General features: G+C 43.0%; 50 protein-coding genes. 44 read left to right on the top strand and 6 right to left on the bottom strand.

Annotated elements, in window-relative coordinates; all coding sequences use genetic code 11:
- The first annotated feature begins 152 nt into the window (after positions 1-152).
- From LIZ08_RS07430 to LIZ08_RS07385, 10 genes are all read left to right on the top strand, one after another.
- Positions 153-347: a helix-turn-helix transcriptional regulator gene (locus LIZ08_RS07430; RefSeq protein ID WP_003005328.1), complete on the top strand. Its 195-nt coding sequence runs from the start codon at positions 153-155 to the stop codon at positions 345-347.
- Positions 348-375: 28 nt separating this feature from the next.
- Positions 376-858 (top strand): DUF6773 family protein, encoded by a 483-nt coding sequence (locus tag LIZ08_RS07425; protein WP_003008473.1) that lies wholly within the window; start codon positions 376-378, stop codon positions 856-858.
- A gap of 22 nt (positions 859-880) precedes the next feature.
- The gene (locus LIZ08_RS07420; RefSeq protein ID WP_227038598.1) at positions 881-1360 is read left to right on the top strand and encodes a DUF6773 family protein; all 480 of its coding nucleotides are present in this window, start codon (positions 881-883) and stop codon (positions 1358-1360) included.
- Between the two features lie 150 nt (positions 1361-1510).
- Entirely contained in the window at positions 1511-2494 is a 984-nt protein-coding gene (locus LIZ08_RS07415; protein ID WP_227038597.1) for a rhodanese-related sulfurtransferase, read from the top strand.
- A 99-nt stretch (positions 2495-2593) separates the two neighbouring features.
- The gene (locus LIZ08_RS07410) at positions 2594-3499 is read left to right on the top strand and encodes a DUF4299 family protein (protein ID WP_227038596.1); all 906 of its coding nucleotides are present in this window, start codon (positions 2594-2596) and stop codon (positions 3497-3499) included.
- Between the two features lie 155 nt (positions 3500-3654).
- Complete coding sequence (locus LIZ08_RS07405; protein ID WP_227038595.1) at positions 3655-4428, top strand: nucleoside phosphorylase; 774 nt, start codon at positions 3655-3657, stop codon at positions 4426-4428.
- The gene (locus LIZ08_RS07400; protein ID WP_049474036.1) at positions 4429-6132 is read left to right on the top strand and encodes an ABC transporter ATP-binding protein; all 1704 of its coding nucleotides are present in this window, start codon (positions 4429-4431) and stop codon (positions 6130-6132) included.
- Positions 6104-6934 carry an energy-coupling factor transporter transmembrane component T family protein gene (locus LIZ08_RS07395; protein WP_049488420.1) on the top strand — a complete coding sequence of 277 codons (831 nt, stop codon included), beginning with the start codon at positions 6104-6106 and terminating at the stop codon, positions 6932-6934. Before LIZ08_RS07400 ends, LIZ08_RS07395 begins: the two co-directional genes overlap by 29 nt.
- Positions 6935-6938: 4 nt before the next feature.
- Positions 6939-7691, top strand: coding sequence for an SDR family oxidoreductase (locus LIZ08_RS07390; RefSeq protein WP_070505212.1), 753 nt, complete (start codon positions 6939-6941; stop codon positions 7689-7691).
- An 83-nt stretch (positions 7692-7774) separates the two neighbouring features.
- Positions 7775-8677: a carbohydrate kinase family protein gene (locus tag LIZ08_RS07385; RefSeq protein WP_223345019.1), complete on the top strand. Its 903-nt coding sequence runs from the start codon at positions 7775-7777 to the stop codon at positions 8675-8677.
- A 216-nt stretch (positions 8678-8893) separates the two neighbouring features.
- Here the strand turns inward: LIZ08_RS07385 and rsmG are convergent, their stop codons facing one another.
- A complete protein-coding gene (gene rsmG, locus LIZ08_RS07380; protein ID WP_031575538.1) occupies positions 8894-9607 on the bottom strand; it encodes a 16S rRNA (guanine(527)-N(7))-methyltransferase RsmG in 714 nt (237 codons plus the stop codon).
- Between the two features lie 70 nt (positions 9608-9677).
- Here rsmG and LIZ08_RS07375 point away from each other — a divergent pair, with 70 nt between their 5' ends.
- Positions 9678-10238, top strand: coding sequence for a LemA family protein (locus tag LIZ08_RS07375; RefSeq protein WP_023918932.1), 561 nt, complete (start codon positions 9678-9680; stop codon positions 10236-10238).
- A gap of 1 nt (position 10239) precedes the next feature.
- Positions 10240-11136: a zinc metalloprotease HtpX gene (htpX, locus tag LIZ08_RS07370; protein ID WP_227038594.1), complete on the top strand. Its 897-nt coding sequence runs from the start codon at positions 10240-10242 to the stop codon at positions 11134-11136.
- A 26-nt stretch (positions 11137-11162) separates the two neighbouring features.
- Here the strand turns inward: htpX and LIZ08_RS07365 are convergent, their stop codons facing one another.
- The 3 genes from LIZ08_RS07365 to LIZ08_RS07355 all read right to left on the bottom strand — a co-directional run bounded on the left by LIZ08_RS07365 (position 11163) and on the right by LIZ08_RS07355 (position 13524).
- A complete protein-coding gene (locus LIZ08_RS07365; protein ID WP_049474032.1) occupies positions 11163-12380 on the bottom strand; it encodes an MFS transporter in 1218 nt (405 codons plus the stop codon).
- Complete coding sequence (locus tag LIZ08_RS07360) at positions 12377-12553, bottom strand: hypothetical protein (RefSeq protein WP_173019072.1); 177 nt, start codon at positions 12551-12553, stop codon at positions 12377-12379. The genes LIZ08_RS07365 and LIZ08_RS07360 overlap by 4 nt, the downstream gene beginning before the upstream one ends.
- Before the next feature lie 110 nt (positions 12554-12663).
- Positions 12664-13524: a helix-turn-helix domain-containing protein gene (locus LIZ08_RS07355; protein WP_155124689.1), complete on the bottom strand. Its 861-nt coding sequence runs from the start codon at positions 13522-13524 to the stop codon at positions 12664-12666.
- A 204-nt stretch (positions 13525-13728) separates the two neighbouring features.
- Here LIZ08_RS07355 and LIZ08_RS07350 point away from each other — a divergent pair, with 204 nt between their 5' ends.
- The 18 genes from LIZ08_RS07350 (at position 13729) to greA (ending at position 35203) form a co-directional block, all read left to right on the top strand.
- On the top strand, positions 13729-14268 hold the full coding sequence (locus LIZ08_RS07350; protein ID WP_156671850.1) for a YceD family protein: 540 nt from the start codon (positions 13729-13731) through the stop codon (positions 14266-14268).
- A 124-nt stretch (positions 14269-14392) separates the two neighbouring features.
- Positions 14393-15871 (top strand): flotillin family protein, encoded by a 1479-nt coding sequence (locus tag LIZ08_RS07345; RefSeq protein WP_003008427.1) that lies wholly within the window; start codon positions 14393-14395, stop codon positions 15869-15871.
- A 170-nt stretch (positions 15872-16041) separates the two neighbouring features.
- On the top strand, positions 16042-17466 hold the full coding sequence (gndA, locus tag LIZ08_RS07340) for an NADP-dependent phosphogluconate dehydrogenase (RefSeq protein ID WP_049472054.1): 1425 nt from the start codon (positions 16042-16044) through the stop codon (positions 17464-17466).
- A gap of 9 nt (positions 17467-17475) precedes the next feature.
- Positions 17476-18174: a response regulator transcription factor gene (locus LIZ08_RS07335; protein WP_227038593.1), complete on the top strand. Its 699-nt coding sequence runs from the start codon at positions 17476-17478 to the stop codon at positions 18172-18174.
- Positions 18175-18407: 233 nt separating this feature from the next.
- Positions 18408-20603, top strand: a complete 2196-nt coding sequence (locus LIZ08_RS07330; protein WP_118095474.1) for a PTS transporter subunit IIBC — start codon at positions 18408-18410, stop codon at positions 20601-20603.
- Positions 20604-20688: 85 nt separating this feature from the next.
- Positions 20689-21501 carry an endonuclease/exonuclease/phosphatase family protein gene (locus LIZ08_RS07325; RefSeq protein ID WP_049492433.1) on the top strand — a complete coding sequence of 271 codons (813 nt, stop codon included), beginning with the start codon at positions 20689-20691 and terminating at the stop codon, positions 21499-21501.
- Positions 21502-21665: 164 nt separating this feature from the next.
- Positions 21666-22139, top strand: coding sequence for a transcriptional regulator NrdR (gene nrdR, locus LIZ08_RS07320; RefSeq protein ID WP_003005476.1), 474 nt, complete (start codon positions 21666-21668; stop codon positions 22137-22139).
- The gene (locus LIZ08_RS07315) at positions 22140-23318 is read left to right on the top strand and encodes a DnaD domain protein (RefSeq protein WP_227038592.1); all 1179 of its coding nucleotides are present in this window, start codon (positions 22140-22142) and stop codon (positions 23316-23318) included.
- Positions 23319-24218: a primosomal protein DnaI gene (gene dnaI, locus LIZ08_RS07310; protein ID WP_003008404.1), complete on the top strand. Its 900-nt coding sequence runs from the start codon at positions 23319-23321 to the stop codon at positions 24216-24218.
- On the top strand, positions 24215-24928 hold the full coding sequence (locus LIZ08_RS07305) for a nitroreductase family protein (RefSeq protein WP_227038591.1): 714 nt from the start codon (positions 24215-24217) through the stop codon (positions 24926-24928). The genes dnaI and LIZ08_RS07305 overlap by 4 nt, the downstream gene beginning before the upstream one ends.
- A 57-nt stretch (positions 24929-24985) precedes the next feature.
- A complete protein-coding gene (gene der / locus LIZ08_RS07300; protein ID WP_031575509.1) occupies positions 24986-26296 on the top strand; it encodes a ribosome biogenesis GTPase Der in 1311 nt (436 codons plus the stop codon).
- Positions 26297-26905: 609 nt separating this feature from the next.
- On the top strand, positions 26906-30004 hold the full coding sequence (locus tag LIZ08_RS07295; RefSeq protein WP_223345054.1) for a DEAD/DEAH box helicase: 3099 nt from the start codon (positions 26906-26908) through the stop codon (positions 30002-30004).
- A gap of 55 nt (positions 30005-30059) precedes the next feature.
- Positions 30060-30710, top strand: a complete 651-nt coding sequence (locus LIZ08_RS07290; protein WP_003017389.1) for a hypothetical protein — start codon at positions 30060-30062, stop codon at positions 30708-30710.
- 9 nt (positions 30711-30719) lie between these two features.
- Positions 30720-32054 (top strand): UDP-N-acetylmuramate--L-alanine ligase, encoded by a 1335-nt coding sequence (murC, locus tag LIZ08_RS07285; RefSeq protein WP_227038590.1) that lies wholly within the window; start codon positions 30720-30722, stop codon positions 32052-32054.
- Between the two features lie 81 nt (positions 32055-32135).
- On the top strand, positions 32136-32552 hold the full coding sequence (locus LIZ08_RS07280; protein WP_024054776.1) for a GNAT family N-acetyltransferase: 417 nt from the start codon (positions 32136-32138) through the stop codon (positions 32550-32552).
- A 12-nt stretch (positions 32553-32564) separates the two neighbouring features.
- Entirely contained in the window at positions 32565-33074 is a 510-nt protein-coding gene (locus LIZ08_RS07275) for a GNAT family N-acetyltransferase (protein WP_227038589.1), read from the top strand.
- Between the two features lie 71 nt (positions 33075-33145).
- Positions 33146-34663: an endolytic transglycosylase MltG gene (gene mltG / locus LIZ08_RS07270; RefSeq protein WP_227038588.1), complete on the top strand. Its 1518-nt coding sequence runs from the start codon at positions 33146-33148 to the stop codon at positions 34661-34663.
- Positions 34664-34720: 57 nt separating this feature from the next.
- The gene (greA, locus tag LIZ08_RS07265; RefSeq protein ID WP_227038587.1) at positions 34721-35203 is read left to right on the top strand and encodes a transcription elongation factor GreA; all 483 of its coding nucleotides are present in this window, start codon (positions 34721-34723) and stop codon (positions 35201-35203) included.
- Positions 35204-35625: 422 nt separating this feature from the next.
- Here the strand turns inward: greA and yidC are convergent, their stop codons facing one another.
- The gene (gene yidC, locus LIZ08_RS07260) at positions 35626-36543 is read right to left on the bottom strand and encodes a membrane protein insertase YidC (protein ID WP_227038586.1); all 918 of its coding nucleotides are present in this window, start codon (positions 36541-36543) and stop codon (positions 35626-35628) included.
- Between the two features lie 77 nt (positions 36544-36620).
- On the bottom strand, positions 36621-36899 hold the full coding sequence (locus LIZ08_RS07255; RefSeq protein WP_023918900.1) for an acylphosphatase: 279 nt from the start codon (positions 36897-36899) through the stop codon (positions 36621-36623).
- A gap of 73 nt (positions 36900-36972) precedes the next feature.
- On the opposite strand from LIZ08_RS07255, the gene LIZ08_RS07250 reads away from it, so the two are divergent.
- The 14 genes from LIZ08_RS07250 (at position 36973) to yidD (ending at position 46416) form a co-directional block, all read left to right on the top strand.
- Positions 36973-37719: a TrmH family RNA methyltransferase gene (locus tag LIZ08_RS07250; RefSeq protein ID WP_049523730.1), complete on the top strand. Its 747-nt coding sequence runs from the start codon at positions 36973-36975 to the stop codon at positions 37717-37719.
- Between the two features lie 82 nt (positions 37720-37801).
- A complete protein-coding gene (locus LIZ08_RS07245) occupies positions 37802-38293 on the top strand; it encodes an HDIG domain-containing metalloprotein (protein ID WP_003005617.1) in 492 nt (163 codons plus the stop codon).
- A 28-nt stretch (positions 38294-38321) separates the two neighbouring features.
- A complete protein-coding gene (locus LIZ08_RS07240; RefSeq protein WP_003008369.1) occupies positions 38322-39008 on the top strand; it encodes a Bax inhibitor-1/YccA family protein in 687 nt (228 codons plus the stop codon).
- Between the two features lie 95 nt (positions 39009-39103).
- Complete coding sequence (locus tag LIZ08_RS07235) at positions 39104-40354, top strand: diaminopimelate decarboxylase (RefSeq protein WP_070466409.1); 1251 nt, start codon at positions 39104-39106, stop codon at positions 40352-40354.
- 55 nt (positions 40355-40409) lie between these two features.
- Positions 40410-40655: a YneF family protein gene (locus LIZ08_RS07230; protein ID WP_031575486.1), complete on the top strand. Its 246-nt coding sequence runs from the start codon at positions 40410-40412 to the stop codon at positions 40653-40655.
- A gap of 77 nt (positions 40656-40732) precedes the next feature.
- Positions 40733-41527 (top strand): glutamate racemase, encoded by a 795-nt coding sequence (racE, locus tag LIZ08_RS07225; protein ID WP_003008361.1) that lies wholly within the window; start codon positions 40733-40735, stop codon positions 41525-41527.
- Entirely contained in the window at positions 41524-42504 is a 981-nt protein-coding gene (locus LIZ08_RS07220; RefSeq protein ID WP_003005496.1) for a nucleoside-triphosphate diphosphatase, read from the top strand. The genes racE and LIZ08_RS07220 overlap by 4 nt, the downstream gene beginning before the upstream one ends.
- The gene (locus LIZ08_RS07215; RefSeq protein WP_049474019.1) at positions 42477-42998 is read left to right on the top strand and encodes a metallophosphoesterase; all 522 of its coding nucleotides are present in this window, start codon (positions 42477-42479) and stop codon (positions 42996-42998) included. Before LIZ08_RS07220 ends, LIZ08_RS07215 begins: the two co-directional genes overlap by 28 nt.
- Positions 42995-43456: a cyclic-di-AMP-binding protein CbpB gene (gene cbpB / locus LIZ08_RS07210; protein WP_003008353.1), complete on the top strand. Its 462-nt coding sequence runs from the start codon at positions 42995-42997 to the stop codon at positions 43454-43456. The genes LIZ08_RS07215 and cbpB overlap by 4 nt, the downstream gene beginning before the upstream one ends.
- Entirely contained in the window at positions 43453-44184 is a 732-nt protein-coding gene (gene xerD / locus LIZ08_RS07205) for a site-specific tyrosine recombinase XerD (RefSeq protein WP_070466407.1), read from the top strand. Before cbpB ends, xerD begins: the two co-directional genes overlap by 4 nt.
- Positions 44184-44903 (top strand): segregation/condensation protein A, encoded by a 720-nt coding sequence (locus LIZ08_RS07200; protein ID WP_049472072.1) that lies wholly within the window; start codon positions 44184-44186, stop codon positions 44901-44903. Before xerD ends, LIZ08_RS07200 begins: the two co-directional genes overlap by 1 nt.
- On the top strand, positions 44887-45456 hold the full coding sequence (gene scpB / locus LIZ08_RS07195; RefSeq protein ID WP_070587004.1) for an SMC-Scp complex subunit ScpB: 570 nt from the start codon (positions 44887-44889) through the stop codon (positions 45454-45456). The genes LIZ08_RS07200 and scpB overlap by 17 nt, the downstream gene beginning before the upstream one ends.
- Complete coding sequence (locus tag LIZ08_RS07190) at positions 45446-46177, top strand: pseudouridine synthase (RefSeq protein WP_129299044.1); 732 nt, start codon at positions 45446-45448, stop codon at positions 46175-46177. The genes scpB and LIZ08_RS07190 overlap by 11 nt, the downstream gene beginning before the upstream one ends.
- Positions 46174-46416 carry a membrane protein insertion efficiency factor YidD gene (yidD, locus tag LIZ08_RS07185; RefSeq protein ID WP_049486129.1) on the top strand — a complete coding sequence of 81 codons (243 nt, stop codon included), beginning with the start codon at positions 46174-46176 and terminating at the stop codon, positions 46414-46416. Before LIZ08_RS07190 ends, yidD begins: the two co-directional genes overlap by 4 nt.
- The last annotated feature ends 76 nt before the right edge of the window (positions 46417-46492 follow it).

Here is a 46492-nt window from a genome sequence, read left to right as displayed (position 1 = left end):
TCGACAATCCAAAAATAATTGAGAGGCTAGGACTTTTGTCCCAGCCTCTTTTTTGTTTTATCAAAAATATTTTTTACAAAATGTAAGATATATATTGCAAAATAGAAAATATAGTGTATAATAAAGCTATAAAAACAAGAAAGGAAAATCATGTGGCGAAAAATCTCAAATTAAAAATGGCCCGGGTCGAGCATGATATGACCCAGGGGGATCTTGCAGATGCCATTGGAGTGACGCGCCAGACCATCGGTCTGATTGAGGCGGGAAAGTATAACCCAACCCTCAGTCTCTGCCTTGCCATCTGTAAGACCTTGGATAAGACGCTGGATCAACTGTTCTGGGAGTAACAGTTTTAATAATAGAAAGAGGAAGAATATGAAACAAAAGAAAGAACCAATTGTAAAAGATGAACGGACCATGCTACTTGATGGAAAAATCGCAGGAGAACTTGTCCTTGGTATGACCTGCTTTATTGCCCTATCTGCCTTTGTGAAATCCAGTATCCTGGACTTAGACCTAGTCGCTTATCTCCCTGAGATGTTCCTTCTGATTGCCATGGGAGCCTATGCCTTTGTGAGAAGGATCAGTTCAGGGATTGATATCCGAGATATGTTAGAAAAAGATAGCTGGTTGAGTCGCCTTGGGTCAGGTCTATTCTTTGCTGTGCTTGTGACAGCTATGGATGTGATTGGAAAGAGAGAAGCAATGAGCTTTATCTTGAGTCCCAAGTATCTGGTCAAAATTTTATTAGAAATTCTCGTCTTTGCCATCCTGACAGATCTGCTTGAAAAACCACTTGCTCTTATCAATCGGAAAAAACAAGAGAAGATCGAGGCAGAGTTAGAGGATGAAGAATAAGGAGGAAGAGATGTGATTACAATTGCTGAACAAACAAATCATAGATGAACGAGAAGAAGGCTTAGCTAATAAGGCTGGTGCTGAGACGGCTGGTTTTCTTTTCCTTGCCTTAACTGTTTTTAGTGTAGGATCCATTTTTACATCTAAGGTGGGGCTCAGTCCAATCATGGTGGTAGCCTTACTCATCGTCTCAGGATTGTATTACTCTGTTCGTTGTCAACGATTGGGTGTGAGATTTATCAGTTATAGTTATCTAAATGTGACGGGAATTGTAGCAGTAACCTCTATTCTCTCCTTGTTCATCTGGGCTCAAAAATTTCAATTAAACCAAGCTGTTTATCAGGCCAATCCCTTCCATTCAAAATTTTTGCTGGTGCTTCCTATCGCATTTCTCCTGAATCTTCCGATTGTATGGGGGATGAATACCCTTGTAATGCTCCTTGCAAAAGTAGAGAAAAAACGCTATGAAGCCTATCTGGATCAGATGGAAAAGGAAGAGTAGGAAGTTGGAACCCTAGTTTCGTCGTATAAAAGTCTGGGAAACCAGGCTTTTATTTTTCAGTCAAATAAATTGCATTCGTTTTCTTGGGAGAGTATACTGGTATAGTTGAATGAAAAATTCTGATAATTTAATCTTAGAAAAGAGAATATTATGGCAAAACCTATTCGCGTATTACTCTACTACCTCTATACCCCCATTGAAAATGCAGAACAATTTGCGGCTGATCACTTGGCTTTTTGTAAATCAATCGGTCTCAAAGGACGTATCCTAGTCGCTGATGAAGGAATCAACGGAACCGTATCTGGTGACTACGAAACAACGCAAAAATACATAGACTACGTTCACAGCCTTCCAGGGATGGAAGACCTCTGGTTCAAGATCGATGAGGAAGAAGAGCAAGCTTTCAAGAAGATGTTTGTACGTTATAAGAAAGAGATTGTCCACCTTGGTTTAGAAGATGATAATTTCGATAATGACATCAATCCTCTTGAAACAACAGGTGCTTACTTGTCACCAAAAGAGTTTAAAGAAGCTCTTCTCGACGAGGATACCGTTGTCCTTGATACTCGAAACGACTACGAGTACGATCTTGGTCACTTCCGTGGCGCTATTCGTCCAGATATCCGCAATTTCCGTGAGTTGCCACAATGGGTCCGTGATAACAAGGAAAAATTTATGGACAAACGCGTTGTCGTCTACTGTACTGGTGGAGTTCGCTGTGAGAAATTCTCTGGCTGGATGGTGCGTGAAGGCTACAAAGATGTCGGTCAATTGCACGGCGGAATTGCAACCTACGGGAAAGACCCAGAAGTTCAAGGCGAACTATGGGATGGGAAAATGTATGTCTTTGACGAGCGGATTGCAGTCGATGTCAACCATGTCGATCCAAGCGTTGTCGGAAAAGACTGGTTTGATGGAACACCATGCGAACGCTATGTCAACTGTGGAAATCCTTTCTGTAACCGTCGGATCTTGACCTCAGAAGAAAACGAGGACAAGTACCTCCGTGGCTGCTCGCATGAGTGCCGGGTTCACCCTCGCAATCGTTATGTCCAAGAACACAACTTGTCACAAGCAGAAGTTCGTGAGCGTTTGGCCCTTATCGGTGAAACGCTTGATGGAGCACCAGCATAATAGAAACAAACAGTCTGAAAGCTCAGGCTGTTTTTATATGGAAATTGGTTGAAAATTGTGCTATACTTTAGGTAAGCGATTTCACAAAGGAGAAAACAAATGAGTATCGTGTTTTCAATCAAAAATAAAAAGAGCTTATTTGGCTATCAGAAAGTACTCGCAGCACAGGAAGTTCTTAAATTAGTGGAGGGGTTAACAACCTACAACTATGATCCTGCCACCCTTCATCGTCCCTTAAATGATTTTGAAGGTTTGAACTGTATCGTATTTGGTAAGAGCGGTCTTCCTCTGCAGTTACGCTATTTTGATGAGGAAGAGTCTTATCAGATTCAGGTGCCCTCTTTTGCGATAGAAGAAGATTGGCAGTTGGCCCTTCGATGGCTTAGTCGGCTCGCAGAAGTATTAGGAACGGAGATTGTGGCCAGCGATAGCGTGAGCTATACTCCCGATTCTATTTTCCATTTTGATTATGAAGTCGTTATCCTAGAAACGCTGGGTAATGTGACGAAAGAAAAAGATCTAAAAGAGTTTGAAGTACAAGGCTTCGCTCATCCAGTCTATTTGGATCGGGATACAGTGCAGGAAGTCTTGAACCATGTCCATCCACTAGAAGCCTACTCTGCCTTTATCAAGAAGATTCAATATAGTGTAGCTTATTTCAGTCAAGTCCGTTTTTATCAACAGGAGGAGACAGGAGCCTTCTTAGCCAGCTATAGCTTGACAGAAGATACGGATACGGTCTTGCCAAGCGTGCCACATGTTCCTGCAGAATATGTAGAAATTGTGGGCTTAGCGGGTATCATTGATTGGCGAGTTCTATTGGTGGCGATCGATGGAGATCCGGATAAGCCAGAAAATTACCATCCAATTGGGTCTCTTGCTCTGAAGAAACTTATAGAAGCGCTAGAGCCAGATGAATTCCAGCTGCTAGATGCTAGTCAAATTGAAATCAAAAAATTGTCCAAAGAGCGGTTGCTAGAATTAGCGCAATTGGAAAACAAGTAACAATATCGCAGTGAACTGTCCCTCAGACATTTGATCCGAAAAATCTAACGTCTGGGAGCGGTTCTTTTTTATGCCCTTCCTTTGATCAAAAACCAATGACTAGGCTAATTATGGTATAATAGGGGCCTAGAAGTAGAATGAAAGAGGTGCACGAAATGCTGTTAGAAGAATTTGATGCCAATCGACAGGCGATTATCAATCCACAAGACTTACACCAACCAATTGAAGAATTTCCCAAAGTAGTCATCTCTTGCTTTTCAAGAGTAACTTTTGCTCGTCTCCTTGAGAATTATGACCATGAGGTCATTGCAAGAACCTCCATGGCCAATTTTGAAGTCCTGGTCTATGGGATCACTATTGGAGACCAACAAATTGCTGCCTTTAATACACCCGTTGGGGCTGCTTCCTGTGTGGGGATTATAGAGGATTTGATTCAATTTGGGATGGAAAAACTGGTGCTTTTTGGGACCTGTGGGGTTTTAGACCGTGATATCGAAGCAACCTCCATCATTATTCCAACGGCTGCTCTTCGCGACGAGGGGACTAGCTACCACTATCTGCCAGCTAGTGATGAAGTGGAAGTAAACAAGAAAACTCTTCCTCTCTTCCAAGCCTTTCTTGACAGCCACAAGGTTTCCTATCAGTCAGGAAAAGTGTGGACGACAGATGCACCCTACCGGGAAACCATCGACAAGATGAAGCGACGAAAGGAAGCGGGAGCCATCTGTGTGGATATGGAATGTTCGGCAGTGGCAGCCTTAGCAGCTTATAGGGGCTTTGAGCTCTGCCATTTCTTCTATGCAGCTGACCACCTCTCGGAAGAAAAATGGGATATCCGAACCTTATCTAGTCATGAGGATTTAGATAGCAAGGATCGCATCGCGGAGTTAGCCATCCAATTTGCGCTCTTTTGGGAAAAGGCAAACTAAATGAAAGAAGCAATGATTGAACTGAAGGATTTTTCCTTCCAATACAAGGCACAGTCTGAACCAACCTTGAAAAATCTCAACTTAACCATTTATAAGGGGGAAAAGGTTCTGATTGTTGGGCCGTCTGGTTCTGGTAAGTCAACCATTGGCCAGTGCTTAAATGGGATTATCCCTAATATCTATAAGGGAACCAGTAGTGGGCAATTCCTCATTCAGGGGAAAGAAGCCTTTGATCTCAGTATTTATGAGAAATCTCACTTGGTCAGTACGGTTTTGCAAGATACAGATGGCCAATTTATTGGTTTGAGTGTCGCAGAAGACTTGGCTTTTGCCCTTGAAAATGACATGGTGGATCTGGGAACGATGAAAGAGCGTGTGCAGAGTTGGGCAGAACGCTTGGATTTGATGAAGCTCTTGGATCATCGGCCACAAGATTTGTCCGGTGGGCAAAAACAGCGAGTGAGCTTAGCAGGTGTTCTGATTGACGAAAGTCCGATCCTGCTCTTTGATGAGCCACTGGCTAATCTAGATCCCAAGTCGGGTCAGGATATTATTGATCTGATTGATCAGATTCATGAAGAGCAGGGAACGACCACCATTATTATCGAACACCGTTTAGAGGATGTACTCTACCGTCCTGTCGATCGGGTAATCTTGATCAATCAAGGTCAAGTTCTCTTTAATGGTCAACCCGATGAGTTGTTGAGGACGACACTGCTGGCTGAAAATGGGATTCGTGAACCTCTGTATTTAACAACTCTTCGCCAGCTAGGGCAGAATATCGATCAATTGGAGCATCTAGATCGTCTAGAAGATATCGAGCTTACTGGTGTGAATCGTTCCATTCCAGAAGCGACCTTTACAAAAACTGGGGAAGCAGAAGAACTATTGAAGTTGGAGCAGATTTCCTTTGCCTATCAAGAAAATCATCCGATCTTAAAAAATATATCCCTCAGTATACCTAAGGGGCAGCGCTTAGCGATTGTCGGGAAGAATGGGGCAGGGAAATCAACTCTTGCGAAAGCCATCTGTGGATTCATTACCACAGAAGGACAATACACCTCTAGAGGTGAAGATATCAAGCAGGAGAGTGTCAAGGAACGGGCAGAGCGAGTCGGCTATGTCCTGCAAAACCCCAATCAAATGATTTCGACCAATATGATTTTTGACGAAGTTGCTCTAGGTTTGCGCTTGCGGGGTGTCGCTGAAGAAGACATCAAAGAGCGTGTCTATCAAGCACTGAAAACTTGTGGTCTCTATGAGTTTCGTAAATGGCCGATTTCTGCTCTCTCATATGGGCAAAAGAAACGGGTGACCATCGCCTCTATACTAGTTTTAGGACCAGAAATTTTGGTCTTGGACGAGCCGACAGCAGGTCAGGACCAGCGCAATTACACTGAAATCATGGAATTTCTAGATAGCTTGCAAGAAAAAGGCCATACCATTGTCATGATTACCCATGATATGCAGCTGATGTTGGATTATTCTGATCGTGCCCTTGTAGTATCAGACGGACAAATTCTAGCAGATCTCCCACCTGCAGAGCTGTTCACTCATCCGGATATTTTACAAGAGGCTAATCTCAAAGAGACTTCGATTTTTGCCTTAGCCAATCGATTAGGAATGGATCCCTTGGCGCTAACGCAGTTTTATATGCAACAGAAAGGAGCAGGTCATGAATCATCGATTAGTCGGCTACCATGAGGGGACGAGTTTTCTTCATCGCCTTTCAGGTGCGAGTAAGTTACTCTTTCTTCTTTTTGTATCTCTTGCGGCCATGTTGAGTTATGATACCCGGCTCCTTCTAGGAATTGGTGTGGGCGCCTTGCTGTTATTCTCTACAGCTCGTATTCGATTTCGGGATATTTCATTTGTACTTGCATTTGCTCTTGTTTTTGCACTGTTAAATGTTGTCATGGTCTATCTCTTTGCCCCTCAGTATGGTGTAGAGATCTACGGGGCAAAGACGGTACTAATGAAGGGGTGGGGCTCCTATAGTATCACCTCGCAGGAACTCTTTTATCTTTTTAATCTAGCTCTTAAGTATGTCTGTACCATACCTCTAGCCTTGATTTTTTTGATGACGACCCATCCTAGTCAGTTTGCTTCAAGCCTCAACCAAATTGGCGTATCCTACAAGATTGCCTATTCTGTCAGCTTGACTCTGCGCTACATTCCTGACGTACAAGAAGAATATCAAACGATTAAATTGTCTCAGGAAGCCAGAGGGGTGGAGTTGTCCAAAAAGGCCAAGCTGATCAAGCGGATCAAAGGCAATGTGCAAATCATCTCTCCCTTAATCTTTAGCTCACTTGAGCGGATTGACAGCATTTCTACGGCTATGGAATTACGTCGCTTTGGTAAAAATAAAAAGCGGACCTGGTATTCTCATCAAGCTATGGAAATGAAAGATTATGGGATGATTCTATCAGCCTTAGCTGTTCTGGTTTTGGGTATTGTCCTGATCTTTGTCAATCAAGGACGTTTTTACAATCCATGGAGGTAATGACATGTCAGAAACGATTTTAGTAACAGGAGCTTCAGCTGGTTTTGGTCAAGCGATTTGCCGTCGCTTAGTAGCAGATGGATACCGTGTGATCGGATCAGCTAGACGCATCGATAAATTACAGGCCCTTCAAGAAGAGCTGGGAGAAGCCTTTTATCCCCTGCAAATGGATGTGACGGATCTTTCTCAGGTAGATCATGCACTTGCCAGTTTGCCAAAAGATTGGGAGAAAGTGGATGTTTTGGTCAATAATGCTGGCTTGGCTCTAGGCCTCGCCCCAGCTTATGAAGCAGAGGTCGCAGACTGGCTGACCATGATTCAGACCAATATTGTTGGTTTGACCTATCTGACAAGGAAAATCTTGCCCCAGATGGTGGAACGAAATGATGGCTATATTATCAATTTGGGCTCTACAGCAGGAACTGTGCCTTATCCAGGGGCCAATGTTTACGGGGCATCCAAGGCTTTTGTCAAGCAATTCTCCCTCAATCTTCGGGCTGATCTAGCTGGCAAGAAGATTCGTGTCAGCAATATTGAACCCGGTCTTTGCGAAGGGACAGAGTTCTCTTCTGTTCGCTTTAAAGGAGACGAAAAACGGGTAGAAGCCCTCTATCGAGATGCCCATGCCATTCAGCCGGAAGACATTGCCAACACTGTAGCTTGGTTGATCCAACAGCCCAAGCATGTCAATGTCAATCGGATTGAAATCATGCCGGTTTCCCAAACATTTGGTCCTCAACCCGTTTATCGTGATTAAGAAGAGAAGCAACCACTCCACAAGGGGTTGGTTGTTTTTTATCTTTCCTCTGGTATAATAGAAGGCAAAGTAAGGAGAAAAAGATGACAGCTGCCTTAATTATTGGTTCTACAGTTTGTGATGTGATGATTTACTTGGATCGTTTGCCAAGTCGTGAAGGAGATGCCCATATTGATCACCAGCAATGGTCTGTGGGAGGTTGTGCCTTTAATGTCGTCAATATTCTTCATTTTTTGTCGCAACCCTACCAGTTTGTCTCGCCAGTCGGTTCTGGGATATATGGTGATTTTATTCGGAGAGAATTGAACCAATTAGGGATTTCCTCTAGCATCTCATTAGAAGGGGCCAATGGTTGCTGTTATTGCTTTGTAGAGTCTGATGGTGAGCGGACCTTCTTATCGGACCACGGAGTGGAGTATAGCTTCCAAGCAGAGTGGCTAAAAGAGATCGAGACGGATCCGTTTGATTACATTTACTTGTGTGGCCTTGAAGTCGAGGAGCCAACCGGTCTTGCATTGGTCCAGTCTGTTTCGCAACTAGAAGGCCAGGTGATTTTCGCACCTGGGCCACGCGGACTCTTGATTCCAAAGGATCGACTGGAAGCAATTTATGATCTGCATCCAATTCTCCATGTTAATGAGGCTGAAGCACTGGCTTTTTCAGGGTGTAGAGAGATCCAGCCAGCCATCGAACACTTGTATCAGAGAACGGGACAATTAGTCATTGTCACCTTGGGTGAAAACGGAGCGGTTGCCTATGATGGCAACTGGTATGAAGCAGACGGTTTTCCAACAGAAGTTGTCGATACAGTAGGTGCTGGAGATAGCCATGTGGGAGCCTTTATATCCGCTCGTTTAGAAGGTTTAGATATGACGCAAGCCTTAAGATTTGCTAACAAAGTCTCTAGCCAGATTGTTGCAAGTAAGGGGGTTCATCTGACAAAAGAGCAACAAGAAGCCCTGCGAACAGAATTGAAACAAAAATAAAAAAGAGAGTGGGACAGAAATCGGTCATTCGTTAGAATTCGATTTCGTCGTCCCACCTCCGCACAGTTGAGTAGGGCTGTAAAAGCTGATGAAATCAGCGTAGTAGAGCCCACTCAACCACTGCGTCTTGCTTGACAATCCAAAAATAATTGAGAGGCTAGGACTTTTGTCCCAGCCTCTTATTTGACTTTTATCCTCTTAGCACTTTGTATCTTACTACAATGGCCGCTTATTGGGCATGCCTGCTTTTCTTGGGTATTTATTGGGGGTTTCTTTTTTCTTTTCTACAAGAGTGATATAGCGTGGATCCCCGTTTGGCAATTCATACTGTAGATTGTCTTCAACCTTGCTAAAGAGCAGGTTAAGGGCATTTTTGGCTTCTTCCAACTCTTCTGGAGCATTGCTGGCCTTGAGAGCAAGAAGTCGTCCTCCTACCTTCAGATAAGGGATGGTCAGTTCAGAGAGGACTTGCATACGGGCAACCGCGCGGGCAGTTACGATATCAAATTGGGCACGAAAGGCCTTGTCTTGTGCAAAGTCCTCCGCACGTCCATGGTAGAAATGAACTCCACTTAAGCCCAACTCTTCAGCCAGCAAGTGGAGAAAATTGATCCGCTTATTGAGGGAATCAATGATGGTCACATCCAGCTCAGGGAATAGGATCTTCATTGGTAGGCTGGGAAAGCCAGCACCAGCTCCGATATCCAAGAGACGGATGGGTTGATTTTCGATCAAACCTTGTAAAATGGGTGCGATAGAATCATAAAAATGCTTGAGATAGACTTCGTCTTTTTCGGTGATGGCAGTGAGATTAATCTTTTCATTCCATTCCACGAGGAGCTCGAAATAGCGTTCGTATTGCTCTTTTTGACGATCAGTTAATGGAAAGCCGAGATCGGCTAAACGGACATAAAATTCTTCTGGTTTCATGCTTTTATTTTACCACAAAATAAGGGAAATTTGATATACTGGTAGAAAGAAATGAAAGGAATTCAATAAAATGATTTGGATTATTCTTGGGATCATTGTGGTCCTTGTGTTGATTGTAGTAGGAGTTTACAACGGTTTGGTGAAAAGCCGCATGCAAACTCGTGAAGCATGGAGTCAAATTGATGTGCAATTGAAACGTCGGAATGACTTGATTCCAAACTTGATCGAAACCGTTAAAGGCTATGCCAAGTACGAAGGAGATACACTAGCAAAAGTGACTCAACTTCGCCAACAAGTAGCGCAAGCTTCTTCACCTGCAGAAGCAATGGCAGCCAGTGATGCTCTTTCACGCCAAGTAGCAGGCATCTTTGCGGTGGCTGAAAATTACCCAGACTTGAAAGCCAACACCAACTTCATGCAATTGCAAGAAGAATTGACCAACACAGAAAACAAAATTTCTTATGCTCGTCAATTGTACAATAGTGTCACAAGCAATTACAATGTCAAGTTGGAAACTTTCCCAACAAACGTGATTGCTGGAATGTTCGGCTTCAGACAAGCTGAATTTCTTCAAGTGCCTGAAGAAGAAAAAGCAGTACCAAAGGTGGACTTTAGCGGATTAGGAGACTAATATGCTCTTTGACCAAATTGCAAGCAATAAAAGGAGAACCTGGATTCTCCTTATTGCTTTTTTCATACTCTTAGCTCTTATCGGAGCAGCCGTTGGTTACCTCTGGTTAGGCTCCTCCCTTGGTGGCGTCATCCTAGCTTTGATTATTGGGGGAATCTATGCCTTTAGCATGATTTTCCAATCAACTGAAGTTGTCATGCGGATGAATGGAGCGCGTGAGGTGACGGAAGAGCAAGCCCCTCAACTCTACCATATTGTCCAAGATATGGCCATGGTAGCCCAGATACCCATGCCTCGGGTCTATATTGTGGATGATCCTTCTATGAATGCATTTGCGACAGGGTCTAATCCTCAAAATGCTGCTGTTGCAGCAACGACAGGTCTTCTAGCTGTGATGAACCGTGAGGAATTGGAGGGAGTCATCGGACACGAAGTCAGCCACATTCGCAATTACGATATTCGCATCTCTACGATTGCGGTTGCCCTTGCCAGTGCCATCACCATGCTTTCTAGCATTGGTGGCCGGATGATGTGGTGGGGCGGTGGCCGTAGCCGGGACGATGATCGAGAAGGTAGCGGTGGTTTGGAGATTGTTATGTTGATCCTTTCCCTGCTTGCCATCGTTTTAGCGCCATTAGCAGCGACCTTGGTCCAGTTAGCCATCTCTCGTCAACGGGAGTTCTTAGCAGACGCTTCCAGTGTCGAATTGACACGGAATCCTCAAGGGATGATCAATGCTCTTTTGAAACTGGATAACAGTGTGCCTATGCAACGAGAAGTCGATAGTGCAAGTAGTGCACTCTTTATCAACGATCCTAAAAAAGAATCCGGCTTTCAAAAGCTCTTTTATACCCATCCACCCATTGCTGAGCGGGTGGCTCGCCTAAGAAAAATGTAAAAAAAATCCACCAAACGGTGGATTTTTTATTTGGTTGTTAAGAGGAGGGTAGTGAAACCAAGGATGGCAAAGATCCCCCAAGCTAGGGGAAGGCTCCAGATAGCTAGACTAGAAAAGAGAGCTGTCCCAAGTGGCATGGCAAAGCTGACCATCAGTCCCAAAAAGCTAGAGGTAGAAGCTAATTTTTCAGCGGGCAATTTGCTCATTAAAAGGCTGGAAACTTTTGGGTTGATTTTTGCTACAAGATAACCAAGGAAAGTGATGAGTAGAAGGGAAAGAATGTCCCAGTGTCCCAGGATATTTGTGAACCCAAGCATGGTCAGCCCACCTGCTATCCACAGGAGGATATGGTGGAGCGATTGCTTGGAAAAATAGTCATGGGGTGTCAAGCTAGCCCAGACCATGCTTAAAATAGTCACAGCCTCTAAGATCAAGAGGGATTGGCTAAAACTCAACTGAAAGAAGGGGGAGTGAAGCAGTTGCAAATTGTAGATACCTGAGATGGATCCCCCAAGGGCATTGATGAGAACCAATGAGAAGAGCAACTTGCCAAAGTGGTGAACCTCCTCATCTGCAAAAATACTTTTGGCGTTCTGGTACATCTCTTGGCATTCGTGTACCAAAGAATTCTTACTTTTGGGCTCAATGACGGGAGCATGTGTCAGCTGCTTTTTTCTAATCAAGAGACAGGTAGAAGACAGGAGAAAAGTCACTGCATTGATCGAAGCGACCAGGGCAAAATTTTGATGGCTGATAGCTAGCAGCCAAACTCCTAGAGCTTGTCCAGAAATCGAACAGACCATACTAAGCAGTTGGTTGAAGGAATAAGCCTCCATTAAATCCTCGTCTGGGATGTTCTTTTTCATGATAGGGAGTTGCAAGCCTCCGCGATAATCACTCAAACAATCTGAAATAATGTTTAAAAAGCAAACAATCGAAAAGGCTAGGTAACCCGGAATCTTGGTCATGAGAGCAATAAGAATGAAGAGGATAGCTTGAAGATAGCCAATGCGGATCAACCAGTTAGCTTTTTTCTTCGTGCGGTCAGCCTTCATCCCGACAAAAATGGTAAAGAGGCTAGGAATAAATACAATGAGATTGGCAATGCCAACTGCTAGGCTCGGTTGCGGCATACTGGCAGCAAAGACCACAAAGACCAGATTGTAGATGGCAGCGCCAAGGGTATTCAAAAAACGAGAAAGACTAAGTAAGGCAAAAATTTTATTACGAGCTAAGAGTTTCATGAGCCTTCCTCCTTCACGTGATCAGTTGCTAGGACTTGTTTGATAGATCGAACGATCTGTTTGAAGAGGTCTAGTTTCTCATCATCAGAGAGAAGAAGTTCCTGATCCTTCAGATAAACGCTGGTATGTGAGAGAAGAAAGCGGAGGAAGTGGTTTTTTAGTTTGGTCATCATGGGAAGAACCTTCTTTCTTTACTTGATAGTCCTATTGTAAACCTAAAAAGCAAGAAAAAATTAATGTTGCATATTTTCAACAAAAACTCACAGAGTAGATCTGTGAGTTTTTAGGATTTATTGATCAGTTCTTGCAGGCCCTGTTTGTAGTAGTTGGCACTGTCCTTACAATCCAGAATAGAGAGAACCTGGATGGCCTGTTCCATCTTTTCAAGACCGATTTCTTTTTCTCCCTTTCGATAGAGAAATTCTCCTTTGGCGTAGAGATAAACCGTCCGAAGGTAGGCTTCGTTCTCAGAGTAAAAGTGGTCGTTAATTAGGTGATCAAAAAAAGATGCATCTTCAAATTCATTTGAACTAATGGCGAGAAAAAAGCCATTAAGGAAAATAGAATTGATGGCAGGACGAGAGGAATCTAGGAGAAGCTTGAAATCCTCCCTTTGGACCAACTCCTCTGTGTATTGTCGATAGAGCTGACTAGAGAAAAGTGGAGAGGTCAGAGAAAACAGGTTTAATTCAAAATTTCCCCAGATTGTGACAGAGAAGAGATAATCATGGAGGAAATCCAGTTCCTCTTGGCTAGCGGTGAGCTCCACCTCAGGATAGAAGCCAAGCATTTGGACTTTGAGAATAATGCTGGCTAAGAGGTCTTCTTTTTTGTGATGTTTCTGATAGGCTAGCTGGTAGCTTTGGTACAAGGCTTGGTCGTGTTCCAAGCTCATGTTTTCATAGTGCTCTTTCAACAATTTGGGAATAAAAGAGTGCTGATCGATTCCAGCTAGATGGGAAAACTCACTGAGGCTGGTTTTGATCTGTTGAAGGGCCTGAAAAAACCGTTGCGTGGTCAGGTCATTTTCCCCTCTTTCAAATCGAGATAGCATGGAGCGTGAAAATTCGCCACCCGTAGCCTCCTCTAAAGAGATGTGGCGACTTTCACGTATTTGCCGAAAAACTGCTCCGATATCTTTCATGAATTCTCCTCTATCTAACATTGCTCAATGCCCTAGCCAGTGACCCTCTTTTGTCCAAGAGATGGTGGGACCTTGTGTACAACACCAATTGGCCTAGTTACTGTATCTTTTTTCATGATTATAACAAATTTTTGAGGAGACTTCTTGGTTGAGGGGCAGCTTCATGATATACTAGTAGTATCTAGAAGATTTGAGGACAAAAGAATGAACCTATTTACACAAGAAATCCGTAAAAATCCTGAAGGACTAGCCTTTGATCAAGAGTTGGATTTGCTCAAAGAATTGCAAAAGCGTAATCCAGAAATTCTTGATTTAAAGAATGTGACGGCGACAGGACGAGTTGCCTATGATACAGGCCTCTATATCTTGGATTATCAGTTGAGCTACACCATCGTTTTGGCATCTAGCCGAAGCATGGAGCCTGTTGAGATAAAAGAAAGCTATCCTGTAACAGAAGTGTTTGCGGAGGATGTACAGTCTGACGCAGATATCGAAGCTCTTGAGGAAGATCTGATCCTTCCAATCGAAGGTGGGAAGATTGACCTGAGTGAAAGCGTAGCGGATAATATCCTGCTCAATATTCCTCTCAAGGTTCTCACTCCAGAAGAAGAGGCTGGACAAGGTTTTATCGAAGGCAATGATTGGAAAATCCTATCCGAAGAAGAATACCAAGCCGCTCAAGCGATTAAGAAAGAAGAAAACAGTCCTTTCGCTGGTCTCCAAGGTTTATTTGAGGAAGAATAGGCTAGGGATGACATATTAAAAATCTCAACATAAATACAGGTCTTTTCTTTGAGGAAAGGCCTTCTTTTGATATACTAGGATTAATAAACAACAGAGGGGAGACCTCTAAAAAAGGAGAAAAAGTATGGATACTTTATTTATTCCAGGTTGGTTGATTACTGTTGTAATCGTAGCCATTCTTGTATTGATCTTGTTGGTCAAAGGGTATGTCAATGCTAAACCCAACGAAGTCGTGGTCATTACCGGTCTTCGGAAGCAACGTCACTTGCGTGGGAAAGCTGGCTTTATGATTCCCTTTGTCGAACAACGCTCTTATCTTGATATTGAGCAATTCTCGACAGATGTTCGGACGTCAGAAGCAGTCCCAACACTGGACTTCATTAACGTCCGTGCTGATGCAGCTGTTAAATTAAAAATTGGTACAACCGATGAAATGATTGCCCGGGCTGCAGAAAACTTCTTGAACTGGAATACGACAGATATTTCCAACTCTGTCCAAGATGTCTTGGAAGGAAACCTGCGGGAAGTGATCGGTCAGATGGAGCTCCGTAAGATGGTCAATGACCGTCAAGAGTTTGCCTCAAAAGTGCAAGATAACGTAGCACCAGACTTGGCTAAAATGGGTCTAGAAGTCATCGCCTTTACGGTTCAATCCTTCTCTGATGAAGGGGGAGTCATCGATAACCTCGGGATTGAAAATGTTGAAACCATTAAGAAAGATGCCTTGATTGCCAAAGCCAAAGCAGAACGCGAACGCAAGGAAGTCGAAGCAGAACAAGATAAATTGGCCAACGACAAACGCGTCGCTGCCGATCTTGAAATCGCGCAAAAACAAAACGAATTAAAACTCAAACAAGCAGCCCTCAAGCAAGAAGCAGATATTGCCCAAGCAAAAGCAGATGCCGCTAAAGGGATTGAGGCAGAAGTGCAACGTCGTGAACAAGAGCGCGTGGCAGCCGAAGCCAATATCATGAAACAGGAAAAAGAAGCGGAAGTCAAAGAGCGCGAAGTTAAGGTTCGTGAGCAAGAATTGGATGCCAACATCCGCAAACAAGCTGAAGCTGAAAAATATGCGCGTCAACAAGCTGCAGAAGCAGAATTGATCGAACGCCAACGCAAGGCGGAAGCAGAACTCTTCGAAACACAAAAAGAAGCCGAAGCTCGAAAAGCTCAAGCCGAAGCTGAGAAATTTGCCCAATTGCAAGAGGCCGAAGCTATTGAGGCTAAAGGTCGTGCCGAGGCTGAAGCCATTCGCTTGAAACTGGAAGCCGAAGCCAAAGGTTTGGACCAAAAGGCCGAAGCGATGAAGAAAATGCAAGAAGCAGCCATTACTGAAATGGTCGTTGACAAGTTGCCTGAAATTGCGCGTGCTGTCGCAGAACCATTAACCAAGGTTGATAAGATCACCATGTACGGGGAAGGCAATGCTTCTAAGATGGTGGGAGATATTATGCAAAGTATCGACCAAGTCTCTCAAGGAGCCGGATTTGATATTCGTCAATTGCTAGCAGGAGCTCTTGGAGTTAATATGACGGTCAACAAACTCAAAGAAGGAGAACAACCGGTCATTGAAGCAGAAGAGTTAGCTTCAAAAGAAGATTAATGTCATTCATCAGAAAGTGTCTGAGGACTGTAACTCAGGCACTTTTTGTTTTTTGCTTCAAAGTAGATAGGGGCTATCTTTTCTACATGAAGGGGCAGGGTATGATTTTCTACTTTCATTTGATGTCAAAAAATGGTAGAATATAGGCAAACTATAAAGAGGAGTGTCACATGACAAAAGCAAACTTTGGTGTTGTTGGTATGGCCGTAATGGGTCGTAACCTTGCCCTTAATATTGAATCTCGTGGATACACAGTTGCTATCTATAACCGTAGTAAAGAAAAAACAGAAGATGTTGTTGCTTGCCATCCTGAAAAGAACTTTGTGCCAAGCTATGATATCGAAAGCTTCGTAAACTCAATCGAAAAACCACGTCGTATCATGCTCATGGTTCAAGCAGGACCTGGTACTGACGCAACCATCCAAGCCCTTCTTCCACATTTGGATAAAGGTGATATCTTGATCGACGGAGGAAACACTTTCTATAAAGATACCATCCGTCGTAACGAAGAGTTGGCGAACTCAGGGATTAACTTTATCGGTACTGGTGTATCTGGTGGGGAAAAAGGTGCCCTTGAAGGTCCTTCAATCATGCCTGGTGGGCAAAAAGAAGCGTATGACTTGGTAGCTGACGTTCTTGAAGAAATCTCTGCAAAAGCGCCTGAAGATGGAAAACCATGTGTGACTTACATCGGTCCTGATGGAGCTGGTCACTACGTGAAAATGGTCCACAACGGGATCGAGTACGGGGATATGCAATTGATCGCAGAAAGCTATGACCTCATGCAACACTTGCTTGGACTTTCTGCAGAAGACATGGCTGAAATCTTCACTGAATGGAACAAGGGTGAATTGGACAGCTACTTGATCGAAATCACTGCGGATATCTTGAAACGCAAAGACGACGAAGGTCAAGATGGACCAATCGTAGACTACATCTTGGACGCTGCAGGAAACAAAGGAACTGGTAAATGGACTAGCCAATCAGCGCTTGACCTTGGTGTGCCATTGTCACTCATCACTGAGTCAGTATTTGCCCGTTACATCTCTGCCTACAAAGAAGAACGTGTACATGCTAGCAAGGTTCTTCCAAAACCAGCTGCATTCAAATTTGAAGGAGACAAGGCTGAGTTGATCGAAAAAATTCGTCAAGCCCTTTACTTCTCAAAAATCATCTCTTACGCACAAGGTTTTGCGCAATTGCGTGTTGCTTCTAAAGAAAACAACTGGAACTTGCCATTTGCGGACATCGCATCTATCTGGCGCGATGGATGTATCATCCGTTCTCGTTTCTTGCAAAAGATCACAGATGCTTACAACCGCGATGCAGATCTTGCTAACCTTCTATTGGATGAGTACTTCTTAGATGTCACTGCTAAGTACCAACAATCAGTTCGTGACATTGTAGCTCTTGCTGTTCAAGCCGGTGTACCTGTACCAACCTTCTCAGCAGCCATCACTTACTTCGATAGCTACCGTTCAGCGGATCTTCCAGCGAACTTGATCCAAGCACAACGTGACTACTTTGGTGCTCACACATACCAACGTAAAGACAAAGAAGGTACCTTCCACTATTCTTGGTACGACGAAAAATAATCTTGCTCTATGGTCAAACGAGTTCTACTAGTAGAAAATGAGAAGCAAATCGCGCGCTTCATTGATTTGGAACTTCAAAAAGAAGGGTATCAAGTTGATGTGGTCGAGGATGGAAAAGCGGGTCTGGCTTTGATTGCTGCGACCAAATATGATCTGATCTTGTTTAATTACGATTTGTCAGATATGTCTGGTGAAACATTCGCAGAGGAAATCAGTCGGATTCGCCCAGCTTCTGTTTTGATTGTTTTGGATAGCCGCGAAAAAATTGCTGAGCACCAAGAGAGTATTCAGCGCTTTGCCGTTTCCTATATGGTTAAACCCTTTATTATCAGCGATTTGGTAGATAAGATCACAGCCATTTTTAGAGGACGTGATTATATTGACCAACATTGTAGCCAGATGAAAATCCCAACATCATACCGCAATTTGCGCATTGATGTGGAACACCATACCGTCTATCGTGGGAAAGACATGATTAGTTTAACCCGCAGAGAGTATGATCTCTTAGCGACTCTGATGGGAAGCAAAGGGGTGGTGACACGAGATCAGTTGTTGGAAAGTGTCTGGAAGTACGAGAGTACAGGTGAGACTAATATTGTGGACGTCTATATCCGTTATCTCCGTGGGAAAATTGATCTACCCGGTCAAAAAAGCTATATTAAGACCGTTCGTGGGATTGGCTATGCCATGCAAGACACATTAGAATAAAATATTCGAACCCTTAGAGGGTTCGAATATTTTTATGACTCAAGGGAAACGTTTGCGTTTGGAAAGGATGGGTTTAAAAAAGGATTTGGCTAAAAAAAGATAAAAAAAGATAAAATTTAGAGAAAAAAATGAATGTAAGGCTTTACAAATTTTTAAAATGTGGTATACTAGAAACAAATTAAGCGCAAACGTTTTCTTAAAAACAAAAGCCTTAAACAATATAAGGAGGTTGAATGATGAATAAAGGATCATTCAAAAGTTTATTTAGCTTTGAATTCTGGCAGAAGTTTGGTAAGGCCTTGATGGTCGTTATCGCTGTCATGCCAGCTGCTGGGTTGATGATTTCAATCGGGAAATCAATCCCTATGATCAACCCGAATTTATCTCCACTTGTTATTACAGGTGGGATTCTCGAACAAATCGGTTGGGGGGTTATCGGTAACCTTCACATCCTCTTTGCACTCGCTATCGGTGGTAGCTGGGCCAAAGAGCGTGCTGGGGGTGCCTTTGCGGCTGGTCTCTCTTTCATCTTGATTAACCGTATTACCGGTGCAGTTTTTGGAGTGACATCTGCAATGTTGGCTGATAAGGATGCTACCGTTCATACGATCTTAGGTGGATCAATTAAAGTTGCAGACTACTTCATTAGTGTCCTTGAAGCACCGGCACTTAATATGGGGGTGTTTGTAGGGATTATCTCAGGTTTTGTTGGAGCAACTGCTTTCAATAAATACTATAACTACCGTAAACTTCCAGAAGCCCTTTCTTTCTTTAACGGGAAGCGCTTTGTCCCATTCGTTGTTATCGTTCGTTCAGCTCTTACAGCCTTGGTTTTGGCAGCCTTGTGGCCAGTGGTTCAATCAGGAATTAATGGATTCGGTGTCTGGATCGCCAACTCACAATCAACAGCTCCAGTATTGGCACCATTCTTGTTTGGTACCTTGGAACGTCTTCTCTTGCCGTTTGGTCTTCACCACATGTTGACCATTCCAATCAACTATACTCAATTAGGTGGTAGCTACCAAGTTCTTACAGGTGCTGCCAAAGGAACAACTGTATTTGGACAAGATCCACTTTGGTTAGCTTGGGTAACAGACCTTGTTAACTTGAAGAAGGCAGATCCTAGCCAATACCAACACTTGCTTCATGCGTACACACCAGCTCGTTTCAAAGTTGGTCAAATGATTGGATCATTTGGTATCTTGATGGGGGTTGTAGTTGCTATCTATCGCAATGTGGACCCAGATAAGAAAGAAAAATACAAAGGGATGCTTTTTGCAACTGCCCTTGCTACATTCTTGACAGGTGTTACAGAACCAATTGAATACATGTTCATGTTCATTGCAACACCATTGTACTTGATCTACGCCTTTGTTCAAGGTGCTGCCTTTGCAATGGCTGACTTGGTTCACCTTCGTGTCCACTCATTCGGTTCAATCGAGTTCTTGACACGTACCCCAATGGCCATCAACGCTGGTTTGGCATTAGATATCTTTAACTTTGTATGGGTAACAGTCCTCTTTGCCTTTATCATGTACTTCATTGCTAACTTCATGATTAAGAAATTCAATTATGCAACTCCAGGACGTAACGGTAACTATGAACAAAATGATGATGCCCCTGCAGGAGATGGTGCAGCAGCAGGTGCTGCTACAAGCTCAGCAAGCTCACAAGTCATTAACATTATCAACCTTCTTGGTGGACGTGCTAACATCGTCGACGTTGACGCATGTATGACTCGTCTTCGTGTAACCGTTAAGGATGCTGAAAAAGTAGGAACAGAAGAACAATGGAAAGCTGAAGGCGCTATGGGTCTTGTCATGAAAGGACAAGGGGTCCAAGCGATCTACGGACCTAAAGCTGACGTATTGAAATCTGATATCCAAGACGTTCTTGATTCAGGTGAAGTTATTCCTGAAACACTTCCTAGCCAAATGACAGCAGTTCAAAAAGCTGAAGCAACCTTTAAAGGGGTAACTGATGAAGTGCATTCCGTTGCAGATGGTGAAGTGATCAACATCGAAGATGTGAAAGATCCTGTATTCTCACAAAAAATGATGGGTGACGGATTTGCGGTTGAGCCTGAAAATGGCCACATCGTTTCACCAGTTGCTGGTAAAGTTACTAGCGTCTTCCCAACCAAACATGCCCTTGGTTTGGTAACAGATAATGGTTTGGAAGTCTTGGTTCACATCGGTCTAGATACTGTTAGTCTTGAAGGAAAACCATTTGAGGTTAAAGTTTCTGAAGGTCAAACAGTGGCTGCTGGAGACCTCTTGGTAGAAGCAGACCTTGATGCGATCCGTGAAGCTGGTCGTGAAACTTCAACAATTGTTGTCTTCACAAATGCAGATGCGATTAAATCCGTTAAGGTCGAACATACTGGTAAATTGGCAGCAAATGCGCCAGTTGCAACAGTAGAATTATAAAAGACATCGGCAAAGAAAATGAGGTTGGGGCAGTGCACCCGGCCTCTTGCCGTTTCTTGATTTGGAGAGAAGGAGAAATCAGGGGATGAAATTTTTAACATTAAATTCCCATAGTTGGATGGAAGAGAATGCTCAGCAAAAATTTGAAACCCTCAAGGAACAAATTTTGGAAGCGCAATATGATGTGATCTGTTTCCAAGAGGTCAATCAAGAAATGGGCTCAGAAGCAGTCGAAACAGATGAGTATTATCAAGCCTTGCCATCATCTGTAGCCATTCACAAAGATCACTTTGTTCGCGTATTGGTAGAAGAGTTAGCTGCTCAAGGACTCCACTATTATTGGACTTGGGCTTATAACCATATTGGCTATGATCACCTCAATGAGGGTGTGGCCGTTCTTTCGCGTCAACCCTTGAAGGCGGATGAGATTTTGGTATCCAATATGGATGATCCAACGGACTACCATACTCGTCGAGTAGCCGTTGCCCATACAAGTGTAGATGGCAAAGAGATTGCTGTTGCCAGCGTCCATCTTTCTTGGTGGGACAAAGGTTTCCAATTTGAGTGGCCACGCATTGAGAACTACTTCAGCCAAGTAGGCAAACCCTTTATTCTAGCTGGTGATTTCAATAATCCTGCCGGTCAAGAAGGGTATGAGACGATTCTATCCAGTTCCCTTAAGCTTCAAGACAGCTTTATCGAAGCTAAAGAAACAAAGGGGACTTATACTGTAGGTCCTGGAATCGATGGCTGGACGGATAATCAAGTTCCATTGCGAATCGATTACGTCTTTGCAAGTCCAGAATGGGACATCCAGCGTCTACATGTCATTTTTGATGATCAAAACAAACCCCATGTCAGTGATCACTATGGCTTAGAAGCCGAATTATCACTTTAATATAAATGGAGAGTCGAAAGGAAAACGATTTTATTCAATCGTCCTTCGACTCTTTTTTATGGATCAATGAGGAGCAAGCATAGGGGATTCTCCTGTTCTTCTGCTTTCTTTACGATTCAATTTATGGTAAAATGAAGTGTTAAAACAGTTTAAGGAGGTAGCAAATGCGTTGTCCAAAATGTGGTGGAAGTAAGTCTAGTGTGGTGGATAGTCGACAAGCTGAAGATGGGAATACCATCCGTCGTCGCAGGGAATGCGAAGAGTGCCATTATCGCTTTACTACCTACGAACGAGTGGAAGAGCGGACTCTAGTGGTCGTCAAAAAGGATGGGACACGCGAGCAATTTTCTCGTGATAAAATCTTTAATGGTATTATCCGCTCAGCTCAAAAACGGCCTGTTTCTAGTGACGAAATCGAAGAAATTGTAAACCGGATCGAGCAAAAGGTTCGCAGCCAAAGTGATAATGAAATCAACAGTGAATATATTGGTTCGTTGGTCATGGATGAGTTAGCAGATCTAGATGAGATCACCTATGTCCGTTTTGCTAGTGTTTACCGGAGTTTCAAGGATGTCGGTGAGTTAGAGACCCTCTTGAAACAAATTACGAAGGGAACCAAGAAGAAAAAGGAAAAATAGATGAAGCCCAATACGCCTTTCGCATTTTTAAAAAATAATCTTCTTCCACCGGCAGGGGCTGCATTGGAGCAGTATTACCTGCCTATTTTGGAGACGGAAACAGTAGCAGTTTATCGTTATCTGCTCGCCTCTTATGATCAGGGTGAAAAACAATATTTACTTGCTCAAATCCTCAATCACTTAAATATAGGATTTCCACAGATGCTACTCGCCTTTGATCGCTTAATTGCTATGGGGTTGATCGATCTCTATGAGGAAGAAGTTGGGATCACCATCCAGTTACATGCTCCTCTTGCCTCAGAACAATTTTTTTCGAATGCTGTTTTCAAACGCTTGCTTGAAAAAAAGATTGGGGAAAAGGCCGTGGAGGATCTGCTCCCAGCACGCTCTTTAGGGACTAGACGGCAAGTTTCCTTCTCGCAAGTCTTTGGACTAGATGCTGGGGAGGTGACTGTTCTTCCAAGTAAGAAACAGCAGTTTGATATGGAGATGTTTAAGCGAATGATGGGGCGTGATGGACTTCGTTTTGTGGATGAAGGAGAAGCAACCCTAGCCCTCTTTGCCATCGCAGAAGAGCAACAATGGACCTGGTATGAAACTTATCTTTTAGCGAAAGAAACAGCTGTAGACCGGATTGTCTCTCCAAAGAGAATGAAGCAAAAGTTGGCTCAGGCGAGCCAAGAGCAACCACGCATGTCCTATAGCCGTCAGGAAGAAACCATTCTGAGGGAAGCTAAGGCAAAATCCAGCCTACAATTTCTAGCAGAGATTAAGAAGGCGCGCAATGCGACCATTACGCAGAGCGAACGCAAGACATTATCCAAGTTAGCTGATCTAGGCTTACTAGACGAGGTGATCAATATTATCTTGTTGTTGACCTTTAACAAGACCCAGTCTGCTAATCTCAATGAAAAGTATGCTTTGAAGGTGGGAAATGATTTTTCTTATCAAGGGGTCAACAGTGCAGAACTAGCGATTTTAAAAGTTCGAGAACGCCAGGAACAAGCTAAAGCTCAAGGAAACAAGGGGACGAGTCCTACATCAGCCAAGGGCAAGAACAGCAATGTTCCCAAGTGGAGCCAACCAAACTATCAAAATCAAACCAGTCAAGCAGAAAAGGTGGATCTTGCTAAAGAGAAACAACGCCTATTAGAAAAACTGAATCAAGGAGGTGAGTAGATGGAAAGTGTAGGTCAAACCATGTCTCACATGAACCGTGCGCGTCAATTTAACTATGAGGATTTGGTCGCACAGATCTTGGCAGACCAAGAAGTGGCTGCCTTTATCAAGGACCAGTCTTTGTCTGAACAAGAAATTCGACGGAGTATTTCAAAATTTAATCAATACATTAGTGAACGCAACCGTTTCTTATTGGGAGATCCGGATTATATTGCCAAAGGTTATAAGCCCATCCTCACCATGAATGAAGGCTATGCGGATGTCGCTTATGAGGAAACGCCAGAGTTAATCGAAGCCCAAAAACGAGCTGCGATCAACCAACGTCTCAACTTGATCAATCTCCCTTCAACCTTGAAAGAAGCGAGTCTAGCCAAGGTGGAACTCGATGATAAGGGGCGATTTGAGGCCTTTGAAGAATTAGCTAATTTTGTGGCCAACTATCCTGAATATCAAAAGGGGATCTACCTCTATGGTGATTTCGGAGTAGGAAAGAGCTACATGATGGCAGCCTTGGCTCATGATTTATCCGAAAAACGCCAGGCCTCTACTACCCTACTTCATTTTCCAAGTTTTGCTATCGATGTTAAAAATGCCATCAGTTCAGGCTTGGTCAAAGAAACCGTCGATCAGGTGAAAAAAGCCGAAATTTTAATTCTCGATGATATAGGTGCGGAACAGATGTCAGCCTGGGTGCGAGATGAAATCTTACAAGTGATTTTGCAGCACCGAATGCAGGAAAATCTCCCAACCTTCTTTACTTCTAACTTTAATTTTGAAGAGTTGGAACGTCATTTTGCAGCTTCGCGTAATGGAGATGAAACCTGGCAGGCCAAACGGGTCATGGAGCGCGTGAAATTTTTAGCCAAGGAAATCCATCTGGAAGGAGTCAATCGCCGATGAATGAAACCATCCGTTTAATGAAATCTCATTTTTCTGTTCGCCGTTTTAAGGAAGAAGCCATCAAAGAAGCTGACCTCAAGGAAATTTTATCAGCTGGGCAGATGGCATCAAGTTGGAAAAACTTTCAGTCTTATTCTGTGATTGTGGTCAAAAGCAAGGAAAAGAAAGAAGCTCTTTACGACTTTCTTCTTCAAGAAGCGATTCGCCAATCAGCCGTCTTTCTCCTCTTTGTTGGGGATTTAAACCGCGCTGGAAAAGCTGTCAAACTTCATGAGCAGGATTTCCATCCTGAAGGGGTGGACAACTTACTGATCACCTCAGTGGATGCGGCTCTAGCAGCTCAAAATACGCTATTGGCAGCTGAAAGTCTCGGCTATGGTGGAGTGATTATCGGCATGTTGCGCTACTGTTCAGAAGAAGTCGCAGAACTCTTCCGTCTGCCAGACTATACCTATCCTGTTTTTGGGATTGCTCTCGGAGTACCTAATCAGCAGCATGCAGTGAAACCACGTTTGCCATTGGAGCAGGTTGCTTTTGAAGAAGAATACCAAGAACAAGACCCATCAGTTGTGACTGCCTATGACAAGGTTCAGGCAGATTATGCTGGAGCGCGTGCAACAGACAGCTGGAGCGAGCGCCTTGCAGCTCAATTTGGTCAACCTGAACAAGAAGAGACCAAAAAACTACTAGAAAAACACAAACTATTATGAAATGAAGAGAGGCGTTCTTGAACCGAGGTCTCGCCTTTCATTAGAAAAGAGGAAATCATGGCCCTACCAACTATTGCGATTGTAGGCCGTCCCAATGTCGGAAAATCTACACTCTTTAACCGGATTGCCGGTGAGCGGATTTCCATCGTTGAGGATGTAGAAGGAGTCACTCGTGACCGCATTTATGCAACAGCTGAGTGGTTGAATCGAAAATTTAGTATCATCGATACGGGGGGAATTGATGACGTAGATGCCCCATTTATGGAGCAAATCAAGCATCAGGCAGAAATTGCCATGGACGAAGCAGATGTGATCGTCTTTGTTGTTTCTGGAAAAGAAGGGATCACGGATGCGGATGAATATGTCACACGTATCTTGTATAAGACCCATAAACCGGTTATTCTTGCAGTCAACAAGGTGGATAACCCAGAGATGCGCAATGATATCTATGACTTTTATGCCTTAGGACTGGGCGAGCCACTACCGGTATCCTCTGTCCACGGGATCGGAACTGGGGATGTTCTCGATGCCATCATCGAAAATCTTCCGAATGACACAGAAGAAGAAAATCCAGATATCATCAAATTTAGCTTGATTGGTCGTCCAAATGTTGGGAAATCAAGCTTGATCAATGCGATCCTTGGAGAAGACCGGGTCATCGCAAGCCCTGTTGCTGGAACCACACGGGATGCTATCGATACCCATTTTACCGATGCAGATGGCCAAGAATTTACCATGATCGATACAGCTGGTATGCGCAAATCTGGTAAAATCTATGAAAACACTGAGAAATATTCTGTCATGCGTGCCATGCGTGCCATCGACCGCTCAGATGTGGTTTTGATGGTTATCAATGCCGAAGAAGGGATTCGGGAGTATGACAAGCGGATCGCTGGCTTTGCTCATGAAGCTGGAAAAGGGATGATCATTGTTGTCAATAAATGGGATACTATTGAAAAAGACAACCATACCATGAAGCAGTGGGAAGATGACATTCGCGATCAATTCCAATACCTTTCTTATGCGCCGATTGTTTTTGTCTCTGCCTTAACCAAACAACGCTTGCACAAGTTGCCAGAGATGATCAAACAGATCAGTGAGAGTCAAAATACACGGATTCCTTCAGCTGTCTTGAACGATGTGATTATGGATGCCATTGCCATTAATCCAACGCCGACCGATAAAGGAAAACGCCTCAAGATCTTCTATGCGACACAAGTGGCAACCAAGCCGCCAACTTTTGTGGTCTTTGTTAACGAAGAAGAACTGATGCACTTCTCATACCTCCGTTTCTTGGAGAACCAAATTCGCAAGGCCTTTGTTTTTGAAGGAACTCCAATCCATTTGATTGCTCGAAAACGGAAGTAGGGAATAAGAGACAAATGGATCAAAGTGGAGAAGGATATTTCAAATGATAAAACGCTCATTCTTCCAACTATGAAAATAACTAAAAGTAGCGCATAAGCGTTGCTTTTTTTAATAAGCTGGTAAAATGAAGTGGAGGATAGTCAGATGCGTAGTATCATGGTCCGGATATTCTTTATTCCTTATGCTTTTTTTAAGGATGAGTAGAGTGAACTCATGAACATCATGAGAGCTTTAGGTTTGTGTACTTATTATTTAAAATCTATCTGTATCTCCTGTTTCTCGGTTCGATCGTAAGCTTGGAGCTCTTGATCCTATTGTTGGGGATTTTATTAAACAATAGGTCGTGTTTTTTGTCTTTTTCTGTGGGCTATCGGGATCTTTCTCCTCTCTATTTACCTATTCTGTCTAATGTTCGCTCAAACAGTTAAAAGAGAAAAATCATGGATAGCTGATTGAGGTAACTCTGTTACGAAATCAGGTGAAAAGCTGGGACAAGACTGTCTCAGTTTTTTTCTAAAAGTAAGTTAAAATCCTTTTAATAGTAAAATTATCTTTTCTAATTTTATCTTAAATATGGTATAATAAAGGGATTAATCTAAGGTGGTAAACATGGCAAAATTAATTCCTGGGAAGGTTCGTTCACAAGGGAGCCTTCTCTATGAAGCTGGGAAAGTTTCCCTTCAGGAAGTAAAAGAAAAATACCTGTATTTTCGGGTGGAAGAAGAAAGCTTGCGGTACAGTTTAGACGACGATGCTGTTTTTTGTAGCTGTGCTTTCTTTCAAAAGAAAAAATTCTGTACGCATCTGGCAGCTGTAGAAGCTTTCTTGAAGAATGATGACAGTGGGAAAGCAGCTCTTGCAAGTCTTGAAGAAGACGCCACGGCGACTGAAGAAACGCAGGAGAAGGTTTCTTTTGGAAGTTTGTTTTTAGACCAGGTCCTTCCAAAAATCGAAAAAAAAGAAACACGCTATGTCTTATCGGCAGTTGGGCAGGAGGATGAATACTCTGGTCAATTCTTGTGGACCCTTCGCATTCGTCGCTTGCCAGACGAGCGTTCTTATGTGATCAGAGATGTGCTAGCTTTTTTGCAGACCCTTCAGAAAGAAGGCCACTTTGCAATTGGCAAAAGTTACTATGAACCTATTTCTTACTTAGAATTTGATGGACCTAGTCAGGATGTGATCAATTTCCTACAAGGCTTGGTCACAGATAGTGGATCAAAAGAGCAAGATTTCTTTCCCAATGCTGGGCGCCATCTTTATTTTCCACCGACTCTATTTGAAGAAGCTGTAGAATTACTAATGAATTTGGATTCCTTCCTCTTGCAATATAGCTTGTATGATTTTTCTGAAGTCTATTTTCAGGATGTCCATGGGGAGGAAGATCTCTTTCATTTTCAGGTGGAAGACCATGGTGATTTTTACGAATTGATCATTACTGAGCCACAAGTGAAGGTTGTCGAGTCTGCTGTTTACCTGTTTCGAAATGGTGTCTTCTATCACCTGACGCCCCAACAGCGGACCTTATGGAAGGCGATCCAAGATCTTCCAATGGATCAGGATCGCAAAAAACGCCTGCATTTTGATCCAACGGACCAAACAAAGCTTTCCTATAGTTTAAAAGAGTTCAAAAAACTGGGACAAATAACAGCCCCGACCAGCTTTTTAATCCACGATTTCACTCCGGAATTTCATTTTGATCTAGCACAGGATCAGACTGTATTACTGGATGTTGTCTTTCAATACCAGGATCGTGTGGTGACCACGCGTGAGGAACTTCTCAATCTTCCTTATTCTAGTGATTTCGATAAGGAGCAAGAAGTCTTTTCAACCATGCTAGCAGCAGGTTTTACGGATGATTTTTCTTCCCAAAGAAGTCCTTTATCAAGTGAGCAAATCTATCCATTCTTTCACCAACAGATCCCGACTTTTGAAGCCTTAGGAGAGGTTACCCTCTCTGATAGCCTTTTAGATCTTTATCAAGTGGAGCGTCCAAAAATTGATGTTAAAACCAATGGCAGTCTACTGGAGATCGGTTTTGACTTTGAAAGTGTGGATCCAGCCGAAGTGGACCAGGTCCTCAAAGCTCTAGTAGGGCAAAAAGACTATTTTGTCAGCCATACAGGGAAAGTTCTTGTCTTTGATGAAGAAACCAAGAAGATCAGTCGAGCCTTAGCAGATCTGCGGGCGAAAATGAGCAAGGGTGGGAAACTACAAGCCCGCCGGATTGCCGCTTATCAGCTATCTGATTTGTTGGCAGATCAAGACAATGTTCATTTTTCAGAAGACTTTCGAAATTTAGCTCATGATTTGACTCATCCAGAAGACTTCCAACTCCCTCAGATGACAATCCAAGCGACCCTAAGGGATTACCAAGAAACAGGGGTTAAATGGTTCTCCATGTTAAATCATTATGGTTTTGGTGGTATTTTAGCGGATGATATGGGGCTTGGGAAAACCCTGCAGACTATTTCCTTCTTGACCAGTGTCGCAAAAAAAGAAACTAAAATCTTGATTCTAGCTCCATCTAGTCTCATCTACAATTGGAAACAAGAATTTTCAAAATTCGCTCCTCAGATGGAAGTGGCAGTCGTCTATGGTCTCAAGCAGCACCGAGATGAACTCATCGCAACCAATCCACAGGTAGTTATCACTAGTTACGCGTCTTTTCGTCAAGATGTGGAGGAATACCAGAAGAATCAGTATGAGTACTTGATTCTAGATGAAGCCCAGGTCATGAAAAATGCCCAAACCAAGATTGCCCAACACTTACGTGGCTTTGAGGTTCCGCATGTGTTTGCCCTATCTGGGACACCGATTGAAAATCATGTGGGTGAACTCTGGTCCATTTTCCAAATTGTCCTTCCAGGGCTCTTCCCAGCTAAAAGAGAATTTCAAAAATTGAGTCCTGAGACCATTGCACGATTTGTCAAACCTTTTGTCATGAGACGGAAAAAAGATGAAGTGCTCCAAGAATTACCGGACTTGATTGAAACAACCTACCACAATGAGTTGGATGAAAGCCAAAAAACGATCTATTTGGCTCAATTAAAACAAATTCAAGATCGGGTTCGAAGCTCTAGCGAGGAAGAACTAAATCGGAGTAAGGTGGAAATTCTCTCGGGTCTCATGCGCCTTCGCCAAATCTGTGATACCCCCGCCCTCTTTATGGAAGACTATCAGGGAGATAGTGGGAAATTAGAGAGCCTTCGAGATCTTTTGGGTCAAATCAAGGATGGCGAACACCGGGTTTTGATCTTCTCTCAATTTAGAGGCATGCTGGATATCCTAGAGCAGGAAATTGACCAGCTTGGCATGACCTCCTTTAAAATCACAGGTTCTACTCCGGCCAAAGATCGTCAAGAAATGACCAATGCCTTTAATGCAGGTGAGCGCCATGCTTTTCTCATTTCTCTGAAGGCTGGAGGGGTAGGATTAAACCTCACTGGTGCCGATACGGTCATCTTAGTCGATTTGTGGTGGAATCCTGCAGTGGAAGACCAGGCTATTGGACGTGCCCATCGAATGGGACAGGAACAAAATGTTGAAGTTTATCGCATGATTACTCGTGGTACGATTGAAGAGAAAATCCAAGAACTGCAAGCTTCCAAAAGACACTTGGTCTCAACGATTTTAGATGGAACGGAAACACGATCTAGTTTATCGGTTGAGGAAATTCGTGAGATTCTTGGAATTCAGTCAGAATAGCTTGAAAAATTCTGTGAATAGTTTATAATTAATGGAGTGTCGAAAGGAAGAAAGCATGACAGAAAAATATTTTCCTCAAGTAGGGGATAATGAGTTGATGTTAACAGAGATGCCCCATATGAACCTGTATGATGAAACAGATTTGATTAGTAACATTACAGGCGACTATGTGGATAAAAATTATTTGGAATGGCAACCGATTGCTGAAAATACCAAACCTAAGCATCCTTACCATCAACCACTAGAAGAGCCTCTACCGAAAAGACGGCCAGTAAGAAAACCTGATTTTAAAGAGCCGATTGATAAAAAAAGCCCTGCCAATCGTTATGCAGAGGAAGCGAGAGAGCGTGCACGTGAAGATCTGAAAAAGAAACGCACAGCCCCCTATCTGACAACGGATCCAGCAGCTACTACAAGTAAGCGGAAAAAACCGTTTATTTCAGAACGGAAACCTGGTCAGCCAACGGCTCCCTTCCAAAAGGAAAATCCGGGTGAATTATTGAAATATAGCAAACGATTGCGACAAGATCAGTTGATCCTTGCAGAGTTCGAATCTGCAGGAGAACCAGAAGTGGCAGAACCTACTGAGAAGAAAAACAATTATGATTTCTTAAAGACTAGCCAAATATACAATAAAGATCAGCACAAGTTGAAACCACAGCCGATCAAACAAGAATTGGATTTAACCCATCTAGATCAAGAATAAGGAGAAAACATGTCTAATACATACCATTTTATTGGAATTAAAGGAGCAGGGATGAGTGCTTTAGCTCTCATGCTTCACCAAATGGGACATACGGTTCAAGGGTCAGATGTTGAGAAGTATTACTTTACGCAACGTGGCTTGGAACAAGCAGGAATTCAAATTTATCCATTTGATGTGAAAAATTTGGAAGGCGACAAGATCCTCATTGCCGGGAATGCTTTCCGTCCAGATAACAATGTGGAAATCGCTTATGCAGATGAGCATGGTTTAACCTATAAACGCTACCATGAATTCCTTGGTGAATTTATGCGTGACTTCGTCAGCATGGGAGTTGCCGGAGCACACGGGAAAACCTCAACAACAGGGATGCTTTCGCATGTCTTATCAAATATCACTGATACCAGTTATTTGATTGGTGACGGGACAGGTCGTGGCTCTGCAGCAGCCAAATACTTTGTCTTTGAATCAGATGAGTATGAACGCCACTTTATGCCTTACCATCCTGAATACAGCATCATCACCAATATTGACTTCGACCATCCAGACTATTTCACGAGCTTGGAAGATGTCTTTAATGCCTTTAACGATTATGCCAAACAAATCAGTAAAGGCCTCTTCATCTACGGAGAAGACAAAGAATTGCGTCGGATTACCTCATCAGCGCCAATTTATTACTATGGTTTTGATAAGGAGACGGACGATTTTGTGGCAAGCAACTTGCTTCGCTCAACGACAGGTTCAACCTTCAACGTTCATTTCCGTGGAGAAGATTTGGGGCAATTCCATATCCCAACATTTGGTCGTCACAACATCATGAATGCTACAGCAGTCATTGGTTTGCTTTACATTGCAGGATTTGATTTAGATTTAGTCCGCGAGCATTTGAAGACCTTCGCTGGCGTGAAACGTCGCTTCACTGAAAAAGTAGTCAATGGAACAGTGATTATCGATGACTTTGCGCACCATCCAACGGAAATTATTGCAACCCTGGATGCGGCCCGTCAAAAATACCCAAGTAAAGAGATTGTGGCCATTTTCCAACCACATACCTTTACACGGACCATTGCCTTGTTAGATGAATTTGCAGAAGCCTTGAATCAAGCAGATGCTGTTTACTTGGCACAGATCTATGGCTCTGCGCGTGAAGTCGATCACGGCGATGTGAAAGTTGAAGATTTGGAAGCAAAAATTGTCAAACGCTCAGCGATTATTACAGCTGAGAATGTTTCTCCTCTTCTTGACCATGATAATGCAGTCTATGTCTTTATGGGAGCAGGAGATATTCAAACCTATGAATACTCATTTGAGCGTTTATTATCTAGTTTGACACATAGTGTACAATAAGAGATGATTGAGTCTGGAATCTTTTGGTTCCAGACTCAAATTTATCTGTCCACTGAAGGAGTATGAGATGAGGAAAGCAGGATGATGATTCGATCAATCACCCCAGCTGATCAAGAACAGCTGCTGTTACTAGAAGAAGAACTTCATGGCAATGAAGGAAAGGAGCACAGGGCCACTCTTGAGGAAGCGCTAGGTTCGAAGGAAGCCATTTCTTTGCTTGCAGAGCAGGCGGGGGATGCTGTGGCTTACTTGTTGGCGACAGAAGACCAGCCTTTAAAAAGAGACCTAATTGTATTGCGACTAGCAGTGAGACCAGCCTTTCAAGGTCAAGGCTATGGTTCTATTTTAATCGCTGCTTTAAAGGATCTAGCTGTTCAAAAGGAAAAGGAAGCCATTTGGATCGATTGCCCAGAAGACTTACTATCTTATTTTTCCCAGCAAGGATTTCGAGATGAAGCTGAGTCTGATCGAGGTGTCCATATGGTTTGGGAACGATAGAAGGAGTAAATGATGAAAGAAAAGATTCACATTAGACAGGCAGAGCTGCAGGATTTGGATGCCATCGAGCGCATTGAGCTTGAGAATTTCTCAGAAGAAGAAGCGATTGCGCGTGAGATTTTAAAAGATCACATTGAAAAGATTCAAACGACATTTCTTGTAGCAGAGTGCCAAGGTCAGATTTTAGGCTATTTAGAAGGACCTGTTAGACCGGAGCGCTATTTGATCGATTCCTCTTTTTCAGAGGTTGAAGATCTAAGCCAGTTAGAAAAGAGCTTTATTTCCATTACGAGTCTATCCATTGATAAAGAAGCCCAAGGGCTAGGGGTTGGAACCCTCTTGCTTGAGGCAATGAAAGAGATTGCGGTGAAAGATAATCGCCAAGGGATCAATTTGACCTGTCATGATTATTTGATTCCTTATTACGAAAAGCAAGGATTTACCAATGAAGGCCGGTCAGAATCCCAATATGCGGGTGAAGTTTGGTACAATCTGGTCTGGGAAAATGAAAACCTTGATTAAATAGGTATTTTGAAGAAGAAGGGCGATTTGTATTGCTTTTCTAAATCTTTTAAGATATAATATTAAGGATTATGATGAGGGAGGTCAATTATTTGACTGATAAATCACAAGACAGTGAGAAGTTATTAAGCTTCAAAGAGCAGATCCTCAGAGACTTAGAAGAGGCCAATGAGCAACTTCTAAAGATCGAAAAAGAGTATGATCTACCTGATCGAAGCATTGAAACCCCTTCTTCACTGAAAGAGGAGGAAGAAGCAACACCACCTCCAAAAGTAGAAGAATCTGCGTCGGCTCCCAAAGAAGAACCAGTGGAGCCGGTAAAGGCGACTCCTGCTGTGGAAGAAAAGAGTGAGCTTACAAAGCCTGCTCCAAAAGAACCAAGTCAGGAACCGGTAGAGGAAAGCTTATCGCGCTCTTCTCGTAACCAGCGCCAACAAAAACAAAAGAAACAAAATAAAATCGCTAAACGAATTGTGCGGACAGTGGTCAGCCTTTTGCTGATTGTGATCGTGGCTACAGGGATCTTTGCTGTGACCTATATCCATTCAGCTGTCAAGCCGATGGATAAAAATGCAACAGAATTCGTAACGGTTGAGATTCCAGCTGGTTCAAGTAATCGTGAGATTGGCGCGATCCTTGAGAAAAAAGGACTCGTGAAAAATGGTCAGTTCTTTAACTACTATACCAAGTTCAAGAACTATAGCAATTTCAAATCTGGTTATTTCAATTTGCAAAAGAGCATGGATCTAGAAACCATCATCCAAAAACTGCAGGAAGAGGGAACCAAAACTCCTCAAGCTCCAGTTCTTGGGAAGGTGACGATTCCAGAAGGCTATACGATCGATCAGATTGCGACGGCTATCACCACCGATGTCTCCACTAAGAAGGCAGGCAAGACTCCATTTAAGAAAGAAGATTTCTTGAAGTCTGTCCAAGACGATGCCTTTATTGAGAAGATGGTGGCCAAATATCCTAAGCTCTTGGCGAATCTGCCAAGTAAGGATTCTGGTGTTCGCTACCGTTTAGAAGGTTATCTCTTCCCAGCAACTTATAACTATGGGAAAGATACCACAGTGAAAGAGATGATCGATCAGATGCTTGCGGCAATGGATCAAAACTTAAGCCCATACTATGAAACACTTGAGAGCAAGAACATCAATGTAAACGAAGTATTGACTCTTGCTTCCTTGGTTGAAAAAGAAGGGGCGACGGATCAGGACCGCAAAGATATCGCGAGTGTCTTCTATAACCGTTTGAACCAAGATATGCCTTTGCAAAGTAATATTGCAATTCTTTATGCCGAAGGGAAACTTGGTCAAAAGACGACCTTAAAAGAAGATGCAACGATCGATACAGAGCTGGATTCACCTTATAATATTTATAAGAATACCGGCTTGATGCCTGGCCCAGTGGATAACCCTGGAGTATCAGCGATCGAAGCGGCGGTGAACCCAAGTAAGACCGATTACTTGTATTTTGTCGCAAATGTCGAAAATGGTGAAGTTTTCTTCGCTAAGACATACGAAGAACACAATAAAAATGTTGAAGAACACGTCAATAGTAAATTGACACAAGCAAGTTCAAACTAGAAAAAGCATGTGGCGCGTCCACAGCTTTTTCATTCAAATAATAGAAAGAGAAGAATAATGGCAGAAAAAACATACCCAATGACCCTAGCAGAAAAAGAAAAATTGGAACAAGAATTAGAAGAATTGAAATTGGTCCGTCGACCTGAAGTGGTGGAACGGATTAAGATCGCTCGTTCATATGGTGACCTCTCAGAAAACTCTGAGTATGAAGCGGCAAAAGATGAACAAGCTTTTGTTGAAGGTCAAATCTCTAGCTTGGAAACAAAAATCCGTTATGCAGAAATCGTCGATAGTGACGCTGTTGCAGTAGACGAAGTTGCGATCGGAAAAACCGTTACAGTTCAAGAAGTTGGCGAAACAGATGAAGAAGTATACAGCATCGTTGGTTCAGCAGGGGCAGATGCCTTTGCAGGAAAGATCTCTAACGAAAGCCCAATCGGTCATGCTTTGATTGGTAAGAAGACAGGTGACGTTGTCACGGTTGAGACACCAGCTGGAAACTACCAAGTGAAAATTTTGAACGTAGAAAAAACAGCGTAAATATAAAAAGCAGGCTCTCCAAGAGGGCCTGTTTCAGATTAAAGACAAAGTTCTCTTAGAAACTTTCCTTAAGTGAGTATGGACGTCAGCGAACTTCTACGAAGTTCCATGACTTAGTTTTGAACCTAAGGTTTCAAAACTCCCCTAGTGCCTGAAATAATTATGTTTCAGGCACTTTTCTCACGGCGGAAAGTTTCAGTATCTGCTGTATGAACCTAATAGTTTATATTATTTTATTTTTTAACATTACTTAGACAGAAACGGTCTTAAAGCAGGCTCTCCAATAGGGCCTGCTATTTTGTGCTCTTAATCCCCTTGTGAGGGTGAAAATTTTTCGTTGACTGACTGAATGGTATCAAAAAAGCACTTGAACTAAAAGGTTCAAGTGCTGCTCTATTTTCGCTAGAATTTAGTAGTTTGTACTACTTTCTATTGCGTTGTTTTCCTGCATTGCGGTTGTTTTTTGGTTTGTGCTGAATTTGTGTGGTCGCAGTTGGTGTGACATCTTTTTTCACGCGGTGACTAGTCGCTTTAGGAGGATTGTTTTTGTATTCCTCAGCGACTCGTTTGCGAAGATTTGGACGAATCAAGTAGTTGATGACAAATTGTTGGATAATTTGGATCACCCCACCGACTACCCAGTAAAGAGTCACTCCGGCTGAGGAGATCAATGAGAAGACACCGATCATAATCGGACTCATCAGTGATGCTTTGCGCATGCTTTCCTTTTGGGTTTCATCTTCAATTCCATGAAGAGAAAGCATACTTTGGATATAGTAAAGAACTGCTACGATCGCTGTCAAGAGCAAGCTTGGTTTGCCGAGAGCAATGCCAAGGAAGCTACTATCTGCTACCCCTTTGGTGTGCTGAGCTGCAAAGAAGAGAGCTGAGAAGAATGGCATTTGGATCAAGAGTGGCAAACACCCAACTCCACCAAACATGCTAACTCCATTTTCACGTTGAGCAGCCATTAATTCCTGTTGCGCCAATAGCTTTTCTTCTTGTGTGCTAGCGTTCTTCATGCGCTCTTGGATTGGCCCAAGGATAGGTTTTAAGTAGTTCATCTTTTCAGATTGGTAGGTTGCCTTCCATGATTGGTACAAACCAAGTGGCAAGATGATCAACCGAACGATCAAGGTGACGATAATAATCCCGATCCCAAAGCCCAAGCCAAGGTCGTTGGCAAAGAATTTGATGGCTTCGCCCATTGGACGGCCAAGAAGATTCCAGATCAATCCAGTCGGATTTCCAGTTTTCCGATCGACACTCACGCATCCTGATAAGAAGACAAGCGAAGCTAGTCCCATCGATGCAAGTAATGCAAGTTTATTTTTTTTCACAAATAGTTCCTTCTTTTTTAAAATGTTACCTTTCTATTCTACTGTTTTTTTTTAAAATACACAATAGTTCTCTAGTCTTAATTTGCAATTTTAAAGTCTGTATAGTTTTCAAAGTTTGCGAGCGTAACATCTAAATAAGTTACATGTGCAAAAGGTGTAGGACCTTTGCGAATTTCTTGAATGAATTTGGCCATTTGGCTACTAGACTCTGCCTGGGCCAGAATGCCAACCGTTCCGTCGTCATTATTCCAGACACGGCCAGTAATCCCACCGATCTCTAAAGCAAGACTGTAGACTCCCCAGCGAAAGCCAACCCCTTGAACCCGTCCTTGGGCAATCATTTTTACCTTTTGCATGTGCGACCTCCTTGACTCGAAGAAATCTATCTGAGGTATGATTTCTTCTTTTTCTTTGTGCTATAATAGTTCTATGAATATTATAACGTCTAAATCCAATAATGTAATCAAAAATGCAAAAAAATTACATCAAAAAAAATACCGGACAGATTCTTATCTCATTGAAGGCTGGCATCTGTTTGAAGAGGCAGTAGAAAATCATGCGAAGATTCGGCAGGTCTTTGTTTTAGAAGCCTATTTAGACCGGGTAGAGGACATCCAAAAAGTCACTATCGTGACTCCGGAGATCTTAAGCCTCTTGGCAGATTCGAAGACTCCTCAAGGGATTGTCGCAGAGATTCTTCTAGAGCAGCCAGAGCTTCCGGATCAGCTACAAGGGCGATTCCTCTATTTGGAGGATGTACAGGATCCTGGCAATGTAGGGACGATGATTCGAACAGCAGATGCAGCAGGTTTTGATGGCGTCATGCTTTCGAAAGCCTCCGCTGATCTATACAGTCTCAAGACCCTTCGATCCATGCAGGGCAGTCATTTCCATATTCCTATCTGGAAACTGGATCGAGAAGAACTATTGGAGCGAGCTGCGCACTCTCATCTAGCAGTTCTCGCAACGACGCTTTCAGAAGCTTCCATTGACTACCGTCAGCTTTCTCAGACCGATCAGTTTATCCTGGTTATGGGGAATGAAGGAAATGGCATCAGCCAGGAAATGGCGGCGCAAGCAGACCAGCTGGTTCATATTCCCATGCCAGGTCGGGCAGAGAGTTTAAATGTTGCAGTGGCAGCAGGAATTTTGATGTTTTCTTTAAGGAAATTTTGAGAAAAAGAAGTATACTTAACCTGTAAGAAGAAGTTGATGGAGATCTTATTGGGAGAGCTTATCAACGAAAGGTGGTTATCTTATGCAATATCATCGTGACAAAGAATACATGACCTATGTAGGCCATCTGATCCAGCATCCTAAGGTTCAAAAATTAGCCGACATTCCCCACCATATTCATTCCAATCGTTTGGAGCATTCCATTCATGTGAGCTATACCAGTTATAAACTGGCTAAAAAATTTGGTTGGGATGCCAAAAGTACGGCTCGGGGTGGCCTCTTGCATGACCTCTTTTACTATGATTGGCGCGAGACCAAGTTTACGAAAAGTCACGCCTGGATCCATCCCCGCATTGCCGTGAGAAATGCACGAAAGATCACAGATCTCAATGCCAAGGAAGAAGACATCATTATTAAACACATGTGGGGAGCTACCCTTGCTCCGCCTCGCTACAAAGAATCCTTCGTAGTGACCATGGTGGATAAATACTGGGCTGTTAAAGAAGCTTCAGAACCATGGCGTAAAAAGATGGCTAAAAGGAGATTTTTTCATCGAAAAATGTTAAAATCGTAGTAAACAAATTTGAAAGGAACTTGTTAATATGTATAATGATTCAGTAATCCAAGAACAAAGTGGATTGAATGCTTTTTATAACAAAATCTACTCATTAGTTGGGATCGGTGTGGGGATTTCAGCCCTTGTGTCTGGCCTGATGATGACAGTCTTTCAAGACTTCTTCGTACAAATCTTGACAACCGCACCAATGGTTTACTACGCAGCAGTGGTTGTAGAATTGATCTTGGTCTTTGTTGCAAGTGGGAAGGCTGTTAAAAATAGCCCGTCTGCTCTTCCGATCTTCTTGATCTACTCAGCTTTGAATGGCTTTACCTTGAGCTTTATCATTGCTCGCTACATGCAAGCAACTGTCTATAAGGCTTTCTTGGTCAGTGCCTTGATGTTTATTGTCATGGGAGCTATCGGACGCGTCGTGAAAAAGGACCTGTCTGGAATGGGACGTGCCTTGATGGGAGTCTTGATCGGTGTGATCATTGCTTCTGTTGTGAACATGTTCTTGAGAAGTTCTGGAATGGACTATATCTTGAGTATTATCTCTGTCTTCCTCTTTGCAGGTTTGACAGCTTGGGATAACCAAAAGATTCGCTATGTCTATGATCAAACAAATGGTCAACCTGCTACAGGTTGGGCAGTAGCAATGGCTTTGGAACTTTATCTTGACTTTATCAACCTCTTTATCAGCCTTCTTCGTATCTTCGGAAGAAACGACTAATCAAAGAGAGATTGAGCTGGGGCAGTTGCCTCGGCTTTTTTTGTCTTCCGACTTGTGCTATACTAATAGTGACTAAAGAATAGAAATGAGCGCTTATGAAAACACCTTTTGTAACCTGTGAACAATTAGAAAGCCTGACCCAAGAATTCCCTACCCCTTTCCATCTCTATGATGAAGCAGGAATTCGTGAAACGGCTCGTGCTCTCCATCAAGCTTTTGCTTGGAATGAAGGATTTAAGGAATACTTTGCCATCAAGGCAACTCCTAACCCATCGATCCTAAAAATTTTGCAAGAAGAGGGCTGTGGTGTCGACACTGCCAGCTATGTCGAATTGTTAATGGCGGATAAACTGGGCTTTAGTGGAAAAGAGATCATGTTTTCTTCTAACAATACGCCAGCAGATGAATTTGTCTATGCTAGAGAATTAGGGGCAACGATCAATCTGGACGCCTATGAAGACATTGCTTTCTTGAAGTCTGTGACTAGCATTCCCAAGGTCATTTCTTGCCGCTATAATCCTGGTGGAGTTTTTGAACTGGGAACCGATATTATGGACAATCCTGAAGAAGCCAAGTTTGGAATGACCAAGGAGCAATTGATCCAAGCCTTTATCGAGTTGAAAGAACTAGGTGTGGAAGAGTTTGGCATTCACGCTTTATTAGCTTCTAATACTGTATCCAACGACTACTATCCAGAGCTAGCGCGTCAACTTTTTGAATTAGCAGTAGAAGTCGTCGAGAAAACAGGTGTCCACTTGGGCTTCATCAACCTCTCTGGTGGAGTTGGGGTCAATTACAAGCCAGAACAAGAACCAAATGATATTGCCATTATTGGGGAGGGCGTGCATCGCGTTTTTGATGCGATTCTTAAACCAGCAGGACTTGGTCATGTGAAAATCTATACCGAGCTTGGTCGCTTTATGCTGGCTTCACACGGCCTCTTGGTAACCAGAGTGACGCATAAAAAGAAAACCTACCGGACCTATGTGGGTGTCGATGCTTCAGCTGTGAATCTTCTTAGACCGGCTATGTACGGTGCTTATCACCATATTACCAATATGGATCGTTCAGATGAACCAACTGAAGTGGTCGATGTCGTGGGAAGTCTCTGTGAAAACAACGATAAATTTGCCAAACAACGAGAACTACCCGTGACGGAGATTGGAGATTTACTCGTGATCCATGACACTGGAGCCCATGGATTTTCAATGGGCTATCAGTACAATGCCAAGTTGCGTTCGGCAGAAGTTTTGCTTCAAGAAGATGGGCAGGCCCGTTTGATTCGTCGAGCAGAAAAACCAGAAGATTATCTTGCGACACTCTACGGCTTTGACATTGAAAAATAAGCGATTGTCTGATATAATGATAGTTATGTAAAAATAATGGATCGGAGAAAATTGTATGAATCTCTTTTTAGGAATTTTGTTGATTATTTTAGCTTTCTTTGGTGGGATGGTTGCAGGAATGTTCTTGCTTCGTCGTCAATTTGAAAAAGAATTTGCATCAAACCCACGTTTGAATATTGAAGCAGTCCGTACGCTTTTAGGTGCGAGTGGCCAACGTCCAAGCGAAGCAAAAGTTCAACAAGTCTATCGCCAAATTGTGAACCAACAAAAATCAGCAATGGCGAAAAACAAGAAAAAATAAGAGTGGGGCAATCTCACGATAATAAATGAGAGGGGCTTGGAGGAATTTCTTAGTCCCTCCTTTTGGAAGGAAGAGATATGGATAACCGACCGATTGGTTTTTTAGATTCTGGAGTAGGGGGCCTAACTGTTGTCCGCGAATTGCTCCGTCAGCTTCCTCACGAAGATGTCGTCTATATTGGAGATTCAGCGCGTGCACCTTATGGTCCTAGACCAGCAGACCAAATTCGCGAGTATACTTGGCAGATGGTGAACTTCCTTCTGACCAAAAATGTCAAGATGATTGTCTTAGCCTGTAATACAGCGACGGCAGTTGTTTGGGAAGAAGTCAAGGAGAAACTTGATATTCCTGTTTTAGGAGTGATTTTGCCCGGAGCTTCTGCAGCCATTAAATCGACGACCCATCAAAAAATTGGGGTCATTGGGACACCGATGACGGTTTCTTCTGGAATTTATAAAGAGAAGATTCAAAGTCTAGCACCAGACATGGAAGTCAGCAGTTTAGCTTGTCCCAAGTTTGTTCCTTTAGTGGAATCAAACGAGTTGGCATCCAGTGTGACCAAAAAGGTGGTTTACGAAACCCTAAAACCACTAGTTGGAAAGGTTGATACCTTAGTCTTGGGATGCACCCATTATCCCCTTTTAAAACCGATCATTCAAAATGTTATGGGACCGGATGTCAAATTGATTGATAGTGGGGCAGAGTGTGTTCGGGATATCTCCGTTTTATTAAACTATTTTGAGCTCAATAAGAGTCGCGAACTCTTAGAGCAGACCCACCGCTTTTATACAACTGCAAATGCCAATAGCTTTGCAGCGATTGCCGAAAAATGGCTAGAACGTTCAGTGAATGTGGAGCATGTAAATTTATGAGTGACAAACTATTTGAATACAAAGATCCCCAAGATTGGTATATTGCCCAATGGGGAGAAGATGCAGACTACAACCAATTTAGTCAAGTGCCTGCGGAAGCTTCCACTCTGTTAGATCAGCTGGAACTTCTCTTTGCCAAGGATCCTGAAGGATTCCCTCTCAATCTATCGGTGATGCGCTATGGTTCAGCCTTTCGTTTTCTGACCTTTTTGACCGAAATCTTGAATGAAGTCAAGGGAAGAGCTTTTGAAATAGTACAGCGTCAAGGAGCCTTGCTCTTGGTTGAAAAAGGGAAATTGCTCTATTTGCATTTGCCAAGTGATGGGGTGGATTTGGAAGCCTTCTTGGGTCAAGACAAGGTCAAAGATACGATTCTTATTGCGACTCGAAATGAGGGAAAAACCAAAGAATTCCGTAATATGTTTGAAAAGCTGGGCTTTGAAGTGGAAAATCTCAATCAATACCCAGAGCTTCCAGAAGTCGAAGAGACAGGTCTGACCTTTGAAGAGAATGCCCGCCTAAAAGCTGAAACGATTGCAGAGCTAACTGGGAAAACAGTCTTAGCAGATGATTCAGGTTTGAAGGTAGATATCTTGGGAGGCTTACCAGGAGTTTGGTCAGCTCGCTTTGCGGGAGTTGGTGCGACAGATGCGGAAAACAATGCGAAATTGTTGCACGAATTGGCCATGGTTTTTGACTTGAAAGATCGTTCAGCTCAGTTCCATACGACCTTGGTGGTTGCAAGACCAGGCAAGGAAAGCCTAGTGGTGGAGGCAGATTGGCCAGGGTATATTAATTTTGAGCCCAAAGGGGAACACGGCTTTGGCTATGACCCTCTCTTCTTAGTTGGGGAAACGGGCCGTGCTGCTGCTGAATTAACGCTAGAAGAAAAAAATACACAATCACATCGTGCTTTAGCTGTTAAAAAGTTATTGGAGGTATTTCCATCATGGCAAAGCAAACAATCATCGTTATGAGTGACTCACATGGAGACCGCTCCATTGTTGAAGCTATTAAAGAAAAATACCTAGGCCAGGTCGATGGGATCTTTCACAATGGGGATTCTGAACTAAAAAGTGATGATCCTGTCTGGAAAGGGATCCACGTTGTCCAAGGAAATATGGATTTTTATGATGGCTATCCGGAACGCTTGGTGACCCAACTAGGGCCAACACGGATCATCCAGACCCACGGACATCTTTTCCAGATCAATTTTAGTTTTCAAAAATTGGATTTGTGGGCCCAAGAGGAGGAAGCAGATATCTGTCTATACGGCCACCTTCATATCCCAGATGCTTGGAAGGAAGGAAGAACCCTCTTTGTGAATCCTGGATCCGTTAGCCAACCTCGTGGTCTGATTCGCGAGTGTTTGTATGCCAAGATAGAGATTACCGATTCGAACTTCAAGGTAGAGTATTATACGCGAGATCATGAATTGTACCCTGAATTGACAAAGGAGTTTAGCAGATGATAGCAAAGGAATTTGAACGTTTCTTGCTGGCGCAGGAAGAGACGTTCTTAACTCCTGCCAAAAATTTAGCGGTCTTGATTGATACCCACAATGTAGACCATGCGGTCTTGCTGTTGAGCCAGATTAGCTATAGTCGCATCCCGGTAGTGACGGATGAACGCAAGTTTGTGGGGACGATCTCCCTAACGGATATTCTATCTTATCAATTGAAACACGAGATTCCTGAGGAGACTTTTGCTTCGATGGATATCGTAGACGTTGCAAAGAAGGAGGTCGGGGTCATCGGCTTAGACTTCAATTTGACAGAAGTCCTTCACAAGTTGGTGGATGACTCCTTCTTATCAGTGGTGGATGAAGAAGGTTATTTCCAAGGGATTATTACTCGGAAATCTATCCTCAAAGCCATCAATTCGCTGATGCATAATTTTTCAAATGAATACGAGATGATTCCAAAATGAAAGAATTTATTGCAAGTTTTATTGATCAAAAAGAACTAAGTGAAAATTCTCAGTCAGCCTATTTCTATGATTTGGACCAATTTATTGAATCAATTCATGGAAAAGTGACGCCGACGAATTTGAGAATTTACCAAGCTTCGATTAAAGATTTTAAACCGGCGGTTCAAAAACGAAAATTATCCGCTGTTAACCAATTTTTATATTATTTGTATCAAGAACGCTTTATTTCTGAATACCATCGTTTGGTCTTGCCTAAAATTCAACCGGCCAAGATCCATGATCGTGAATTGTTGGATCTGACCCATTTTTGGGAAGAATCAACTAACCCACAGGGACGCTTGATGGCCTTATTGATTCTGGAGATGGGCTTATTGCCAAGTGAGATCCTCCAAGTCAAGGTCGAAGATATTCAGCTGGACTTTCATGTCATTCGAGTGGGCAAAGATGGCCAAAAACGGGTTTTAAAAGTTCCAGAGCCTTTACTGGATGAGTTGCAACTCTTCCTCGATGGTGTCTATCTCTTTGATAATAAAGGAAAATCTTACTCCCGTCAGTGGGGATTCCGACAGTTAGAAGCCTTCTTGATCGAAAAAGGCAACCAAGACCTTTCGGCCCAATCAATTCGTGAGCAGTATATTTTGAAACAACGTGAACTCGGTGTGGATCTCTTTAGTATTGCGCGTGAATTGGGCCTAAAAACCATGGTGACATTAGAAAAATATAAATAATGGATATTAAAATAAAAGATTTTGAAGGGCCTTTGGACCTCTTGCTCCACTTGGTCTCTAAATACCAGATGGATATCTATGAGGTCCCCTTGATTGAGGTGATTGAACAGTACCTGGCTTATCTGGCGACTCTCCAGGCTATGAAACTAGAGGTAGCAGGGGAATACATGCTGATGGCTAGTCAACTAACCCTGATCAAGAGTCGTAGACTTCTTCCTAAGGTCGCAGAGGAGATGGATGAAGCAGAGGATCTAGAGCAGGACCTCCTTTCTCAATTGGAAGAGTACCGTACTTACAAGCAATTAGGAGAGTTGATGGCCTCGCAGCACGAGGAGCGCGCCCTCTATTATTCGAAACCAAAGATGGAATTGGTCTATGACGATACCGAATTACTTCATGATCGCACCACGGTGGATCTCTTCTTGGCTTTCTCAAAACTATTGACGAAGAAAAAAGAAGAATTCCGCCAGAACCATACAACCATTGTCAAGGATGAATACAAGATTGAGGATCTGATGGACCAGCTGCGTCACCGATTCCACGATCGCTCACAAGTTCTCTTACAGGACTTGTTTCTAGAAGCAGCGGATCTCCAAGAGGTCATTACCCTATTTCTTGCAACCCTTGAATTGATCAAGATCCAAGAGGTCACAGTGGTACAGGATACGGCTTTCGGAGAAATTTACTTAAATAGGATTGAACATGAGCAAATTAGCTGAAATTGAAGCACTCTTATTTGTAGCGGGTGAAGAGGGAATTACTGCCAGACAAATCGCAGATCTTCTCTCTTTACCCCCAACAGGTGTGGTGCAAAGTTTAGAAAAATTGGCCCAAAAATACCAGGAGGATACAGGTACGAGTCTGTGTTTGATGGAGACAGCTTCCCGTTATAAATTGGTGACAAAGGCAGACTACGCTTCGGTTTTACGAGACTATTCTAGAACGCCTATGAACCAAAGTTTGTCTCGGGCTGCCCTTGAAACCTTGTCAATTATTGCTTATAAGCAACCGATCACCCGCGTGGAGGTCGATGATATTCGAGGTGTCAATTCCAGTGGTGCTATTACCAAACTACTGTCATTTGATCTGATCCGCGAAGACGGAAAAAAAGAAGTCCTCGGGCGTCCTAATTTGTATGTCACGACGGAGTATTTTTTGGATTATATGGGGATCAATCATTTGGAGGAATTGCCAAAGGTTGAGGAAGTGGACATCGATCCAGAAGAAGGTCAATTATTTTCAGAGAGAACAGAGGAACTAGATGAGAATTAACAAATATATTGCCCATGCAGGCGTGGCTAGTCGTCGCAAGGCCGAAGAACTGATCAAGCAAGGCTTGGTGACGGTCAATGGCCAAGTTGTGCGTGAATTAGCGACTATCATTAAAACCGGTGATCAGGTTGAAGTAGAAGGGACTCCAATCTATAACGAAGAAAAGGTCTATTATCTTTTAAATAAGCCACGTGGCGTCATCTCTAGTGTATCAGATGATAAAGGGCGGACAACAGTCGTTGACCTTTTATCTCAAGTACCAGAGCGCATCTACCCAGTGGGACGTTTGGACTGGGATACATCTGGTGTCTTGATTTTGACCAATGATGGTGATTTTACAGATGAGATGATTCACCCGCGCAATGAAATTGATAAGGTCTATGTAGCGCGTGTCAAAGGGATTGCCAATAAGGAAAACTTGCGTCCCTTGACGCGAGGGGTGACCATTGATGGAAAGAAAACCAAGCCAGCAACTTACGAGATTTTAAAAGTGGATGTCGAAAAGAACCGTTCAGTGGTTCAGTTGACCATTCATGAAGGGCGTAACCACCAGGTTAAAAAGATGTTTGAAGCGGTGGGACTTTTAGTGGATAAACTCTCCCGGACCCAGTTTGGGAATTTGGACGTCTCAGGACTACGTCCGGGTGAATACCGTCGCTTGAGCAAAAAAGAAATCAGCCAGCTGCACAATCTAGCAGTGACTAAATCTAAAAAAGCATGAAAACAATCCTGATTGCGCTGGTCAGAGGCTATCAAAAATGGATCTCTCCCCTATTTCCGCCATCTTGTCGCTTTCAACCGACCTGTTCCAATTATATGATCCAAGCGATTGAACGTTTTGGTGTGAAAGGTGTCTTGATGGGGATTGCCAGGATTCTACGTTGCCATCCTGGAACCAAAGCAGGACCAGACCCCTTGCCAGACCATTTTAGTCTGAAGCGAAATGAAGAATCAAAATAGGCCGATCGCAAATAAACAGAAACGAGGCTGGGACAAAAGTCCTAGCCTCTCAATTATTTTTGGATTGTCGAGCAAG

The sequence above is a fragment of the Streptococcus sp. 210928-DFI.4.42 genome, assembly GCF_020554365.1.
In the GTDB taxonomy this organism is placed as follows: domain Bacteria; phylum Bacillota; class Bacilli; order Lactobacillales; family Streptococcaceae; genus Streptococcus; species Streptococcus parasanguinis_S.
The sequence above is the reverse complement of the archived record's forward strand: the minus strand, read 5'-3'. Positions and strand labels throughout refer to the sequence as shown.

What these genes read in the sequence shown, in the direction of transcription:
- LIZ08_RS07235 (WP_070466409.1), top strand. Translation starts at nt 39,104, where the DNA reads ATGAAAACACCTTTTGTAACCTGTGAACAATTAGAAAGCCTGACCCAA.
- LIZ08_RS07220 (WP_003005496.1), top strand. Translation starts at nt 41,524, where the DNA reads ATGAGTGACAAACTATTTGAATACAAAGATCCCCAAGATTGGTATATT.
- htpX (WP_227038594.1), top strand. Translation starts at nt 10,240, where the DNA reads ATGCTCTTTGACCAAATTGCAAGCAATAAAAGGAGAACCTGGATTCTC.
- LIZ08_RS07410 (WP_227038596.1), top strand. Translation starts at nt 2,594, where the DNA reads ATGAGTATCGTGTTTTCAATCAAAAATAAAAAGAGCTTATTTGGCTAT.
- LIZ08_RS07290 (WP_003017389.1), top strand. Translation starts at nt 30,060, where the DNA reads ATGACAGAAAAATATTTTCCTCAAGTAGGGGATAATGAGTTGATGTTA.
- LIZ08_RS07395 (WP_049488420.1), top strand. Translation starts at nt 6,104, where the DNA reads ATGAATCATCGATTAGTCGGCTACCATGAGGGGACGAGTTTTCTTCAT.
- greA (WP_227038587.1), top strand. Translation starts at nt 34,721, where the DNA reads ATGGCAGAAAAAACATACCCAATGACCCTAGCAGAAAAAGAAAAATTG.
- LIZ08_RS07375 (WP_023918932.1), top strand. Translation starts at nt 9,678, where the DNA reads ATGATTTGGATTATTCTTGGGATCATTGTGGTCCTTGTGTTGATTGTA.
- LIZ08_RS07355 (WP_155124689.1), bottom strand. Translation starts at nt 13,524, where the DNA reads ATGAAAGATATCGGAGCAGTTTTTCGGCAAATACGTGAAAGTCGCCAC.
- LIZ08_RS07275 (WP_227038589.1), top strand. Translation starts at nt 32,565, where the DNA reads ATGAAAGAAAAGATTCACATTAGACAGGCAGAGCTGCAGGATTTGGAT.
- nrdR (WP_003005476.1), top strand. Translation starts at nt 21,666, where the DNA reads ATGCGTTGTCCAAAATGTGGTGGAAGTAAGTCTAGTGTGGTGGATAGT.
- LIZ08_RS07335 (WP_227038593.1), top strand. Translation starts at nt 17,476, where the DNA reads ATGGTCAAACGAGTTCTACTAGTAGAAAATGAGAAGCAAATCGCGCGC.
- LIZ08_RS07250 (WP_049523730.1), top strand. Translation starts at nt 36,973, where the DNA reads ATGAATATTATAACGTCTAAATCCAATAATGTAATCAAAAATGCAAAA.
- LIZ08_RS07415 (WP_227038597.1), top strand. Translation starts at nt 1,511, where the DNA reads ATGGCAAAACCTATTCGCGTATTACTCTACTACCTCTATACCCCCATT.
- xerD (WP_070466407.1), top strand. Translation starts at nt 43,453, where the DNA reads ATGAAAGAATTTATTGCAAGTTTTATTGATCAAAAAGAACTAAGTGAA.
- LIZ08_RS07400 (WP_049474036.1), top strand. Translation starts at nt 4,429, where the DNA reads ATGAAAGAAGCAATGATTGAACTGAAGGATTTTTCCTTCCAATACAAG.
- yidD (WP_049486129.1), top strand. Translation starts at nt 46,174, where the DNA reads ATGAAAACAATCCTGATTGCGCTGGTCAGAGGCTATCAAAAATGGATC.
- gndA (WP_049472054.1), top strand. Translation starts at nt 16,042, where the DNA reads ATGACAAAAGCAAACTTTGGTGTTGTTGGTATGGCCGTAATGGGTCGT.
- LIZ08_RS07280 (WP_024054776.1), top strand. Translation starts at nt 32,136, where the DNA reads ATGATGATTCGATCAATCACCCCAGCTGATCAAGAACAGCTGCTGTTA.
- der (WP_031575509.1), top strand. Translation starts at nt 24,986, where the DNA reads ATGGCCCTACCAACTATTGCGATTGTAGGCCGTCCCAATGTCGGAAAA.
- LIZ08_RS07405 (WP_227038595.1), top strand. Translation starts at nt 3,655, where the DNA reads ATGCTGTTAGAAGAATTTGATGCCAATCGACAGGCGATTATCAATCCA.
- LIZ08_RS07200 (WP_049472072.1), top strand. Translation starts at nt 44,184, where the DNA reads ATGGATATTAAAATAAAAGATTTTGAAGGGCCTTTGGACCTCTTGCTC.
- LIZ08_RS07345 (WP_003008427.1), top strand. Translation starts at nt 14,393, where the DNA reads ATGGATACTTTATTTATTCCAGGTTGGTTGATTACTGTTGTAATCGTA.
- murC (WP_227038590.1), top strand. Translation starts at nt 30,720, where the DNA reads ATGTCTAATACATACCATTTTATTGGAATTAAAGGAGCAGGGATGAGT.
- cbpB (WP_003008353.1), top strand. Translation starts at nt 42,995, where the DNA reads ATGATAGCAAAGGAATTTGAACGTTTCTTGCTGGCGCAGGAAGAGACG.
- LIZ08_RS07305 (WP_227038591.1), top strand. Translation starts at nt 24,215, where the DNA reads ATGAATGAAACCATCCGTTTAATGAAATCTCATTTTTCTGTTCGCCGT.
- dnaI (WP_003008404.1), top strand. Translation starts at nt 23,319, where the DNA reads ATGGAAAGTGTAGGTCAAACCATGTCTCACATGAACCGTGCGCGTCAA.
- LIZ08_RS07240 (WP_003008369.1), top strand. Translation starts at nt 38,322, where the DNA reads ATGTATAATGATTCAGTAATCCAAGAACAAAGTGGATTGAATGCTTTT.
- LIZ08_RS07360 (WP_173019072.1), bottom strand. Translation starts at nt 12,553, where the DNA reads ATGATGACCAAACTAAAAAACCACTTCCTCCGCTTTCTTCTCTCACAT.
- LIZ08_RS07330 (WP_118095474.1), top strand. Translation starts at nt 18,408, where the DNA reads ATGATGAATAAAGGATCATTCAAAAGTTTATTTAGCTTTGAATTCTGG.
- rsmG (WP_031575538.1), bottom strand. Translation starts at nt 9,607, where the DNA reads ATGAAACCAGAAGAATTTTATGTCCGTTTAGCCGATCTCGGCTTTCCA.
- LIZ08_RS07245 (WP_003005617.1), top strand. Translation starts at nt 37,802, where the DNA reads ATGCAATATCATCGTGACAAAGAATACATGACCTATGTAGGCCATCTG.
- LIZ08_RS07215 (WP_049474019.1), top strand. Translation starts at nt 42,477, where the DNA reads ATGGCAAAGCAAACAATCATCGTTATGAGTGACTCACATGGAGACCGC.
- mltG (WP_227038588.1), top strand. Translation starts at nt 33,146, where the DNA reads ATGATGAGGGAGGTCAATTATTTGACTGATAAATCACAAGACAGTGAG.
- LIZ08_RS07365 (WP_049474032.1), bottom strand. Translation starts at nt 12,380, where the DNA reads ATGAAACTCTTAGCTCGTAATAAAATTTTTGCCTTACTTAGTCTTTCT.
- LIZ08_RS07390 (WP_070505212.1), top strand. Translation starts at nt 6,939, where the DNA reads ATGTCAGAAACGATTTTAGTAACAGGAGCTTCAGCTGGTTTTGGTCAA.
- LIZ08_RS07255 (WP_023918900.1), bottom strand. Translation starts at nt 36,899, where the DNA reads ATGCAAAAGGTAAAAATGATTGCCCAAGGACGGGTTCAAGGGGTTGGC.
- LIZ08_RS07425 (WP_003008473.1), top strand. Translation starts at nt 376, where the DNA reads ATGAAACAAAAGAAAGAACCAATTGTAAAAGATGAACGGACCATGCTA.
- racE (WP_003008361.1), top strand. Translation starts at nt 40,733, where the DNA reads ATGGATAACCGACCGATTGGTTTTTTAGATTCTGGAGTAGGGGGCCTA.
- LIZ08_RS07385 (WP_223345019.1), top strand. Translation starts at nt 7,775, where the DNA reads ATGACAGCTGCCTTAATTATTGGTTCTACAGTTTGTGATGTGATGATT.
- LIZ08_RS07350 (WP_156671850.1), top strand. Translation starts at nt 13,729, where the DNA reads ATGAACCTATTTACACAAGAAATCCGTAAAAATCCTGAAGGACTAGCC.
- LIZ08_RS07325 (WP_049492433.1), top strand. Translation starts at nt 20,689, where the DNA reads ATGAAATTTTTAACATTAAATTCCCATAGTTGGATGGAAGAGAATGCT.
- LIZ08_RS07315 (WP_227038592.1), top strand. Translation starts at nt 22,140, where the DNA reads ATGAAGCCCAATACGCCTTTCGCATTTTTAAAAAATAATCTTCTTCCA.
- LIZ08_RS07230 (WP_031575486.1), top strand. Translation starts at nt 40,410, where the DNA reads ATGAATCTCTTTTTAGGAATTTTGTTGATTATTTTAGCTTTCTTTGGT.
- LIZ08_RS07295 (WP_223345054.1), top strand. Translation starts at nt 26,906, where the DNA reads ATGGCAAAATTAATTCCTGGGAAGGTTCGTTCACAAGGGAGCCTTCTC.
- LIZ08_RS07190 (WP_129299044.1), top strand. Translation starts at nt 45,446, where the DNA reads ATGAGAATTAACAAATATATTGCCCATGCAGGCGTGGCTAGTCGTCGC.
- scpB (WP_070587004.1), top strand. Translation starts at nt 44,887, where the DNA reads ATGAGCAAATTAGCTGAAATTGAAGCACTCTTATTTGTAGCGGGTGAA.